This window comes from Nocardiopsis nanhaiensis (genome assembly GCF_054778635.1).
This window is the reverse complement of sequence record NZ_BAAGZJ010000020.1, coordinates 1-57267: the sequence shown is the minus strand read 5'-3', so window position 1 is coordinate 57267 and position 57267 is coordinate 1. Positions and strand designations below refer to the sequence as shown.

50 protein-coding genes (1 of these 50 only partly in view) are annotated in these 57267 nt (G+C 69.2%); 21 read left to right on the top strand and 29 right to left on the bottom strand.

Annotated elements, in window-relative coordinates; all coding sequences use genetic code 11:
* Window positions 1-784, bottom strand: the 5' portion of a protein-coding gene (locus tag ACYVD1_RS12185; protein WP_460771507.1) for a class I SAM-dependent methyltransferase. Its footprint begins 41 nt before the window's first position; 784 of the gene's 825 nt are visible here — the first part of the coding sequence; the start codon lies at window positions 782-784; its stop codon lies beyond the left edge, outside the window.
* Window positions 785-1143: 359 nt separating this feature from the next.
* Here ACYVD1_RS12185 and ACYVD1_RS12180 point away from each other — a divergent pair, with 359 nt between their 5' ends.
* The 4 genes from ACYVD1_RS12180 to ACYVD1_RS12165 all read left to right on the top strand — a co-directional run bounded on the left by ACYVD1_RS12180 (window position 1144) and on the right by ACYVD1_RS12165 (window position 5634).
* Window positions 1144-1818, top strand: a complete 675-nt coding sequence (locus ACYVD1_RS12180; protein ID WP_460771562.1) for a sigma-70 family RNA polymerase sigma factor — start codon at window positions 1144-1146, stop codon at window positions 1816-1818.
* Window positions 1815-2126 carry a mycothiol system anti-sigma-R factor gene (rsrA, locus tag ACYVD1_RS12175; protein ID WP_460771505.1) on the top strand — a complete coding sequence of 104 codons (312 nt, stop codon included), beginning with the start codon at window positions 1815-1817 and terminating at the stop codon, window positions 2124-2126. The genes ACYVD1_RS12180 and rsrA overlap by 4 nt, the downstream gene beginning before the upstream one ends.
* 797 nt (window positions 2127-2923) lie before the next feature.
* A complete protein-coding gene (locus tag ACYVD1_RS12170) occupies window positions 2924-4300 on the top strand; it encodes an HD-GYP domain-containing protein (RefSeq protein WP_460771559.1) in 1377 nt (458 codons plus the stop codon).
* Window positions 4300-5634 (top strand): HD-GYP domain-containing protein, encoded by a 1335-nt coding sequence (locus tag ACYVD1_RS12165; RefSeq protein WP_460771503.1) that lies wholly within the window; start codon window positions 4300-4302, stop codon window positions 5632-5634. The genes ACYVD1_RS12170 and ACYVD1_RS12165 overlap by 1 nt, the downstream gene beginning before the upstream one ends.
* Window positions 5635-5678: 44 nt before the next feature.
* Here the strand turns inward: ACYVD1_RS12165 and ACYVD1_RS12160 are convergent, their stop codons facing one another.
* Window positions 5679-6419 (bottom strand): GntR family transcriptional regulator, encoded by a 741-nt coding sequence (locus tag ACYVD1_RS12160; protein ID WP_017585072.1) that lies wholly within the window; start codon window positions 6417-6419, stop codon window positions 5679-5681.
* A 139-nt stretch (window positions 6420-6558) separates the two neighbouring features.
* On the opposite strand from ACYVD1_RS12160, the gene ACYVD1_RS12155 reads away from it, so the two are divergent.
* Window positions 6559-8103 (top strand): sensor histidine kinase, encoded by a 1545-nt coding sequence (locus ACYVD1_RS12155; RefSeq protein WP_460771500.1) that lies wholly within the window; start codon window positions 6559-6561, stop codon window positions 8101-8103.
* A 182-nt stretch (window positions 8104-8285) separates the two neighbouring features.
* On the opposite strand, the gene ACYVD1_RS12150 is transcribed toward ACYVD1_RS12155, so the two are convergent.
* On the bottom strand, window positions 8286-8537 hold the full coding sequence (locus ACYVD1_RS12150) for a WhiB family transcriptional regulator (protein WP_460753440.1): 252 nt from the start codon (window positions 8535-8537) through the stop codon (window positions 8286-8288).
* Between the two features lie 274 nt (window positions 8538-8811).
* Entirely contained in the window at window positions 8812-9744 is a 933-nt protein-coding gene (locus ACYVD1_RS12145; protein ID WP_460771496.1) for a diacylglycerol/lipid kinase family protein, read from the bottom strand.
* 112 nt (window positions 9745-9856) lie between these two features.
* Between ACYVD1_RS12145 and ACYVD1_RS12140 the strand changes: the two genes are divergently transcribed.
* Entirely contained in the window at window positions 9857-10255 is a 399-nt protein-coding gene (locus ACYVD1_RS12140) for a hypothetical protein (protein ID WP_460771493.1), read from the top strand.
* 30 nt (window positions 10256-10285) lie between these two features.
* Here ACYVD1_RS12140 and ACYVD1_RS12135 read toward each other — a convergent pair whose 3' ends face one another.
* The 8 genes from ACYVD1_RS12135 to ACYVD1_RS12100 form a co-directional block, all read right to left on the bottom strand.
* A complete protein-coding gene (locus tag ACYVD1_RS12135) occupies window positions 10286-11044 on the bottom strand; it encodes an RNA polymerase sigma factor SigF (RefSeq protein ID WP_460753529.1) in 759 nt (252 codons plus the stop codon).
* Between the two features lie 41 nt (window positions 11045-11085).
* Window positions 11086-11511 carry an ATP-binding protein gene (locus ACYVD1_RS12130; RefSeq protein ID WP_460753431.1) on the bottom strand — a complete coding sequence of 142 codons (426 nt, stop codon included), beginning with the start codon at window positions 11509-11511 and terminating at the stop codon, window positions 11086-11088.
* A 125-nt stretch (window positions 11512-11636) separates the two neighbouring features.
* Window positions 11637-12128, bottom strand: coding sequence for a GNAT family N-acetyltransferase (locus ACYVD1_RS12125; protein WP_460771490.1), 492 nt, complete (start codon window positions 12126-12128; stop codon window positions 11637-11639).
* Window positions 12129-12295: 167 nt separating this feature from the next.
* Window positions 12296-12886, bottom strand: a complete 591-nt coding sequence (locus tag ACYVD1_RS12120) for a class I SAM-dependent methyltransferase (RefSeq protein ID WP_460771487.1) — start codon at window positions 12884-12886, stop codon at window positions 12296-12298.
* Between the two features lie 103 nt (window positions 12887-12989).
* The gene (locus tag ACYVD1_RS12115) at window positions 12990-13658 is read right to left on the bottom strand and encodes a DUF6199 family natural product biosynthesis protein (RefSeq protein WP_460771485.1); all 669 of its coding nucleotides are present in this window, start codon (window positions 13656-13658) and stop codon (window positions 12990-12992) included.
* 180 nt (window positions 13659-13838) lie between these two features.
* Window positions 13839-14669 carry an amino acid ABC transporter ATP-binding protein gene (locus tag ACYVD1_RS12110; protein ID WP_460771482.1) on the bottom strand — a complete coding sequence of 277 codons (831 nt, stop codon included), beginning with the start codon at window positions 14667-14669 and terminating at the stop codon, window positions 13839-13841.
* Window positions 14669-15631 (bottom strand): amino acid ABC transporter permease, encoded by a 963-nt coding sequence (locus ACYVD1_RS12105; RefSeq protein WP_460771480.1) that lies wholly within the window; start codon window positions 15629-15631, stop codon window positions 14669-14671. The genes ACYVD1_RS12110 and ACYVD1_RS12105 overlap by 1 nt, the downstream gene beginning before the upstream one ends.
* A 42-nt stretch (window positions 15632-15673) precedes the next feature.
* Window positions 15674-16603 (bottom strand): transporter substrate-binding domain-containing protein, encoded by a 930-nt coding sequence (locus ACYVD1_RS12100; RefSeq protein ID WP_460771478.1) that lies wholly within the window; start codon window positions 16601-16603, stop codon window positions 15674-15676.
* A gap of 343 nt (window positions 16604-16946) precedes the next feature.
* Between ACYVD1_RS12100 and ACYVD1_RS12095 the strand changes: the two genes are divergently transcribed.
* Window positions 16947-18182: an NAD(P)-dependent malic enzyme gene (locus ACYVD1_RS12095; RefSeq protein ID WP_460771476.1), complete on the top strand. Its 1236-nt coding sequence runs from the start codon at window positions 16947-16949 to the stop codon at window positions 18180-18182.
* Between the two features lie 73 nt (window positions 18183-18255).
* On the opposite strand, the gene ACYVD1_RS12090 is transcribed toward ACYVD1_RS12095, so the two are convergent.
* The 5 genes from ACYVD1_RS12090 to ACYVD1_RS12070 form a co-directional block, all read right to left on the bottom strand.
* Window positions 18256-18435: a hypothetical protein gene (locus ACYVD1_RS12090; protein WP_460771473.1), complete on the bottom strand. Its 180-nt coding sequence runs from the start codon at window positions 18433-18435 to the stop codon at window positions 18256-18258.
* A gap of 102 nt (window positions 18436-18537) precedes the next feature.
* Window positions 18538-19509 (bottom strand): PadR family transcriptional regulator, encoded by a 972-nt coding sequence (locus tag ACYVD1_RS12085; RefSeq protein ID WP_460771471.1) that lies wholly within the window; start codon window positions 19507-19509, stop codon window positions 18538-18540.
* Window positions 19510-20361, bottom strand: coding sequence for a DUF4097 family beta strand repeat-containing protein (locus ACYVD1_RS12080; protein ID WP_460753386.1), 852 nt, complete (start codon window positions 20359-20361; stop codon window positions 19510-19512).
* A 221-nt stretch (window positions 20362-20582) separates the two neighbouring features.
* Complete coding sequence (locus ACYVD1_RS12075; RefSeq protein ID WP_460753382.1) at window positions 20583-20762, bottom strand: DUF6104 family protein; 180 nt, start codon at window positions 20760-20762, stop codon at window positions 20583-20585.
* 16 nt (window positions 20763-20778) lie between these two features.
* On the bottom strand, window positions 20779-24414 hold the full coding sequence (locus tag ACYVD1_RS12070; RefSeq protein WP_460771469.1) for a multifunctional oxoglutarate decarboxylase/oxoglutarate dehydrogenase thiamine pyrophosphate-binding subunit/dihydrolipoyllysine-residue succinyltransferase subunit: 3636 nt from the start codon (window positions 24412-24414) through the stop codon (window positions 20779-20781).
* A gap of 544 nt (window positions 24415-24958) precedes the next feature.
* On the opposite strand from ACYVD1_RS12070, the gene ACYVD1_RS12065 reads away from it, so the two are divergent.
* Window positions 24959-25357 (top strand): BlaI/MecI/CopY family transcriptional regulator, encoded by a 399-nt coding sequence (locus ACYVD1_RS12065; RefSeq protein ID WP_460771467.1) that lies wholly within the window; start codon window positions 24959-24961, stop codon window positions 25355-25357.
* On the opposite strand, the gene ACYVD1_RS12060 is transcribed toward ACYVD1_RS12065, so the two are convergent.
* Window positions 25340-26572 carry an MFS transporter gene (locus ACYVD1_RS12060; protein WP_460771464.1) on the bottom strand — a complete coding sequence of 411 codons (1233 nt, stop codon included), beginning with the start codon at window positions 26570-26572 and terminating at the stop codon, window positions 25340-25342. The genes ACYVD1_RS12065 and ACYVD1_RS12060 overlap by 18 nt on opposite strands.
* A gap of 214 nt (window positions 26573-26786) precedes the next feature.
* Entirely contained in the window at window positions 26787-27872 is a 1086-nt protein-coding gene (locus tag ACYVD1_RS12055) for a suppressor of fused domain protein (RefSeq protein ID WP_460771461.1), read from the bottom strand.
* Window positions 27873-28087: 215 nt separating this feature from the next.
* Here ACYVD1_RS12055 and rlmN point away from each other — a divergent pair, with 215 nt between their 5' ends.
* Together rlmN and ACYVD1_RS12045 are read left to right on the top strand one after the other, a co-directional pair.
* Window positions 28088-29185 (top strand): dual-specificity RNA methyltransferase RlmN, encoded by a 1098-nt coding sequence (gene rlmN, locus ACYVD1_RS12050; protein ID WP_460771458.1) that lies wholly within the window; start codon window positions 28088-28090, stop codon window positions 29183-29185.
* Window positions 29186-29191: 6 nt separating this feature from the next.
* A complete protein-coding gene (locus tag ACYVD1_RS12045; protein WP_460771456.1) occupies window positions 29192-29665 on the top strand; it encodes a VTT domain-containing protein in 474 nt (157 codons plus the stop codon).
* A gap of 10 nt (window positions 29666-29675) precedes the next feature.
* Here ACYVD1_RS12045 and ACYVD1_RS12040 read toward each other — a convergent pair whose 3' ends face one another.
* From ACYVD1_RS12040 to ACYVD1_RS12010, 7 genes are all read right to left on the bottom strand, one after another.
* Entirely contained in the window at window positions 29676-30290 is a 615-nt protein-coding gene (locus ACYVD1_RS12040) for a TetR/AcrR family transcriptional regulator (RefSeq protein ID WP_460771452.1), read from the bottom strand.
* Window positions 30291-30294: 4 nt separating this feature from the next.
* Entirely contained in the window at window positions 30295-31668 is a 1374-nt protein-coding gene (locus tag ACYVD1_RS12035; protein ID WP_460771450.1) for an amidohydrolase family protein, read from the bottom strand.
* A gap of 105 nt (window positions 31669-31773) precedes the next feature.
* Entirely contained in the window at window positions 31774-32628 is an 855-nt protein-coding gene (locus ACYVD1_RS12030; RefSeq protein ID WP_460771448.1) for an alpha/beta hydrolase, read from the bottom strand.
* 155 nt (window positions 32629-32783) lie between these two features.
* Window positions 32784-33671 (bottom strand): undecaprenyl-diphosphate phosphatase, encoded by an 888-nt coding sequence (locus ACYVD1_RS12025; RefSeq protein ID WP_460771445.1) that lies wholly within the window; start codon window positions 33669-33671, stop codon window positions 32784-32786.
* Window positions 33672-33901: 230 nt separating this feature from the next.
* The gene (locus ACYVD1_RS12020) at window positions 33902-35500 is read right to left on the bottom strand and encodes an ABC transporter permease (RefSeq protein WP_460771443.1); all 1599 of its coding nucleotides are present in this window, start codon (window positions 35498-35500) and stop codon (window positions 33902-33904) included.
* A complete protein-coding gene (locus ACYVD1_RS12015; RefSeq protein ID WP_460771441.1) occupies window positions 35497-36426 on the bottom strand; it encodes an ABC transporter ATP-binding protein in 930 nt (309 codons plus the stop codon). Before ACYVD1_RS12015 ends, ACYVD1_RS12020 begins: the two co-directional genes overlap by 4 nt.
* A 48-nt stretch (window positions 36427-36474) precedes the next feature.
* Window positions 36475-37140 carry a TetR family transcriptional regulator gene (locus ACYVD1_RS12010; protein WP_460771439.1) on the bottom strand — a complete coding sequence of 222 codons (666 nt, stop codon included), beginning with the start codon at window positions 37138-37140 and terminating at the stop codon, window positions 36475-36477.
* A gap of 119 nt (window positions 37141-37259) precedes the next feature.
* Between ACYVD1_RS12010 and ACYVD1_RS12005 the strand changes: the two genes are divergently transcribed.
* Both ACYVD1_RS12005 and ACYVD1_RS12000 read left to right on the top strand, forming a co-directional pair.
* Window positions 37260-38072 (top strand): carbon-nitrogen hydrolase family protein, encoded by an 813-nt coding sequence (locus tag ACYVD1_RS12005; protein WP_460771437.1) that lies wholly within the window; start codon window positions 37260-37262, stop codon window positions 38070-38072.
* A 240-nt stretch (window positions 38073-38312) separates the two neighbouring features.
* Window positions 38313-38555, top strand: a complete 243-nt coding sequence (locus ACYVD1_RS12000) for a hypothetical protein (protein WP_460771435.1) — start codon at window positions 38313-38315, stop codon at window positions 38553-38555.
* A gap of 294 nt (window positions 38556-38849) precedes the next feature.
* Here the strand turns inward: ACYVD1_RS12000 and ACYVD1_RS11995 are convergent, their stop codons facing one another.
* Window positions 38850-40358, bottom strand: coding sequence for a CoA-acylating methylmalonate-semialdehyde dehydrogenase (locus tag ACYVD1_RS11995; RefSeq protein ID WP_460771433.1), 1509 nt, complete (start codon window positions 40356-40358; stop codon window positions 38850-38852).
* Between the two features lie 35 nt (window positions 40359-40393).
* Window positions 40394-41680: an aspartate aminotransferase family protein gene (locus tag ACYVD1_RS11990; RefSeq protein ID WP_460771431.1), complete on the bottom strand. Its 1287-nt coding sequence runs from the start codon at window positions 41678-41680 to the stop codon at window positions 40394-40396.
* A gap of 183 nt (window positions 41681-41863) precedes the next feature.
* Here ACYVD1_RS11990 and ACYVD1_RS11985 point away from each other — a divergent pair, with 183 nt between their 5' ends.
* Together ACYVD1_RS11985 and ACYVD1_RS11980 are read left to right on the top strand one after the other, a co-directional pair.
* Window positions 41864-43468: a PucR family transcriptional regulator gene (locus tag ACYVD1_RS11985; protein WP_460771429.1), complete on the top strand. Its 1605-nt coding sequence runs from the start codon at window positions 41864-41866 to the stop codon at window positions 43466-43468.
* A 105-nt stretch (window positions 43469-43573) separates the two neighbouring features.
* Window positions 43574-44062 (top strand): Lrp/AsnC family transcriptional regulator, encoded by a 489-nt coding sequence (locus ACYVD1_RS11980; RefSeq protein ID WP_460753301.1) that lies wholly within the window; start codon window positions 43574-43576, stop codon window positions 44060-44062.
* Between the two features lie 28 nt (window positions 44063-44090).
* Here ACYVD1_RS11980 and gabT read toward each other — a convergent pair whose 3' ends face one another.
* Window positions 44091-45428: a 4-aminobutyrate--2-oxoglutarate transaminase gene (gabT, locus tag ACYVD1_RS11975; RefSeq protein WP_460771427.1), complete on the bottom strand. Its 1338-nt coding sequence runs from the start codon at window positions 45426-45428 to the stop codon at window positions 44091-44093.
* 148 nt (window positions 45429-45576) lie between these two features.
* Here gabT and ACYVD1_RS11970 point away from each other — a divergent pair, with 148 nt between their 5' ends.
* The 7 genes from ACYVD1_RS11970 to ACYVD1_RS11940 all read left to right on the top strand — a co-directional run bounded on the left by ACYVD1_RS11970 (window position 45577) and on the right by ACYVD1_RS11940 (window position 57215).
* Window positions 45577-47031, top strand: a complete 1455-nt coding sequence (locus ACYVD1_RS11970; RefSeq protein WP_460771425.1) for a PucR family transcriptional regulator — start codon at window positions 45577-45579, stop codon at window positions 47029-47031.
* A gap of 177 nt (window positions 47032-47208) precedes the next feature.
* A complete protein-coding gene (locus ACYVD1_RS11965) occupies window positions 47209-48174 on the top strand; it encodes a phosphate/phosphite/phosphonate ABC transporter substrate-binding protein (protein WP_460771423.1) in 966 nt (321 codons plus the stop codon).
* An 87-nt stretch (window positions 48175-48261) separates the two neighbouring features.
* The gene (gene phnC / locus ACYVD1_RS11960) at window positions 48262-49050 is read left to right on the top strand and encodes a phosphonate ABC transporter ATP-binding protein (protein WP_460771420.1); all 789 of its coding nucleotides are present in this window, start codon (window positions 48262-48264) and stop codon (window positions 49048-49050) included.
* Window positions 49051-49062: 12 nt separating this feature from the next.
* Entirely contained in the window at window positions 49063-50838 is a 1776-nt protein-coding gene (phnE, locus tag ACYVD1_RS11955; protein ID WP_460771417.1) for a phosphonate ABC transporter, permease protein PhnE, read from the top strand.
* A gap of 140 nt (window positions 50839-50978) precedes the next feature.
* Window positions 50979-54080 carry an AAA domain-containing protein gene (locus tag ACYVD1_RS11950; protein WP_460771415.1) on the top strand — a complete coding sequence of 1034 codons (3102 nt, stop codon included), beginning with the start codon at window positions 50979-50981 and terminating at the stop codon, window positions 54078-54080.
* A gap of 63 nt (window positions 54081-54143) precedes the next feature.
* Entirely contained in the window at window positions 54144-55028 is an 885-nt protein-coding gene (locus ACYVD1_RS11945) for an Fpg/Nei family DNA glycosylase (RefSeq protein WP_460771412.1), read from the top strand.
* 759 nt (window positions 55029-55787) lie between these two features.
* A complete protein-coding gene (locus ACYVD1_RS11940; RefSeq protein WP_460771410.1) occupies window positions 55788-57215 on the top strand; it encodes an HNH endonuclease signature motif containing protein in 1428 nt (475 codons plus the stop codon).
* The last annotated feature ends 52 nt before the right edge of the window (window positions 57216-57267 follow it).

Here is a 57267-nt window from a genome sequence, read left to right as displayed (position 1 = left end):
CGTAGTCGTCGGAGTCGGCGGCGTGCAGCTCCATCTCCACCAGCCGGGCCATCGACCTGGGGTCGCGGGCCAGCATCATCTCCACGGTCGAGGCCGACAGAACCGTGCGCGGTTTGATCCACTCCAGTTCCAGCCCGGCTTCGGTGACCATCTCGGTGAGCTGCTCGGCGGTGAAGCAGCGGGTGATCGAGCCGTCCGGCCAAGGCACCAGGAGCACGTCCGCGCTGGGCGCGTGGCTCAGCTCCGGCCAGTAGTCCTGTTCGGCGAGCAGCGCCATGCCGAGGACCACCGAATCCACGGTGAGCAGGGCCCGGCCGCCCGGGCGCAGGACGCGTGCGACCTCCGCCATCGTCGACTCGGTGGCCAGCTGCCTGGAGAACACCCGGTTGTCGGCGATGACCCCGTCGAAGGACTCCGGCGTGAAGGTACGGAGGAAGGCGGAGTCGCCGACCACGTGCCGCAGCCGACCCCGGGGGGACGACGGGGGCGGCACCACGGCGCGGCCGTTCACCAGGGTGAGGGGCCGCCGCATCGCCAGGTCCGCGGAGGGGAGCAGGGTGACGACGTCGTGCCCGGCGGCGACGGCCCGGGGCGTGCCCTGGAAGTCCGGGCTGGACAGGTCGAGCAGCCGGGAGGGGGTGGGCGGCAGCCACCGGGTGATCTGGGTTTCGGCGACCGCCCAATAGAACCGCCAGTAGTCCGAGAGCCGGTCTGTGGTGGCGAACTGTGCCGCTGGTGATCGGGGGCGGTCGGAGGCCGGAGTCGAGGACGGTCGCACGTGCACTCCTCTCCCATCCTTCAAAGGGTCCTACCCGCACTCTGCCATGCCTCACCTTCACCGGCTGAGCTAAACGACAAAGTTCCGGACGGAGGGGGCCTTGGTCTCGGCCGAGAGTGGAATCACTCGGGGGAGGCCGTTGTTGTCAACGGCACCGTCCGAGGAGTAGGTGCTCGGGAGGGTGTTCGCGAAACGCGAGACAGGGAAGGGGTTGGGTTCAGAGCATGCCGACTGCCGGTGCGTGCCTTGAGCGCGAGGAATCCGGATCGACGACGCACGGCGTCGATGCGGAGGTCCAGGTTGTGGGACCGTATCGTTGGGGTATGGACGCCCCACCCGGGACCAGCGCGAGGAGGCCGAAGGGCTTGGACCAGAGCCAGGAGACAGCCGAGGAACGGGGCGAGCGGTTCGAGAGGGACGTGCTTCCCTTCCTCGACCAGCTCTACTCGGCGGCGCTGCGCATGACTCGCAACCCCGCTGACGCCGAGGACCTCGTCCAGGAGACCTTCGCCAAGGCGTTCGGCTCCTTCCACCAGTTCAAGGCGGGGACGAATCTCAAGGCGTGGTTGTACCGCATCCTCACGAACACCTTCATCAACTCCTACCGGAAGAAGCAGCGGGAGCCGAAGCAGGCCGGTACCGAGGACGTCGAGGACTGGCAGCTGGCACAGGCCGCGTCGCACACCGCGGCGGGCCTGAAGTCGGCTGAGGCCGAGGCGCTCGAACACCTCCCCGACAGTGACGTCAAGCGCGCACTGCAGGAGCTGCCCGAGGACTTCCGGATCGCGGTGTACCTCGCCGACGTCGAGGGCTTCGCGTACAAGGAGGTCGCCGAGATCATGGGCACCCCCATCGGAACGGTCATGTCCCGCCTGCACAGAGGGCGGCGGCAGTTGCGTTCCCACCTTGAGGAGTACGCGGTGGACCGCGGCTTCCTCTCGGCGGCGCGCGCGGCGGAGACCGCCGGAGCTGTCGCTTCGGGACCGTCCGCCGGCGGGCGGGCACAGGTGAGTGGGTCGGATCGAGGAGATCGGCAATGAGCGGCGGCGACGACAAGTCGGAGGCGGACACCCCGTGCAGCGAGGTGCTCGACAAGATCTACACCTATATCGACGGTGAGCTCGACGAGAGCAACTACGCCGAGGTGAGGGCACACCTTGACGGGTGCAGCCCGTGTCTGGACGAGTACGGCCTCGACGAAGCGGTGAAGAAGCTCGTCGCCAAGCACTGCGGATGCGATCCGGTCCCCCTGGACCTGCGTGACAAGGTCCTCGGGCGCCTGGCCGAGGCGCGCAACGAGCAGCTGGCCCGCGAGGCCCGGGCCGACTCACCGGGGGCGCCTGCCTGACGGACGATCGGCCGCGATGCGGTGGCGAAGGCTGGAATTCCAGCCTTCGCCACTTTTTTGTGCTTGATGGTGCCTTGTTCGATTCTGGTGTGATGTGCGCGATTTGCGTGCTTTTGTGGATTGTGTTCGGACTGTTCTTTTGTCCATGGGGGTTTTGGTCACTGGGGTGCCCGGCGGGTGGTTCCGAGGGGCTCTCGACACGCCCGGTCCGGTGAGATGGTTTTCAACCGTGACCGAGTCGGAATGAATTTCCTGTGGTCGCTCCCGGAATGTTTCACTTGCTTACCATGAGTAGTCGCTCCTGCTGGTTCCGGAGGGTTGGCCCATCGGGAGCGCCGGAGTAAGGCGCGGTCTGCCTCTCATGCCGAACACCCTGTGGTTACTCTATGTAGTGGACTAGAATTGCTAATTGAATTAGTAATTCCGTACTTCGGAACTTTCTGCCCCTGTTGGTCCCCGAAGGGCCTTCGGTTCGGGTTGGTGGTAATCGGGAGGGTGTTGTTGCCCGTTAAACTGGATGCCTTATCCAGCGAATGGGGCAATTTGCGCGGCGTGCTCGGAGGATGGGGGCGCCGCGTCGGGGAGAAGGGGACTGCGATGCTCGTCAGTATGTACGGCGCCATGATGGCCGCGATTTTGGTGGCTTCCACTTTTCACGGATGGTCCTGGTGGTAGAACAGAACCGGTGAAACCATGACAGTCCGGTCGTCGTCGGTGGGGGGTGAACGGGGGTGCGGGCTCTTCCAGGGGGCGCGCGTGTCTACGTCGGAATCATCGTTGTCAGTGCGGTCACCATCGTGCTCATCGGGCCCTACTCGGGCATCGATCTGGGGACCCTGGCGATCATCGCGGTTCTCTTCGTCGTCGCGGAGTCGATCAGCACACACGTCGTCGTCGACGTCAAGGAAGCCGGGATCTCACCGAGTTCGGCCGTGGCTCTGGCCGCCGTCGTCCTGGTCGGACCCGCCGGTGCGGCGGTGGTCGGTTTCGCCTCCTGCTTGGCGTTGCGCAGGCAGGGTCCGGTCAAACGGGCCTTCAACGGGGCTCAGTTCGCACTGGCGGCCTACGGCGCCGGACACGTCTACCTCATGCTTGGCGGCACCGTGGGGGTGCCTGGACAGTCGGACTTCCCCGACATCGTGCTTCCGTACGTCGCCGCGGTCCTGACGCACACGCTCCTCAACTCGGCGCTCATCGGCGTACTCATGTGGTGCCTGGGAGTGGCACGAGCCGCCGGATCCGGGCCGCTCCGCTGGCGGCCGCTGGTCACCCTGGAGGTCACCTCCATCGGCTACCAGATGCTCGGTCTCGCGATCGCGGCGATCTGGGGCGCGGTGGGGGTCCTCGCACCGCTCCTGGTCCTGTTGCCGCTGTTCATCGCACGGTGGATCTTCAGCCAGCAGATCGCCGAAGCCCGTGCGCACGAGGCCACCCTGGCCACGCTGTGCCAGGCCGTGGAGACTAAGGACTACTACACCCGCGGCCACTGCATGCGTGTGGCCGAGGGATCCGCGATGATCGCCGCTGAGCTGGGCATGCCCGCCGAGCGGGTGCAGAAGATCCGCTACGCGGGGATGCTGCACGACATCGGCAAGCTCGGGGTGCCCACCAAGGTGTTGCAGAAGAACGGCAAGCTGACCGACGACGAGTACGCCGCGATCAAGCTCCACCCCACGCGCGGCTACGAGATCGTTCGGGAGATCAGCTTCCTCGACGAGGCGCTCGCGGGCATCCGGCACCACCATGAACGCCTGGACGGGCGCGGATACCCGATGGGCCTGGTCGGGATGGAGATCCCCGAGTCCGCGCGCGTCATCAGCGTGGCCGACGTCTTCGACTGCCTGACCTCCACGCGCTCCTACCGCAAGGCCTGGTCCGTGGAGGCCGCCATCGCCGAACTCCGCCGGTGTGCCGGGAACCAGTTCGACCCGAGGATGGTGGAGGCCCTCGTCCGGGCCGTCCACCGCGAGGGCTGGGAGACACCGGACATCGCGGAACCGCCCGGCGGGCGCTACGGTACCGCCGACCGGACCGGTTCCGACGGCGCGGATGCACCGATGTCCGGTGCCCCCGCCTCCGGCGTCGGGACCCCGGGTGCCACCACCTCGGAGGAGGGCACGCCGGTGGCGGAGTCCACTTCGGCCGGAGCGGTGACGGGTGGGCGGGACCGATGATGGCCCAGAAACACGCGGACGAAACCGGTTCTACCGGCCCCGAACCCGGAGGGCCGGAGGGCGGGGCGCTCGGCCACCAGCGTTCACGCGGGCCGGCCTGGAGCACCACGAGGCCCTTCCGTGCCGCACTGGTGGGGGGCGTGGGAGCGGCGTCCCTGGTGGCGCTGGTGTGGACCGCAGCCTCGGGGTTCGTCGACCCCTACGCCGCCCTGGCCTTCTGCCTGGTGATCGCGGCGGGCGAGCTGGTCAGGATCACGCTGCCCGGACACCGTGAATCCGCCCCGATCGCTTCGGCCGGGGCGATCGCCTACGCGCTGTTGCTCGGCCTGGGCGGCGAACCCGCACAGCACTCCGCCGGGCAGGTGGTCGCGGTGGTCGCCTTGGGCGTAGCGCTGGGCGAACTGCCGCACGTGGCGGTCGGGCGCAGCCCGAGGTTGGAGGACGTGGCCCGCAGAGTACTCACCGCACTGCTCCTCGCCGCGGCCTTCCGACCGTTGATGGAAGTGCTGTCCCTGAGCGGGCCCTCCGTGGCCGCGGTCCTGCTCATGACCTCCCTGGTCGTGGCCGCCTGGGTCCTGGACGTGGCGGTCTCCGCCGTACTCCGGGCCGAGCGCCTGCGCACCCGCGTACGGGTGGCGATGCGCGACGAGGGCCGGGCACAGGTCCCCACCGGGGCCGCGATCGCGTCCAGCGGGATCCTCATCGTGCTCGCCTGCACGGTCACCGGCCTGGTCGGCCTGCTGGTCTTCACCGCTCCTCTGATGGTGTCCCAGGTGGCCTTCCGCCGACACGCGGAGGTGCGACACACCTACCTGGAGACGGTCCGGGCGCTGTCGCGCGTTACCGAGGTGGGGGGCTACGTCGAGAACGGGCACTCGCGCCGGGTGAGCAGACTGTCGCACGGAATCGCCTGCGAACTGGGTTTGGCCGAGGCCGAGCTGTTGGAGCTGGAGTACGCGGCGCTGATGCACGACATCGGCCAGCTGTCCCTCCGGGAGCCGATCGCCGGAGGGGCCACGGTCTTGGCCTCGCCCCGGGAACAGCGCCGCATCGCGGAGCTGGGGTCCGCGATCATCCGGGAGACCGGGGTACTGGACAGCGTCGCCGAGCTCGTGCGTCGCCAGTGCGAGCCGCTCGCCGGGGACGGTGAGGAGGGCGTGCCCCCACTGGGCAGCCGCATCATCAAGGTGGCCAACGCCTTCGACGACCTGGTCGGTGAGAACGGCGACGCCGAGCGCAGGGTCGCCGTCGTGGAACGCCTGCGCATGGACACCGACAGCGAGTACGACCCCTGCGTTGTGGACGCCCTGGCGAACGTCCTCAGCCGCGCCTGAGCCAATAAGGGGGGCTTGGGCCTCCGGGGCCTGGGGTGGCGGGGTCAGTCCCTCGGCGGGCGCAGGCGTGTGACGAACTTGTACCTGTCGCCCCGGTAGAGCGATCGGACCCACTCCACCGGGTGGCCGTCGCCGTCGAAGCTGTGCTGGCAGTGCAGGACCAAAGGAAGGCCCACGTCCACGCCCAGCAGTCGCGCCTCGTTCGGGGTGGCCAGGACCGTCTCGATCGAGGCCTCTGCCTCCGCCAGGGAGACGTCGTAGGCGCTCGCCAGAGCCTCGTAGAGCGAAGCGTAGCGGTCGAGCTGCCTCCGGAGTCCTGGGAAGCGCCGAGCGGCCAGGTGGGCCGTTTCCACGGCCATGGGCTCACCGTTGGCCAGGCGGAGCCTCTCGATCCGCAGCACCCGCCCGCCGGAACGGATCGCCAACAGCTCGGCCAGCTGGTCGTCGGCGTTGATGTAGCTGACGTCGAGGATGCGCGTGGCCGGGTGCAGGCCGTGCGCCCGCATCTCCTGCGTGTAGCTGGTGAGCTGGAGTATCTGCGCGACCTTAGGCTTGGCGACGAACGTCCCCTTGCCCTGGATCCGCAGCAGGCGGCCCTCGACCACCATCTCCGTGAGTGCCTGGCGCACCGTGGTCCGCGAGGTACCGAACTGGGTGGCCAGGGCGCGCTCGGGCGGGACCGGGTTCCCGGCCGGCATCGCCTCGATCAGCTCCAGCAGCTGCTTCTTGACCTGGTAGTACTTCGGCACTCGTGGGTTGCCGTCCAGTGTGCGCTGACCAGTCATCAGTCTCCTCCGCCGCGTCCCGCGCCTGTCACACGCCCCGCCCGGAAGTGGTCGGCCGCTCCGAGGCCGCCGATTGGTGTGGACCACTGGTCGAGTGCGTCTCTCTTGAGTATGCACGTCTTCATGGGATGATTTGTGAGTGCCTCACCTCACCGACCTCATTCGGCGCCACACGTCACTCAAACAGGCGGACCTGGAGTGGATCCTCTCCTTGGTTTCCGACTGGCAGCTCCTGGCCGACCTCTCCTTCGCGGATCTCGTGCTGTGGGTGCGTCTGCGCGACGACGACGGCTGGGTCGCCGTCGCGCAGATGCGTCCCACGACGGGGCCGACCGCGTTCCAGGACGACCTGGTCGAGACGGTGCTCAGGGACGACATGACCGATGTCACGTCCCGTTCGGGGCCCAGGGTGGTCGGCCGACGCGCCCTCATAGACCGCGCTTGGATCGAGGGGCGGATCTGCCGGGACGGTGACCCCGACTGGTCGGGCGGCGTCCCCGTGCGCGAAGAGACCATTCCGGTCCGCCGCGCGGGAAACCTGGTCGCCGTCATCCAACGCAGCACCAACCTCAGCTCGGCACGCACGCCCAGCCGCCTGGAGCTCACTTACCTCCAGAGCGCGGGCGATCTCGCGCAGATGATCGCCGAGGGCGCCTTTCCGTTCAGCGACCAAGGCCCGCTCATGGTGCGCTCGCCTCGAGTGGGAGATGGTCTACTGCGACTGGACCAGAACGGCGAAGTGGTCTATGCCAGTCCGAACGCCCTCTCCGCTTACCGGCGTCTGGGTCTGACCGCCGATCTGGTCGGCGCGCGCCTGGACCGCACGACGTTGGAGCTGGCCGCACAGGGGGAGGCCCGGGACGAGAACCTCACCTACACCGCGAGCGGGCGCGCTCCGCAGGAGGCAGAGGTCGAGGCGCAGGGGATCACCGTCCAACTGAGGTCCATACCTCTGGTCATCGACGGTGTGCGGATCGGTGCCCTGGTCATGGTCCGCGACGTCACCGAACTCCGGCGGCGTGAGCGCGAGCTCATGACCAAGGACGCCACCATCCGGGAGATCCACCACCGGGTGAAGAACAACCTCCAGACCGTGGCGGCGCTGCTGCGCCTGCAGTCACGGCGGCTGGACGTGCCCGAGGCGCGGGCGGCGCTGGACGAGGCGGTGGGCCGTGTGGGTTCGATCGCGATCGTGCACGAGATGCTCTCGCACACGCCGGACGAGGTCGTGGACTTCGACGACATCGCTGACCGCGTCATGCAGATGGCCGCTGAGGTTTCGTCGACCGGCAGCACCGTGGTGCCGCGGCGCGAGGGTCACTTCGGCCTGTTGAACGCGCTTGTGGCCACGCCGCTGTCGATGGTGCTGGCCGAGCTGGTGCAGAACGCGGTGGAGCACGGGCTCGGGCAGGGGCCCGGCCGGATCGAGGTGCGGGTGAGCCGGTTCGACGCGAGGCCCGGCTTCCCGGGGCCGAGCAGCCTGGAACTGGCCGTGTCCGATGACGGCGGCGGCCTTCCGGAGGACTTCGATCTGGAGGGCACCACGAGTTTGGGACTGCAGATCGTGCGGACCCTGATCGTGGGCGAGCTCGGCGGATCTCTGGCGATCAAGCCGAAGGAGGGCGGCGGGACCGAGGTCGTGATCAGCCTGCCGCTGGAGTATGAGGAGGGTGAACTCCCGTAGCGGGGTTCTCCTGCCCCCGTGGAGGCGCGTTCCCCTGAGGGGCTGTCTGCCTGGACGCGGGCCGGCCCCCGCCGCGCCAGCGGGGGGTCGGTCGGCGTCGTCTCAGGCCGCCCGGAGGGCGAACGCGCTCCGGTGCGTGCCGGGACCCTCGATGGTGGAACTGTCCTCGGTTCGGCGACCGGTCAGCTGCGGACCATGGGACGGAGGGAGCCGCTGCGCTTGATGCGGCGTCGCTCGTCCTCGGAGGTGCCGCCCCAGACCCCGCCGTCCTGGCCGCTCTCCAGCGCCCACTTCAGACAGGCGGAACTGACCGGGCAGCGCTGGCAGACTGCCTTGGCCTCCTCGATCTGGATCAGTGCGGGGCCGAAGTTGCCGATAGGGAAGAAGAGTTCAGGGTCTTCGTCACGGCAGGCTGCGTCATGGCGCCAGTCCATGCGTCCACTCCTCACAGTGAGGCGATCGGGGGTTGTGAAGCTTTTCACGATCAAGGGCGCTCTACGGCCGTCTGCGTCGGTGGCATCCGGCCGAAGAAGTCGAGGTTTCACCCCACGGCCATGTGGGAAGCGCCCAAATTAACTCGCCCGTAACTCGCGGCGATATGTTGAGCGTGACAGCATCACGGAAGCCATGCAAGAGCTCGTGGGGTCAAAGGTCCTGTTCCGCGTGTCGGGTGCGTCACAGTGCTCCTGAATGGCGTCCTTTCCGCAATTAACAGAAGAGTCGTAATGCGTTCGGTATCGAGTGGAAGTTGACCTCTTCGCGCTCGCCCAGGTATTCACCGTCGATTTGGAAGGCCCTCGGGTGGGTCGACGCGATCCGAAGAGATCCCTGGTCGTGCCAGGTCACGTAGCCGTCCCCGCGGGCCGGAAGGCCCTTGGGGAAGAACATTTGGGAAAGTACCCATCCAGTCAACGCGTGCGAGGACTGCGTCAGGGCGAAAGCGTCCAAGCCCAACTCGAAACGGGACGCCGGCGTTGGTTGAAGAGGCAGGGACCCCGCGTACGTCCACGGAGTGGTGTTCGTGACCAAAGCGAAATAGACATGGTCTAGGGGTCTTCCGCCGTTGGACACGCTGAGTGACGGATCGCGGATATCCCCTTGGAAGAACAGCTTTACCGCTGCCTCCGCGTAGAGCGCGGGAGTGGCCTTCCGGCCGTTGCCCCGTTCGTGCTCGACCTGTTGCACGACGTCGGCGTCCCAGCCGAATCCGGCACAGAAAGTGAAGTAGCGGTCGTCCTGGTCGCTGGTGATGCGGCCCAGGCCGATCTCCCGCTCGTGTCCGGCCCGGATCGCCTGAAGCACCGCGCCGGTCGCCTCGACAGGGTCGCCCGGAACCCCCAAGGCGCGGATGAACACGTTCGCGCTGCCACCGGGGATCACGGCGTACCGAGGGCGGGCCAGGCCGTCGGGCGTGGCGAGAAGCCCGTTGACGACCTCGTTGACGGTGCCGTCTCCGCCGAGGCTCAACACGAGTTCGTAGCCTTGCGCCGCCGCGTCCCGTGCCAGCTCCCTGGCGTGGTCGCGGTAGGCCGTCTCGATGGTGCTGATGTCGAGTTCTGCGGCCAGTGCGCCCAGGATCACCTCGTGGGTACGGGGTGTGGTCGTGGTGGCATGGGGGTTCACGATGAATAGGGCGCGCACTCGGCCAGTGTAGGCGGTGAGGCGTCTGGCCGCGGGCGCTGGGGTGACCCGCACCACATCAGCCGTGCGGGGGTGGAAGGCGGGGCCCCGCGGACGCGTATAGGCTCGTCAGGTGTCTTCGCGTCCCTTCACCATCGTTGTCGCCGCAGCGCTGGAGGCCCTGATCGGGGTGGCCTCCGCAGTTGGCGGAATCTACAGCCTCTACACCGTGATCGCCGGCCAGGCGACGGACCCCGTCTCGTCCGCGATGCCGCTCACCCTGATCGGTGTCGGCGTCGGCGCGCTGCTGGTCTTCGTGGCCTACGGCCTATGGCAGCTGCGGGACTGGGCCCGGACCCCGGTGGTGGTCACCCAGCTCTTCATGGCGGTGGTGGCGTACTACATGTTCACCGGAGATCAGTACCTCATCGGTGCCGTGATGCTCGGCACGGCCGTCATCGCCACCGCGGCCGTTCTGGCACCGCCGACGACCGCGGTGCTCTTCACCGGCATCGAAGAGAAGCGCCGGTAGCGGCACCGCGGCCGTCGGCCACGGACCAGTTCAATCGTCCGTGGTGAGTGCCTGCCGCAGCTGCGCCAGGGTGCGCGCCAGCAGACGCGACACGTGCATCTGGGAGATCCCCAGCTCCTGGGCGATCTGCGACTGGGTCATGTTCCCGAAGAAGCGCAGCAGCAGGATGCGCTTCTCCCTGGGCGGAAGCTGTTCGAGGAGCGGCTTCAACGACTCCCGGTACTCGACACCCTCCAGCGACTCGTCGACGATCCCGAGTGAGTCGGCCACCGCGGGGGCGTCCTCGTCACCGCTGTCGGGAGCGTCCAGCGAGACCGTCGAGTAGGCGTTGGCGGACTCCAGACCCTCCAACACCTCCTCCTCGGTCATCTGGAGGTGCTGGGCCAGTTCCGCGACGGTGGGGGAGCGCCCCTCCCGCTGCGAAAGGTCGCTGACCGCCTTGGTCAGCGAGAGCTTCAGCTCCTGGAGGCGACGAGGAACCCGCACCGCCCAGCCCTTGTCCCGGAAGTGCCGTTTGATCTCACCGACGATCGTCGGGGTCGCGTAGGTGGAGAACTCCACCCCTCGATCCAGGTCGAACCGGTCGATCGACTTGATGAGACCGATCGTGGCCACCTGGGTGAGATCGTCCAGCCACTCGCCGCGGTTGCGGAACCGTCGGGCCAGGTACTCCACCAAAGGCAGGTGGAGCTCCACCAGTTCGTCACGGATCCTCCGCCGTTCGGCCGACTCCGCGTCGAGTTCGTTAAGGCGCTCGAACAACTCTCTCGCGCGCGCCCGGTCGGGCACCGCGTGCTCGGTCTTCGCTGTCAGAGCGGGCCCCCTTTCGCTCACGCCGGCTCCAGGGTGCCTCGGCGTTTGTACAGGACGATGTAGACGCGGTCGTCCGGACCGACCCCCGCGTCGACATCCCCCGCGAGAGCGGACAGGACGGTCCAAGCGAAGGTGTCCCGGGCTGGAAGGCGTCCGTCTGCGGTCAGTACCGAGACGGTGATGCGCATCCCATCAGGGGTGAGTTCGAATTCCGTGGTCAGTTCTGTGCCTGGTAGCGCCTGCGAGAGGAGCATCGCGCACGCCTCGTCGACCCCGATCCTCAGGTCCTCGATCTCATCGAGGGTGAAGTCGAGCCGTGCGGCCAGCCCTGCCGTCGCCGTGCGCAGAACAGACAGATAAGCGCTGTCGGCGGGCATGTTGACGGTGACAGCGTCGCGAACACCAGTAGCGTCGGCCGTGGGCACAGCGGTTTCTTCGGTCACGTCCCTCCTTCGGGGGGCGAGGTTGCCGCTTGAGAGCAATGTATCTCGTTTCACCCTGCCACTGACGCAGGGATGAGAGATCGTGTCCGGCCTGCAAGGCCTGAACACGAGACGAATGGCCTGGCTCAGCCCTTCTCGGAGCCCAGTGCGGTCAGCGAGTCGCCGTCCAGGCGACGGACTGTCCATCCGTCCATGGGTGTTGAGCCCAAGGCTTTGTAGAACTCGATCGCGGGGGTGTTCCAGTCGAGCACCGACCACTCGAGACGGGTGTATCCGCGTTCCACGCAGATCCGGGCGAGGTTCTTCAGGAGCTCCAGACCGTGTCCGTTGCCGCGCATGTCGGGGCGTACGTAGAGGTCCTCCAGGTAGATGCCGTGCCGCCCGGTCCAGGTGGAGTAGTTGCGGAACCACAGGGCGAACCCCGCGGTGACCGGAGCGCCCTCCCCGCCGGCGTGCTCCGCCACGTGCGCGTACACGGAGGCATCCGGGCCGAACAGCGCGGTGTGGAGGTCCTTCTCGGTGGCTACGACCGCGTCTGGCTCCTTCTCGTACTCGGCGAGTTCCTCGATCATCCGGTGCATGTAGGGAACGTCGTCGGGACGGGCGGGGCGGATCATCGGACCACCTCGGTCACGGGTCGGGGGCTGCCGGTCGATCCCAGCGTATGCGCTGGGCGGGGGGTTGCGGGGCTGGCGGGAGACACGTGGCGACCTTGCCCGCCCGACCCGTCCCGCGCGTGCCCCGCCGCGCCACCCTCGTGCTCTTCGGTGAAGACCGTGTGCCGTCAGCGCGACCGGTGGGCGACCACCCGCTCCACCATGCCGAGCAACAGGCGGTCGTGGTGGCCCACCACGAACCCGACCACTTCCGCCAGCTCCCGGGGGAGTCGGCGCGGGTGTTCGCGTCTGCCCTCGCGGAGCCGGAACGGGAACCTCGTGTACTCGATGTGGTCGACCATAAGAAGGCGGCCTCCGGGGACCAGGACCCGGTACATCTCCGCCAGAGCGCGCTCCTGGTCCGGAATCGTGCACAGGGCGAGCGCGCACAGCACAGTGTCGAAGGACTGGTCGTCGAAGGACAGCTGTTGGGCATCGCCCTCCACCAGACTGATAGGGCGTCCCAAGGACTCGGCCCTCTCCCGGGCCTTGGCCATCATGGCGGGGCTGAGGTCCACACCGGTGAGTTCCACCTGGGGCGGGTAGTACTCGAGGTTCCGCCCGGTGCCCACGGCCACTTCGAGGGTGCGCCCCCGGGCCCCGCCGGAAAGGATCTTCCGAGTGCTGCGGAGGGCCGAGGGCTCGAACCGGCCCCCGAGGTCGTAGCCGCTCGACCTGTGCTCCCAGAGTTCGCGTGCCTTCTCCGTGCGCTCGTCCATGTCTCTCCTCGGGGCGGATGGGTTCGCCCCTGCAAACAAGACTCTGCGACCGGGAGCCCCTCCGGTCAAGAGGATCGGGCGTGTTTCCCCGACCGGCTGCCGGTCAGCTGCCGCAGGAAGTGCCGCAGTGGCGGATCACGGCTCCGTCGGTGTCCACGACCTCGCGGTCGCCCAACGGTTCGCTCAGGGTCACCGCCTCGCGCTGCAGACCGTCCCGCTCGCTTCCGCAGAAGGCCTCGCCCGCGCCTAGCATGGAGGAGATCTCGACCCGGTCTTCGTCCTGTACCCGAGCAGAGGTATCACCGATGGTGGTGACGCATTCGATGTGGGCGAGGGAGACGGCCAGTTGCGTGCTCTCCTCGCCCGTGTTCCCTTCGTCGTCCTCCTCGATGACGTATCCCCTGATCTGCGCGTGGTCGGAGGAGGTGGTCACGCTCGTGAGCCCGTCCGGCCCGGTGTAGTCCGGACTCGGACTGCTCTCCGGCGCATCGGTCTCCGGGGCGGACGCTGATTCGGAGGAATCGTCAGACGCCGAACCGCCCGACGCCGAGCCGGAGGAATCCGCGTTGGCGAGCACACTGCACGAGCCCAGGAGAACGACGATCGCCACGATCGCGCCCAGCCGGTGCATCGTGAAGTACGCCTCGCTGGGCTCGTTCTTCTCCGGGTTCCGGTACTGCCAGGCCGACACGTACCAGACGACCCGCGGCTGGATCAGCACACAGGCGAACCAGAGGATGCCGATACCGAAGATCAGATAGAGGAGTTCCACAGCCTTCCAAGGTGTGCGTGCCCTTCGTTTGCTTCCCACTACTTGACGCGATCGTCCGGGTTCGGGTTCTGGCTCCTGAGAGTGAGTCAGGACACGAAACGGCCCCGTGCGCTCTCAAGATGAACCCGAAGAGCGCACGGGGCTTCGGAGTGCGCGCTGTTGGCGGCCGCGTCCGGCGTTCTACAGCACCTTCGACAGGAAGGCCTTGGTGCGCTCCTGCCTCGGGTTGGTGAGCACCTGGGTGGGGGTCCCCGACTCCACGACGGCGCCGTCGTCCATGAAGACCAGGGAGTCGCCGACCTCGCGGGCGAAGCCCATCTCGTGGGTGACGACCACCATGGTCATACCGTTCTTGGCCAGGTCGCGCATGACGTCCAGGACCTCGCCGACCAGCTCCGGGTCGAGGGCGCTGGTGGGCTCGTCGAACAGCATGAGGGACGGATCCATGGCCAGTGCCCGGGCGATCGCCACACGCTGCTGCTGGCCCCCGGAGAGCTGTTCGGGGTAGGCGTTGGCCTTGTCCGGCAGCCCGACCCGGTCCAACAGCTCCAGAGCGCGCTCGGTGGCCTTTGCCCTCGGGGTCCGCTTGACCTGGACCGGCGCCTCGGTGACGTTGCCCAGCACCGTCAGGTGCGGAAAGAGGTTGAAGGTCTGGAAGACCATCCCGATGTCGCTGCGCTGGGCGGCGATCTCGTGGTCGCGCAGCTCGTACAGGCGGCCGCGCTTCTGCCGGTAGCCCATGAGCTGCCCGTTGACCCACAGGCGGCCCGCGCTGAGCTTCTCCAGGTGGTTGACGCACCGCAGGAACGTGGACTTGCCGGACCCGGAGGGGCCGACGATGCACATGACCTCGCCGCGGTTGACCGTGAGGTCGATGCCCTTGAGGACCTCGAGGCGCCCGAAGCTCTTGTGCACGTCCTCGGCCACCACGAGGGCTTCGGCGGGCAGGGCAGTGCCCTCGGCGGCCTCGACCACGGCCTCCGTGCCGTGGCCCTTGCTCTCGTCAGTCATCAGTGCGCCCCTCCGACGATGCGGTCCCGGACTCCGCCGCGCTCACTCCGGTTGAATCTGCGTTCGATGAAGTACTGGCCGACCATCAGGACACTGGTGATCGCCAGGTACCACAAGCACGCCGCGACCAGCATCGGGAAGATCTGGTAGCTCCGCGTGCCGATGGCCTGGAGCTGGTAGAAGAGCTCGATGGTCACCGGCACGTAGGCCAAGAGCGCCGTGTCCTTGAGCATGGCGATGGTCTCGTTGCCCGTCGGGGGGATGACGACGCGCATCGCCTGCGGCAGGGTGATCCGCCGCATGATCTTGCTCCGGCTCATGCCGAGCGCCTGCGCGGCCTCGGTCTGGCCCTTGTTGACCGACTGCAGGCCCGCCCGGATGATCTCCGCCATGTAGGCGCCCTCGGACAGGGCCAGGGCCAGCAGCCCGGCGGAATATCCGCTCAGCAGTGTGCGGGCGTCGATCTCGAAGAAGCGGGCGTCGCCCTCGAGGCCGAGCAGCGGCATCCAGTAGTTGTCGAACGGCAGCCCGATGTGGATGGTCGAGTACAGGATGGCGAGGTTGCCGAAGAGCACCGCCAGCACGAGTCGGGGCACTCCGCGGAAGAACCACGTGTACAGCCAGGAGACCGACACCAGTACGGGGTTCCCGGACAGCCGCATCACCGCGAGGACGATACCGAGGAGAATGCCGATGATCATCGACAGGACGGTGACGCTCAGGGTGATCCACACACCGCGGACCACCGGGTCCGAGAACATGTGGTCCAACATGAAGGACCAGTTGAACGCGGGGTTCGTGAAGAGCATGTGCACGAACATCGCGGCAAGGACCAGGATGACGCCCGCCGCTACCCACCGTTCGGGGTACCGGACGGGGACGGCGGTGATCGGGGCGGCCGAACGGCCCGGGGTCGGTTCCTTCGACCCCGGGCCGCCCACCGGTTCGCTCGGTGAGGTCACAGTCAGACTTTCGCTTGGTGTTTCAGGTGGGAGCGGGCGGGCCTACTCCTCGACGTCGGGGTTCACCTCGGAGGTCTCCAGAGCGCCGGTCTCGATGCTCCATTCGGTCAGCACGTCCTCGTAGGTGCCGTCCTCGATGACGGCGTTGAAGGCGGCCGCCAGGGCCTCGGCCATCTCCTCGTCGTCCTCGTGGGTGAGGACGCCGTAGGGGGCGGCGTCGTACTGCTCACCGATGAACTCCAGCTGGTCGCCGGTCTCCTGGAGCGCGTAGAGCGAGGTCGGGAGGTCCGCGAGGGAAGCGTCGTTCAGGCCGGAGACGACGGTCTCCGTGGCCTGTGGCTGGTTCGGGAACTTCTCGATCGTGATCTCGTCCTCACCGGCCTCGACGCACTCGTCGTTGCGCTCCTCGATGTCGGTGTCGTGGGTGGTCCCCGTCTGCACGGCGATGCGCATGCCGCAGGCGTTGTCCGGGTCCACGTCCTCCGGGTTCCCGGTCTGGGCGAACCACTGGGTTCCGGAGGAGAAGTAGCTCACCATGTTCACGGCCTCCATGCGCTCCTCCGTGATGGTGAAGGAGGAGGCACCGAGGTTGTAGGTCCCGGTGTCGACACCGATGATGATCGAGTCGAAGTTGGCGGGCACCCACTCGGGCTCGAGGTCGAGCGTGTTCAGGGCGGCGGTGACCAGGTCGACGTTGAAGCCGAGCACGGTCTCGCCGTCGTCGTCCAGGTACTCCCCGGGCGGGTAGTCGGCCTCGACGCCGATGCTGACCGAACCCGCCTCCGCGATGTCGTCGGGAACGAGGGCGGCAAGCTCCTCGTCGGCGGCCACCTCGGGTGCTTCGGGGGCCTCTTCGGTACCGTTGGCGGCGTCGTCGTCACCGTTGCCGCAAGCGGCCAGGACCAGTACACCGGCCGCCGCGAGGGCGGTGAAGTAGGTCCGAGGCTTGGACTGGGACTTGCGCAGGGCCATCTGGGGTCTCCTTCAGGGAGCACGGAGTGCCTGGTGGGCAGCGGTGTCTGGGATCAGCCAGGTCAACCGGAAACGACAGTCGGAACATTATGCTGCATGGTGCGATGCGTCGGTAACGTGCCATCGTGTCGACCCGCGATTTTCCTGTGGTCACCGTTGTGAGAGGATTGCGTAACGGGTCATCCCCGTGAGAGGCGGACGCGCAGCACTCGCATAAGAGTCCGGCGAAGACTTGTCTCCCTCGGCGACACCACCGGTCATGGCCGACCGGGACCGAGGAGAGCGCCCCTAGCACCCAAATGTCTTCGCGCGCGGTCCGTGGCTATTGCCGACCGTCCCCGTCATGGCCGACGCGGACGAACAGCAGACCGAGGGGTTTGAAGCAGTGACCACCTTTTCTTCGCGTTCTCAAGACACGTCCCACCTGGATGAGGACCCGGCTTTCGCCATGCACCGTGGCGGCAAGCTGAACGTGACCTCCTCCGTGGACGTCAGCGACCACGAGGGCCTGTCCCTCGCCTACACCCCCGGCGTCGCCCGTGTCTGCGACGCCATCGCCGAGAGCCCCGAACTCGTCGAGACCTACACCTGGAAGAGCAACGTGGTCGCCGTCGTCACCGACGGCACGGCCGTGCTCGGACTGGGCAACATCGGTCCTGAGGCCTCCCTCCCGGTCATGGAGGGCAAGTCGCTGCTGTTCAAGCAGTTCGGCGGCGTCGACTCCGTGCCGATCGCCCTGAACTGCACCGACACCGACGAGATCGTCGAGACCGTCGTGCGGATGTCGCCGTCCTTCGGCGGCATCAACCTCGAGGACATCGCGGCCCCGCGCTGCTTCGAGATCGAGCGTGCGCTCCGCGAGCGCCTGGACGTCCCGGTCTTCCACGACGACCAGCACGGCACCGCCATCGTGACCGTCGCCGCGCTGCACAACGCCGCCCGGATCACCGGCCGCAAGCTCTCCGACCTGCGCGTCGTCGTCTCCGGGGCGGGCGCCGCCGGTGTCGCCGTCACCAAGATGCTCATCGACGGCGGGATCGGTGACATCGCCGTGGCCGACTCCAAGGGCATGATCTACGAGGGCCGTGAGGGGCTGACCCCGATCAAGCAGGAGCTGGCCTCGATCAGCAACAAGGCGGGCCTCGACGGTTCCATCGAGAGCGCTCTGGAAGGCGCCGACGTGTTCCTCGGGCTCTCCGCGGGCGAGGTCCCCGAATCGGTCGTTGCCACCATGGCCGAGAACGCGATCATCTTCGCGATGGCCAACCCCAACCCGGAGGTGCACCCTGACGTCGCCCGCAAGTACGCGAGCGTCGTCGCCACCGGGCGCAGCGACTTCCCGAACCAGATCAACAACGTCCTGGCCTTCCCGGGAGTCTTCCGGGGCGCCTTCGACGCCCAGGCCTCCGACATCACCGAGAACATGAAGCTGGCCGCTGCCACGGCACTGGCCGATCTCGTCGGTGACGACCTGAGCGCCGACTACATCATCCCCAGCTCCTTCGACGATCGGGTGGTCCCGGCGGTCGCCTCCGCGGTCGCCGAGCAGGCCCGCAAGGACGGCGTCGCCCCCCGCTGACGCTGACGAGAGCGCGAAAGGGCCCGGAGACGACGGTCTCCGGGCCCTTCCCGTGGTACGGCCGGTCAGCCCCTCACATCAGCTCCAGGGGCGCGTCGTACCCCTCGACCAGGACGGCGAAGGCCGCGCGCAGGTCGGCCAGGGCGGTGTCGGGGGTGTCCCCCTCACCGCGGGCACTGAACCCGGGGCCGAGCTGGGCGTGTGCGCACCAGACCCCGCGCTCGTCCTGCTCGATCGTGTACGGAACCAACACCTGGGGTCCCCTTCTCGGTTGGGGCGGTCTGGGATACGGACGGGCCCGGGAGACCACGCCCCCGCTGCGGTCTCTCCGGGCCCTTCCGCCAGCTGAGCGGTGTCAGCCTCGCTGGTCCGACTCGCCGGTGGCGGTGCCCCAGGGGTCCTCGTCCCCGGAGGGCGGCATCGGTCGTGCCCGAGGGGCCTCGGGCTCTTCCTTCGAGCCCTCTCCGTGCCCCTCAGCGCGCTCCTCGCCGCCGTCCTTCGAGGACCCGTCCGCCGGGCGGTTGCTCTCGCTGGACTCCGGACCTTCCCCGGATGACGGTCCCCAGCCGCCCATGTCCCGACGGATCACCTCGACGGTGTCGTCCAGGATCCGACGGAGGTCGTGCGCGGCGGAGCCGCCGACCTGGCCGGCGCCGCGCACCATGTCGCGCACACGCGCGGAGAAGTCGCGCAGGGCGTGCTCGAAGTCGGGGCGGTCGTGGTCCTGCCGGTCCCCGTCGCTCTCCCGGTTGCCGTCCCGCTCGGAACCGTCCCGGTCAGTGCGGCCCCAGACGGCCCCGAAGGCGCCGATGCCCTGGGCGAACCGCTCCCACTCACGGGCCCACATGCCGCTGTCTCCGCGGTCCCGCTGCTCCTCCTCGGAACGCTCCGAGTCTGCGCGCGGGGATTCACGTTCGGATTCGCCCTGGGAGGACCCCTCACCGCGGTCGCCCGCCGCGAACTTGAGCTCCTCGCGCAGCGAGCTGATGGTGGCCCGAACGTCCTGCTTCACCGCACGGGCGATGTCGCGGACCGAGTCGGTGATCTCCTGCTCGAGGTCGTCCAGGTCGCTGCTGCGCGACCGCAGCTCCTCACGGCCCTTGTCAGTGAGGCTGTAGACCTTGCGTCCACCCTCCTCCGTATGCGTGACCAGCCCTTCCTCCTCCAGCCGCGCGAGCCGGGGGTAGATGGTGCCGGGTGACGGCGAGTAGACGCCGAGGAAGCGGTCACGGAGCAGGCTGATGATCTCGTAGCCGTGCCGCGGGCTCTCGTCCAGCATCTTGAGCAGGTAGAGCCGTAGTCTGCCGTGGCCGAAAATGGTGGTCATTCAGGCCCCCTCGGGGATCGCGGCCGGAGCCTCCGGCGCGCGCCGCAGCAGTGCGGTCCGGCCGGACACGGTGTTGACGGTGATGGAAGCGGGGTCGACGCCCACTCCGATCTTGCCGCTCAGGGCGTTGCGCGCTGGCGCGCTCCGACGGTCGAGGCCGAAGTCGGAGTCCAGCTTCCCGGTCACGGTCCGCAGTTCGACCGTGGCGGAGCTCTCCGAGGGCACCCGCAGGGCCACCTCGCCGGAGACGGTGTTCAGCCGGACCCGGGCTGAGGGCGTCAGGTCGGTGTCGACCAGTACGTGGCCGGAGGCGGTCTTGGCGCGCAGGTCGGAGAGCCGGCCGCCCGCCACCGCCAGCTGGCCGCTGGCGCTGTTGAAGCCCAGGGTGCCGCCGGGGGACCGTACCGAAACGCCGCTCGAGGCGGTGTTGACCTCGGTTTCGCCGGAGACGTCGTCCAGGGTGATCTCGCCGGTCGCGGTTCGGATCCGGTTGCGGGAGGTCAGACCGGCGACCACCACGGGTGCGCTCGCCGTGGCCACCTCGACCGGGCAGTCACGCGGGACGCGCAGGTTGACCGTTGCCCGGCGCGAGGCGACGTCCTTGTAGCCGGACAGCTGGATGGGCTTGAGCCGGTCCAGCAGCCCCTGGCCGGTGAGGTCCCGGTAGTGGATGGTGAGGATGCCCGCTTCCTGGGTGACCTCCAGCGGCTCACCTTCGATATCGGTGATCTCGAAGGTGACCGGGTCGTCGGTGGGGATGATGTTGACCTGGCCGCCGACGATCCGCACCTTCAGGGCGACGATGCCGTCCAGGGTGTGGGTCATCGGACTGTCGATGGTCCATTGAGCCATCGTGAATCCTTTCCACTCGCTCTCGATGGCTTCACGATATGTCGCGTGTCCGTAGAACTCAAGATATGTCGCGGATTTCCAGGGTCGCATCGGGGAGACCTCGGGGTCACCCCTGAGCGAGCTCTCGACGGACTGCGGGGTCCCGGACAGGCCGAAGGGCCCGGATCCGCACGATCCGGGCCCTTCAGGGTGGCTGCTCCGCTCAGGGCGGTGCCGTGTGACTACTCGTCGTCCTCGTCGTCCAACCGGGCCAACCAGGTGGCCAGTCGTTCGACCGGGGTCTCGAACTCGGGGTTGATGTCGGTGAACACCCGCAGCTGCTCGGCGAGCCAGGCGAAGCTGACCTCCTCCTCACCGCGGCGGTTCTCCAACTCCTCGATTCCACGATCGGTGTAGTACATGCAGTTGTCCGTCCGCTTATTCGGCGGGCGGGAACACCGTGTCCACCAGGGCACGCTGCTCGGCCTCGTGCCGCTTGGCCGAACCGGCCGCGGGCGCGGAGGAGGCCGGACGCGAGATCCGGGTGAACGGGCGGTCGAGCTGCTCGGAGAAGACAAGCGCGACGAAGGGCCACGGCCCCATGTTCGCCGGCTCCTCCTGGACCCACAGGACCTCGCCCGCGTCCGGGAAGGCCTTCAGCTGCTCGCGGATCTCCTCGATCGGCAGCGGGTAGAGCCGCTCCGCCCGGATGATCGCGGTGTGCTTGTCACCGCTGCTGCGGCGGGCCGCGTCCAGGTCGTAGTAGATCTTGCCCGAGCAGATGACCACGCGACGGACCTTCTCAGGCGCGATCGAGTCGTCCCCGATCAGCGGCTGGAAGGTGCCAGAGGTGAAGTCCTCGGCGGCCGACGTCGCGGCCTTCAGGCGCAGCAGCGACTTCGGCGTGAACAGCACCAGCGGGCGCTCCAGCGGCGACTTCGCCTGCCAGCGCAGCAGGTGGAAGTAGCTGGCCGGGGTGGTCGGCATCGCGACGGTCATGTTCTCCTGCGCGCACTGCTGCAGGAACCGCTCGATGCGGCCCGAGGAGTGGTCCGGGCCCTGGCCCTCGTAGCCGTGCGGCAGCAGCAGGGTCACGCTGGAGCGCTGTCCCCACTTCTGCTCGCCGGCACTGATGTACTCGTCGATGATGGTCTGGGCGCCGTTGACGAAGTCGCCGAACTGCGCCTCCCACATCACCAGCGTGTCCGGACGGGTCAGCGAGTAGCCGTACTCGAAGCCCAGCGCCGCGTACTCGCTGAGCAGCGAGTCGTGCACGTGGAACTTCGTGGTCCCGTTGTCGAACTGCTTGAGCGGCGTGTGGGTCTGACCGGTCTCGCGGTCCATCAGCGAGGCGTGGCGCTGACCAAAGGTGCCGCGGCGGCTGTCCTGGCCGATCAGGCGGACCGGGTGGTCGTCCAGCAGCAGCGACCCGAAGGCGAGCAGCTCACCGGTGGCCCAGTCGACCGCGTCATTCTCGACCATCGTCGCCCGCCGGGACAGCTGGGGCGTCAGGCGCGGGTGCGCGGTGAAGCCCTCGGGCAGCGACACCTGGGTGTCGATGATCCGCTTGACCGTCTCGGTGCTGATCGCCGTCTCGACCTTGGAGTGGTCCAGACGCGACTCGGTGAAGACCTCGGGCTTGACCACGGCGCCCGCCTCGACCGGCTTCCGCTCGACCTCACGGGTCTCGGTGAAGGCGCGCTCGAGTTCGGTCTGGTAGTCGCGCAGCGCGGACTCCGCCTCCTCCACCGTGATGTCACCGCGGCCGATGAGGGACTCGGTGAACAGCTTGCGGGTGGAGCGCTTGGCGTCGATGACGTCGTACATCAGCGGCTGGGTGAACGCGGGGTTGTCGCCCTCGTTGTGCCCGCGGCGCCGGTAGCAGACCATGTCGATGACGACGTCCTTGTTGAACGCCTGACGGTAGGCGAAGGCCAGGTGAGCGACCCGGACCACGGCCTCGGGGTCGTCCCCGTTGACGTGGAAGATCGGCGCCTGGACCATACGCGCCACGTCGGTGGCGTACACGCTGGACCGGCTGTCGTTCGGCGAGGTGGTGAAGCCCACCTGGTTGTTCACGATGACGTGCACCGTGCCGCCGGTCCGGTAGCCGCGCAGCTGGGACAGGTTCAGCGTCTCGGCGACCACGCCCTGGCCGGCGAACGCGGCGTCGCCGTGGATCAGGATCGGCAGGACCGTGAAGCCGTGCGGGCCCTTGTCCAGGACGTCCTGCTTGGCGCGCACGATGCCCTCGGCCACCGGGTTGACCGTCTCCAGGTGGGACGGGTTGGCGGCGAGGTTGATCTGGATCTTGTCGCCCTCGCGGGTCTCGAAGGTCCCCTCGGTGCCCAGGTGGTACTTGACGTCACCGGAGCCGTGCGCGCTGCGCGGGTCGAGGTTGCCCTCGAACTCACCGAAGATCTGCCCGTAGGACTTGTCGCAGATGTTGGCCAGCACGTTCAGGCGGCCGCGGTGGGCCATGCCGATGACGGCCTCGTCCAGCCCGGCCCTGGCCGCCTTGGAGATCACGCCGTCCAGCAGCGGGATCAGCGACTCGCCGCCCTCGAGGGAGAAGCGCTTCTGACCCACGTACTTGGTCTGCAGGAAGGTCTCGAAGGCCTCGGCACTGTTGAGCCGGTGCAGGATGTGCAGCTGCTCGTCGCGGTCGAGCTTCTCGTGCTCGCGCTCGACGTGCGACTGGATCCACTCCCGCTCCTCCGGGCTCTGGATGTGCATGTACTCGATACCTACCGTGCGGCAGTAGGTGTCGCGCAGCACGCCCAGAACGTCGCGCAGCTTCATGACCTGCTTGCCGCCGAAGCTCCCCGTCGGGAACTCGCGGTCCAGGTCCCAGAGCGTCAGGCCGTGTTCGAGCACGTCCAGGTCCGGGTGCTTGCGCTGCTCGTGGGTGAGCGGGTTGGTGTCGGCCATCAGGTGGCCGCGCACGCGGTAGGCGTGGATCAGCTCCTGGACCCGAGTGGTCTTGTCGAGCTGGGTCGCCTTGTTGACGTGGATGTCCTGGACCCAGCGGACCGGCTCGTACGGGATCCGCAGCGAGTTGAAGATCTCGTCGTAGAAACCCTCCTCGCCCAGCAGCAGCCGGTGGATCCGGCGCAGGAACTCGCCCGACTGGGCGCCCTGGATGATCCGGTGGTCATACGTCGAGGTGAGCGTCATGACCTTGCTGATGCCCAGCTCGCTCAGGGTGTCCTGGGACGCGCCCTGGAACTCGGCCGGGTACTCCATGGCCCCGACACCGAGGATGGTGCCCTGACCGGGCATCAGACGCGGCACGGAGTGCACGGTGCCGATGCCGCCGGGGTTGGTCAGGCTGATCGTGGTGCCCTGGAAGTCCGGGACGCCCAGCTTGTTGTTGCGCGCCTTGCGGACCAGGTCCTCGTAGCCGCTCCAGAACTCGTTGAAGTCCATCTCGTCGGACTTCTTGATGGAGGGCACGACCAGCTGACGGGAGCCGTCGGCCTTCTGCAGGTCGATCGCCAGGCCGAAGTTCACGTGTTCGGGCTTGGCGACGCCGGGCTTGCCGTCCACCTCCGTGTAGGAGTGGTTCATCTCCGGCATGCTCTGGAGTGCCTTGACCATGGCGTAGCCGATGAGGTGGGTGAAGGAGACCTTCCCACCGCGGCCGCGCCGGAGATGGTTGTTGATCACGATGCGGTTGTCGAACAGGAGCTTGACCGGCACCGCGCGAACGCTCGTCGCGGTCGGCAGCCCGAGGCTCGACTCCATGTTGGTCGCGGTGCGGGCGGGTGCGCCGCGCAGCCGCTCCTCGTTGACCTGGAGCGCATCATCGGTGCTCTTGGGTGCCGCGGCCGGTGCCGCGGCGGCGGACTTCTTCTTAGGAGCCGGGGCTGCGGGGGCCTTTTCGCCCTGCGTCTTCGCAGCGCCGCCCCCTGCCTTGCCGCCAGCCGGTTCCGCGGGCTTGTAGTCCGCGAAAAAGTTCCACCAGGCCTTGTCAACGGAGTTCGGGTCGTTCAAGTACTTCTGATAAAGCTCCTCGACCAACCACTCGTTGGGGCCGAAATCTGTCAGGGGTTGAGACGCCTCAGACGACACGGCGGAGATCGCCCACTTCCGCAGCTCGCTTGTGAATGTGTAGGAAAGACGGGTGGCTGCTGGCAAGGCGGGCTCAATAGAAGCAAGGTATCGCCCCGCTCGCGCGAGGACTATCTGACCTGGCCAGCACTCGTCGAGTACCAGGCTACTTGTATGGGCCTCCTGGGCGGGAACATCCGTGTTGTTGCAACTGGGAGATACCTAACAATCTTTCACACGGGTCTTGCCTCTTCGTGTCGCCTCCCTTGCCCTGGGTGTCTATGGCGTCGCATTTCCTCCTGTTTGTCGGGATTTTTGCTGCGCGTTCCTGTGACCGCCTCCGGCCAAGCCCGGTGTGGCGCGTCACATGTTTCTCGACGGCGTCCCGATCGGCGCCGCCAGACAGCAACCGACGGTGCGCGAGGGGTGCCCGGCGGTGAAACGCCGGTGATCGGTCACGGCGGTGTACGGATCTGCGCGCTCTACCCCGTTCGCCCCCGTGGACGACCCTCCCCTGCCTACGATCGCCTTACGAACGCCGACGAGATACGGGTGGGGGAGGCCCATGAAGGGGCTGGGGGAACTGGAGGCGGCCATCATGGGCGCGCTGTGGCGCTCTGAGGGGCCGCTCTCCGTGCGTGAGGTCCGCGAGACCATGGTCTACGACCGCGAGATCGCCTACACAACCGTCATGACGGTCGCGAACATCCTCTTCCACAAGGAGATGCTGGACCGCGAGAAGTCCGGCCGCGCCTGGGTCTACTGGCCCCGGGAGAGCCACGCCGAGTACACCGCACGGATGATGGGCGAAGTCCTCGACACCGGCCCCGACCCCGGCGCCACCCTGCTCCGGTTCGTGGAACGCTTCAGCGACGAGGAGATGGCCCGCCTCCACCACGTGTTCAGCCAGGTGCGCGACCGGCGAGGCACGGGCCGCTCCCGCACCTCACCGGCGCCTCAGTGAGCGCACGCTCCGCGTGGAGACCGCCGCCCCGGTCGCCGCGAGCGTCAGCCCCGCCACGATCAGCAGTGCCCGGCCCGGCCCGATCGCCTCGGCCACCGGGCCGATCGCGACCTGCCCCACCGGCATCGCCACGAACGACCCCAGAGCGTCGTAGGAGTAAACACGGGAGAGCCGTTCAGGCGGGATGTTCTCCTGCACCGACACCTCCCAGGCCACGCTGAACTGCTCCACCGCCACCCCGCCGACGAACATCGCCGCGAACAGCAGAGGAACCACCGGCGAAGGGGTGGCCAGCACGAAGAACGGCGCGGTCTGGAACGCCACCAGAGCAGTCCCGTAGAACAGGGCGCGCTGAGGCTGCCAGCGCGCGGCCAGCACCCCGCCGACCAGCAGCCCGGCGCTGTTGACGGCCAGGAGGAGTCCCCACGCGGTCCGCCCGAAGGTCTCGTCGGCGATCCCCGGACCCAGAACTGCGGTCGTGGCCGACCACCCGGCGTTGACCACCATGAACTGCAGCACGATGATCCACACCCACGGCCGGGCCACGAACTCGCCCCACCCGTCCCGCAGGTCGGCCAAGACGCTCCCGCCCGAGGCCGCCACCACGGAGGTTGTCGGCAGGCGGAGGAAGAGGAAGGCCGCACCGGCCGCGGCGAAGAGGGCGGCCACCGCGGCGATCGCCCATCCGGCACCGGCCAGGCCGACCACCACACCGCCCACGGACATCCCGGCGAACATGCCCATGTGCTTGGCGATGCCCACCAGGGCGTTGGCCTGGCGTAGGAGGCGGTGCGGAACGGTCTGCGGGGTCAGCGCCGCCGCGGCAGGCAGGTTCACCGACGCAGCGGCTCCGTTCACCACACTCAAAAGGACCATCAGGGGCAGGGACGCGGCGCCGGTGAGCAGCGCCAGGGCCAACAGGCCCTGCGAGAGCGCGGCCAGCGCACAACCGCCCTGGAGCACCAGTGAGCGCGGCAACCGGTCAGCGATAACGCCGCCCAACAGCAGCAGTGCCACGTTGGCCGCGGAACGCGCGCCCACCACCAAGCCCACCAAGGCCAGTGAACCGGTCACGTCCAGCACGGCGAAGGCCAGGGTCACCGAGGCCATGCCGTTCGCGAAGAGCATCAGCACCCGGCCCAGTGCCAGGACCCGGAAGGCCGGGTGCGCCAACGGCGCGGTGATACCGGGACCGGCGTCCCTCGTCCGGGTCATTCCCGAACCTGCCCTGTCATCCCCGCACCCGCCCTCTCACCCCCGGCCCCGCCCTCTCACCCCCGGCCCCGCTGCCCCGGTGAAACAGCGACCGAAGCACACTCGCGGATCGGGGGGAGGGGGTCAACACCTTTTCCCCGGGGGAGGCCCACCCACACAGGTGCGGGGGCTCGCCCGCACCGGGACAGGGCCGGTCCAGAACCCGGGCCGGAACTCAGGACAGGACCCAGCTGCGGCCCTCCGCCGCCAGCTTCTCCACGAGGGTGGCGCTGTCGTGTTCCTTGGCGAAGAGGTGTTCGGGCCGGGAGATCGGCACGATCCACAACCACCGCACCGGGTCCCCCTGGAAGGTCAGCCCCGAGGTGTCCGGTGGCAGGTGGGCGGGGTCGTTCATCAAGGGGCTGGGGTCCTCCAGCAGCAGAACGGCGCCCGCGCCGCCGCGCATGGAGCGGTCCTCGGGGTTGTCCAGCCACTTGACCGTGTGCCCCGTCCCGAACCAGGTGACCGCCCGCCACGGGAACGCCCCGATCCACCGGAAGATCCGTGCTGCGTGGTGGGCGGGCATGGTCGTCGCCAGGGCCAGTTCCACCCGCGCATGGTGGGAGGTGTCGGCCATGTAGCGGTCCAGGGTGGGCATCCGCTGCCCGCACATGCCCACGGTGGAGAGCACGGTGAAGGGTCTCTCTTCGGTGGGCGGGCGTTCCGAGACCCGCAGCAGCGGCGGGTGCCCGTCGGAGACGTCCCAGTAGTGCCCGGGCTCGCCGATCCGCCGGTTCAGGTGGCTGAGTACGGTCCGCTGCACGCTGCGCCAGGCCCCGGAGGCACGCCGCCAGTCCCAGTACGCCTCGGCGTGGACCACCCGGGGCCACAACTGGTTCTTGACCGAGTCCAGTTCCCAGGCGTAAGCGCTGTGCCCGATCGCCTCGCGGGCGTATCCGGGAAGGCCGCTGTCGGCCTCGGCCCAGCCCGGTATCACCGCGAGCAGGCCCTCCTCGTCCACGAGGGCCACCCCGTCGCCCTCCTCGAACCACACCGCTCGCAGCGTGGCCGGGTCGAAGCGGGGGCGCCCCTGCGGGTGCTTGGTGTAGGCCTCCGGCATCAGCGGGGCCTGGCCCTCGTATAGGCCGCTCGACTCGCTCTCCCGCGGGGCGCTCTCGTGGTTGGCCAGCCACACCGGGACCCGGATGCGCTCACGGGCGTCCAGCAGGTAGGCGGCCGTGGTGTGGGAGTCACACTCGACGACGACGCGACGACTCTGATACGGACTGATCTCGTCGAGTAGGACGTCGATCCCGGTCACCGGCCCTCCCACGTGCCGACCCTCAAGGCTGTCGTTTTGTCGTTGCACCCGGAACCGTACCCAGTCCGGGCCGTCCACACAGTAAGTAGAATCGACGGTAGTGCCCTGACAGGCGGAGCAGCACTGAAGCCGCGTATAGGTCGTATAACGACCCGTGCCGTCACATACCTTCCGCGCCGGGCGCAGTCCACCGACTCCACTCCTTACGGATACTTATGCCCGCCGAGCTCACATTCGTCGCACCCCGCCGCGCCAAGCCGCCCCGGCACCTGGCCGACCTCAGCCCCGAAGAGCGGCGGGAGGTCGTGCGGGAACTGGGCGAGAAGCCCTTCCGGGCCAAGCAGATCGCCCAGCACTACTACGGTGCCCTGGAGTCGGACACTGCCAAGATGACCGATCTCCCCGAGGGCTCCCGGGAGAAGCTCGGCGAGGCGCTGCTGCCCACGTTGCTCACCCCGGTCCGGCACATCACCTGTGACAACGGGATGACCCGCAAGACCCTGTGGAAGGCCTTCGACGGGGTCATGTTCGAGTCGGTGCTGATGCGCTACCCGGACCGGGTGACCCTGTGCATCTCGTCTCAGGCCGGCTGCGGCATGAACTGCCCGTTCTGCGCCACCGGCCAGGCCGGGCTGACCCGCAACCTGTCCACCGGCGAGATCGTCGAGCAGGTGGTCGCGAGCGCCCGTGACCTCGACCGCGGCGAGGTCGCCGGGGGACCGGGCCGGATCAGCAACATCGTGTTCATGGGCATGGGCGAGCCCATGGCCAACTACAAGCGGGTGCTGCAGACCTGCCGACAGCTCACCGACCCCGTCCCGGGCGGCCTGGGCATCTCCCAGCGCGGTGTGACCGTCTCCACGGTGGGCCTGGTGCCGGCGATCAACAAGCTCATCGACGAGAAGATGCAGGTCCGCCTGGCCATTTCCCTGCACGCCCCGGACGACGAACTCCGCGACGAGCTGGTGCCCATCAACACCCGGTGGAAGGTCCAGGAGGTCCTGGACGCCGCTTGGCGCTACGCCGGGACCACCGGCCGCCGCGTGTCCATCGAGTACGCGCTGATCAAGGACATCAACGACCAGGCCTGGCGGGCCGACCTGCTGGGCAAGCTCCTCAAGGGCCACCTGGTGCACGTCAACCTCATCCCGCTCAACCCGACACCGGGATCGAAGTGGACGGCTTCGCGCCCTGAGGACGAGCGGGAGTTCGTGCGGCGGCTCCAGTCACACGGGGTCTCCGTCACGGTCCGGGACACCCGCGGCCAGGAGATCGACGGTGCCTGCGGGCAGCTCGCCGCCGCTGAGAAGTAGCCCGGGATGACCGAGACCGCCCTGGCGTTCGTGGTGGCCACCGCGGCCGGGCTGGTCCCGCTCATCAACATCGAGCTGTACCTGGTGGGCGCCGTCGCCGTCGTGGACGACGGCGCCCTCGTCGCGATGGCGTTGGCCGCCGCGGTGGGGCAGACCCTCGGTAAGATCCCCTATTACCACGTGGGCCGGGGGACGATCTCCGCGCCGTGGCTCAGGCGCAGGGCCGCCACCACAGGCAAGTGGTCCGCGCGGGTGGCGCAATGGCGCGCCAAGGCGGAGGACCGCCCGGTCTGGGGCGCCGGACTGCTGGCCCTGAGCTCCTTCGCGAGCATCCCGCCGTTCATGGTGGTGTCGGTACTCGCCGGTGTGGTCCGGATGAACCTCGTGCTGTTCTGCGCGGTCACCTTCGTCACCCGCGCCGCGCGCTTCCTCATCCTGGTGCTGGCGCCCGCCTGGGCCATGTCGTTCCTGCCGACCTGAGCGGGGATCTTCAGCATTCGGTTCGGGGATCGGTGCCGCCCACCAACCGGCCCAACAGAAGCCGCAGGTCGCGCAGGTGCGCTGCGGCGTCGAATCCGGTCTCGGTGGCCGCGCGCAGGAACAGCGCGCCGACCAGTGCCTGGATCCAGGCGGCGGTCGCCTCCGCGTCCAGGACCGGGTCCGCCCCGCTCTCCCGGGCGGCCCGGGAGACCAGGTGGGTCAGAGCCTCCAGTTCGGAAACGCTGTCGGCCTCCAGCGCCTCGGCAAGCTCGGGGTCGCGACGCGCCTGCCGCAGCGCCTCCATCACCAGCCCGGCGGCCACGGGGCTCGCCGCCGGCGCGGCCAGGTGCTCCGTCAGGTCGAGGAGGGCGGTCCAGGGGTCGTCGTGCTCGCGAGCGGCGGCGACGCGTTCGGCGCTGTCGCCCTCCTCGTCGGTCAGGAGGGCGAGCAGGACCGCGCGCTTGCTGGCGAAGTAGTGGAACAGCGTGCCCGAGCTGACTCCCGCGGCCTCGCGGATCTGGGCGGTGGAGGTGCCGTCCAGGCCGCGGGTGGCGAACAACGGCGCCGCGGCGTGCATGATGTGGCGGCGTTTGGCCCGGTGGCGGGCAGGGTCGACCTTGCGCATGGGTTCAGCCTCCCACCACGCGGCGGCCGTCGCGGTAGACCGAGGTCACGTCACGGACGCGGGTGATGTCGGCCAGCGGGTCACCGGTGAGAGCGACCAGGTCGGCAGCGCGGCCGACCTCGACAGCGCCGATGCGGTCGGTGCCGAGTACCCGGGCGGCCTCACTGGTCGCGGCCTTCAACGCCGCGTGCGGCCCCATGCCGCTGTCGGCCAGGAGCTCCAGCTCCCGGTGAAGGCCGGAGCCGAAGGAGACACCGGGCACGGCCGCGTCGCTTCCGGCGGTGATCCGGCCACCGGCGTCGTACAGCTCAGCCAGCCGTTCCCGGAGCTGCCGGTGCTCGTCCGGGTCGAGGGCCACCTCGGTGACGGCCAGCGTCGGTGTGACGGGGATGCCGCGACGGACCAGCTCGTCCAGGAGGTCCTCCGGCCACCCGTCCAGGACGCCCCGAGCCTCCAAGTGCTCGACCCCGTCCACCCCGGCGGCCAGGGCCTCGGCGAGGTCCGGTTCGGAGCCCCAGTGCGCGGTGACGGAGAGGCCGTGTTCGTGCGCCTCGGACACGATGGCCTCGAAGACCTCCGGGGGGACGGGGTCCAATTCCCCCTGTTCGGGATTCCCCCGTTCCTGAACCACCTTGACGAGGTCCACCGGGTCGTCACCGGCGGCGAGCGCGCGCACGTCGCTCCGGGCCTCCTCGGCGGTGGTCGGCAGGCGGACCGTGTCGGAGCCGGCCTCCACGCCGAAAGTCACGACGGGGTGTCCGCCGACGGTGGTGAACAGGGGGCCCGACGTGTACAGGCGCGGACCCTCCAGCTCGCCCCCGCGGAGCATCCGGCGCATCTCCATGATCCACGTGTGGTCGTCCCCCAAGCCGCGCACCGTCGTCACCCCGTGCTCGAGCAGATCGCGGCGGGCCGAAGGCGCGTAGCGCATCATCTCGTAGAACACGCCCGGGATGTCGGTCGGACCGAGCTCCTCATCGGGTTCCTGCTGTGGGAAGCCCAGGTGCACGTGGAGGTCGATCAGGCCCGGAATGAGCGTATGACCGCTCAGGTCCACGATCTCGGTGCCCTCCGTCAGTGCCACGTCGTCGTCGGCGGCGACCTCAGCGATAACACCGTCCTCGACGAGCACCGTCGTGCCCTCGCGGGGTTCCAGGTCCTCCCCGGTGAGTACCGTGGCGCCGGTCAGGGCGAGTCGGCCCCGCTGCGGGTCCTCCCTCGGTCGGTACATGGTGGCGAGGAAGTGGCCCACACCCCCGGCGCCGACGAGGACCCCCAGGCCGCCCAGCACCAGCAGCCCGCGCAGGAACCGTCGTCGCGCACTCCTCTTCCCATGGCCGCCCTTGCCCTGCTCCGTCGTGCCGTCTGCTTCGCTCATGGACCTTCCGAGACTCCGTGCATTAATAGACCGATTGATCTGTTTATATTAGCGGCCGCGACCTCCCGGGGCTGTGCGGGTGGAGGTTCGCAGTTCTCGCCGGAGTCAGACCGCCTCGTCGGCCAGGCGGACCACGGCGTCGACGACCTCGGAGCCGTGGATGGTGTCGGGGTCGTTGTGGCCCCGGCCGGGCAGGTCGACCGTCTCGAACAGGTTCGCGCTGGCCTCGGCCACCGCGTGGCTCTGTTCCGGGGGGACGACGGTGTCGGCGTCGCCGACGACCACGCTCGTGGGCCGATCGATGTCAGCGACCCGTTCGGCCACCGGGTAGTCGTCCCGGAGGATCAGGCGCACGGGGACGATCGGGTAGTGGTAGCTGCCCATGTCCGCCAGGGACCTGAACGGGGAGCGCAGGAACAGCGCGCCGGGGGGCCGTTCCGCGGCGAGGTTGGCGGCCACGCCCGCGCCCAGGCTCTCGCCGAAGTACACGGTGTCCTCCGCCTCGAACCCCCGCTCGGCCAGGGCGTCCGAAGCGGCGCGCGCGTCGGCTGTCAGGCCCTCTTCGGAGGGTGAGCCCTCGTTGCCGCCGTAGCTCCGGTAGTCGAAGACCAGCACCGAGAAGCTCTCCGCGGCCAGGGCGCGCGCCAAGGGGGCGCGGCTCTCCCGGTTGCCCGCGTTGCCGTTGGTCACCAGGACGGCGGTCTCGCGGTCCTCGCCTTCGGCGGGGACGAACCAGGCGCCGAGCTCCAGGCCGTCGTCGGTGTGCAGGCGCACGTCCTCAGCGCCTGGGACGACTTCGCCGGCGGGCGGCGGCTCGCCGCCCATGGGCAGGTAGATGACCGACCTCTGCAAGGCCCACAAGAGTCCCATCAGCACCACGAGGACGAGGGTGACGACGGCGGCCGCGGTCAGGACGCGCCGGGTGCGACGCGGCCGGGTGCGGTCCTCCGCCACGGACATGGGATCCCCTTTCGTGTCGACTGGCGATCGGGTTCCCGTGCGGGCTACCCGATCCCGGCGGGTACATCCTCCCGAGTTGTACAGCGAACCGGGGCCTCGGCGCGTACGGGGGAGAAGGGGCCCGCGCTCTCGATGCCCGACCGGCACGGGCCGCGTCACGGGTGGGCGCCGACCGCTCCGGTGAGGCCGATGTCGATCAGTCCGTAGGCGTCTGCCAGGATCAGCGCGGCCAGCGTCCACACGTAGTAGGAGAAGTACCGCAGGCGCGCCTTGTAGAGCAGCTTCAGCACCAGCAGGAGCGAGAGCGTGCCCACGATCGCCGCGACCACGAAGCCCACCAGGAGGGGCACCGGGTCGATGGCGGAGAGGACCTCCGGTTCGAGGATCGGCAGCAGGACGTTCCCGGCGATGATCGTCGGGATGGCGATGAAGAAGCTGAACTCGGCGGCCCAGCGCCGGCGCAGCCCGAGCAGCAGGGCGACTGCGATCGTTATGCCGCTGCGGGACAGGCCCGGGGCGAACGCCATGGCCTGGGCCAGACCGATGACCAGTGCCATCATCCAGGTGAAGTCCCGTAGGCCTTTCGGGCGCGGACTCAACAGGTCGGTCCACAGGAGCAGTACGCCGGTCAGACAAAGCAGGAGGGCGATCAGCGCCGGGTTGGCGAAGACGTTCTCCAGCGGTTCGCGGATGGTCAGCCCGAGCACTCCGGTGACCGCCACCGCGAACAGGCCCATCATCATGAGTTTGAGGTAGAGGCCCTCGGTCCGTGGGCCTGCTCCCAGGAATCCGCGCAGGTCGGCGAAGGAGCGGGCGACGAGACCCGTCAGCGTGTGCCGGTAGACGATCAGGATCGATACCACTGTGCCCACGTGCACGACGATGTTGAAGAACACCATTTCCGGGGACTCCGGAGGCGGAAGCTCTGAACCCTTCTGGATGAACCAGTGTTGGGCCAGCGCCAAGTGGCTGCTCGAACTGACCGGGATGAACATGAAGAGACCCTGGATTGCTCCGAGGATCACGGACTCGAGGACGGTCACGGGGCGGAGGCCTTTCGGAGGGGGCGGAGTGGCCGATGCCTCGCTCACGAGGTCGGGGTTCTCCGGCCGCGGAAACTTCCCGACCAAGGCTAGCGCCGCTGCGGGTGAACGGGGCCTCCCCTGCAGGTGAACACCTGGTTGGGGTCCGGTGTGTCGCGCGAGTCCGGTACCCGCGGACGGAGGTGCACTCCGCCGGCGGGCACCGGGTCGGTACCGTCACGTCGGTTCTGTCAGGTTGTGGCCAAGTCCCGGTTGCGGAATCCGGCCAGGGACAGCGCACCCGCGAGCAGGACCGCGCCCGAGTACAGGATGTAGCGGAGGGGGTCGAAGTCCTCCGCGGGCAGCCGCGGGAGTATCTCGAAGGCGCTGAGGTACATCGCCCAGTCGGAGAACTCCAGGAGACCGCCCATCACCGTCGCCAGGATGCTGTACCCCAGCCACAGCCAGAGCAGGCCCGTCAGCCGCGGGAGCGTCCCCAGGACCAGCGCCGCCAGGGCGCCGAACACCAGCGCCGCGGGAAGCTGTGCCAAGGCCGCCTGCAGCAGTCGGCCGACCCACGCCCCGTCCTCCAGGACGGCGGCGGCGCCCAGTCCCAGCCCGAGACCTCCGGCAACCACGACGAACAGGGTCGAGGCGGCGGCCACGACCAGCGCGGAACCGAGCCACGCCACCCGGCCCACCGCAGCGGACAGCACCAGTTCGGTACGGCCCGAGCTCTCTTCCGCGCGCATCCGCAGGACGGACAGTGCCCCGAAGGCCGCGGCTCCCATGATGACGTAGCTGGAGACGAAGGCGAGGAAGCCGCCGATCACGTCGTCGACGTCGGTCCCGAACACCGCCTGCAGGTCCGGGTTGCTTTCGAACATCCCCTCGACCTCTGTGGCGAGGGTGCCGAAGGATACCGCGAACAGCAGGACCCCGAGCGTCCAGGCCAGGATCGAGCCGCGCTGCTGATGCAGGTGGAGGGTGGTCACACCGCGCAGCAGCTGCCCCGTACCTGCCGGCCCGGGGCGGGTGGCGATCAGGCCTGCGCCCAGGTCGCGGCGGACGGACAGGAGGTACGCGGCGATCACCAGGGCCACGATGAGCAGTCCGTACAGGGCCAGGGGGGACCAGCGCAGGTCGTGGAACGGCTGGGCCTGCTGTCCCCACGCGAATGGGGAGAGCCAGGAGAGCATGTTGCCCCCGGTCTCGGCCATGTCGCCCACCACGCGGAGCATGAAGAGCACCCCCACCACGAGGAAGGACAGCCCTGAGGTAGCCCTTCCGTGCTCGCTGACCTGGGCGCAGACGGCTGCGATCGCACCGAAGGCGATACCCGCCAGGGCCAGCCCAAGACCGTAGGCGAGCGAGTCGGGGGCTGCCAGGCCGAAGCCGGTCAACGTGAGCGCGATGACGCCGCCGATGAGCAGATTGACCAGTGTGATGGTCAACAGCGCGGCGGCCATGGGTGCTCCGCTGCCCATGATGCTGGCTCGCAGCAGTTCGGCGCGCCCGCTCTCCTCTTCGGCCCGTGTGTGCCGGATGACGTGCAGGATGCTCATCACCGCCATAGCGATGAGCAGTGACATGGTCAACTCGTTGACCATCATCGGGCCGAGGGTGTAGTCGTCCAGCCCGTAGCCGGGGCCGCCGAAGACGATACCGGTCGGTGTGTCCATGAGGGCGGCCCGGCCCTGGCGCTCCTCCTCGGTAGCGAACATGTCATCCAGGACGGGGACGGTGGCGGCGGTCGTCCCTGCCAGCGCCAGACTCCACACGGACAGCCGGATCCGGTCCCGGCGCAGGATGAACCGGGCGAGCGTCCCGGTGCCGGTGAAGCCGCTCACTTGCCCTCGCCTCCCTTGCTGCCACCGTTGAGCGCGGCCAGCTCGTCGCCGTAGTGACGCATGAAGAGCTCTTCCAGCGAGGGCGGGTTGCTCACGAGCGAGCGCACACCCAGGGCGGTGACCTCACTCAGAACCGACCCGATGTGCTGGTTGTCCACCGCGAAGGAGACCAGGTAACCCTCGGCCTCCAGGTCGTGGACCCCGGGAAGGGATGAGAGGCCGGACGGGTCGCGTTCGACCTCGGCGTGAACGGTCGAGCGTGTGAGGTGGCGCAGTTCGTCGAGGGTGCCCGACTCCACGGTGCGCCCCTGCCGGATGATGGTCACGGTGTCGCAGAGCTTCTCGACCTCGGACAGGATGTGGCTGGACAGCAGGACCGTGCGGCCCTCCTCTTTGACTTCGCGCACGCACTCGGTGAACACCGTCTCCATGAGCGGGTCAAGGCCCGAGGTGGGCTCGTCGAGGATGAGCAGCTCTGCGTCCGAAGCCAACGCGGCCACGAGGGCGACCTTCTGGCGGTTGCCCTTGGAGTAGGTCCGGGCCTTCTTGGTCGGGTCGAGCTCGAAGCGCTCCAGGAAGGCACTTTTGCGCCGGGTGTCGAGCCCGCCGCGCAGCCGCCCCAGCAGGTCGATGGCTTGGCCGCCGGTCAGGTTCGGCCAAAGGGAGACGTCCCCGGGCACGTACGCCAGGCGCCGGTGCAGGGACACGGCCTCCTTCCAGGGGTCTCCTCCGAGGAGGCGGACGCTGCCGGAGCCTGCGCGGAGCAATCCGAGCAGGACGCGGATGGTGGTGGACTTGCCCGAGCCGTTCGGCCCCAGGAACCCGGCGACCTGGCCGGGGCGTACGGTGAGGTCGAGTTCGTCCAGTGCTTGGTAGCGCCCGAAGTGCTTGTCGAGGCCGCGAACTTCGATGGCGGGTGCGGACATGGTGGTGTAACTCCTGATCGGGTGGGGGCCTGTTGTTCTCCGGGTAGGTCAGCTCTCCTCCTCAGGTGGATCGCTGACGTAGAGCAGGTAGGCGTCGAGCATGGTGCGGTCCGCCATCAGGCCCTCTGTGTACACCTCCAGGGCGGGGAGTATGTGCTGCTGCTCCCACTCGTGCAGCACTTGGCTGAAGTCGGGGTTCTTCTGGTCCTGCTGCATCGTCACGAGCAGCAGGATCGACCCGAATCCGTTGGCTGCGAGCCAGCGGGCCCGCTTGGCCGGGTCGCGGCTGGGGCGGATGGTGCCCTCTCGCACGCCGACGTCCAGGAGGCTCTCCACGTCGGCGACCATCGCCTCGTACAGGTGGCGGCTGAGCTCCCCGCCTTCCTGCATGGCCCGGAAGAGGTAGGCCAGGAGGCCGGAGTGCTGGTCGACGGCCTTGAGGGAGCGAACCATCCCTTCGGTGCTGGGGCGGCTCACCGGTTCCTTCCTGGTCTCGTAGATGGTCTGCCTGACGTACTCGTCACAGGTCTCCCGGAGATTGGCCTTGCTGCCGAAGTGGTGGATGACCAGGCCGGGGGAGACTCCCGCCCTGCTCGCGATGGCACGCACGGTGACACGGAAGCCCTTCTCGCCGAAGCAGGCGATGGCCGCGTCGCGGATGCGTGCGCGTGTGGTGAGGTCCCCGTCAGAGGGGGCCCTCCTCCTTGAACCCATGTTCAATACATTAAACATGTGTTTAGTCCGGCGCAAGGGATCCTCCGTTCCGGGCGTACACTCGGGGCACGTTCGGGTCGGCCGACTGGGTCGGGCCCAGGCCAGGAGGGGGAAGTTCGATGGTGCAGGTCGCGGTCGCCCAGTTCGCGCCGGGGCAGGACAAGGCCGAGAACCAGCGCTCGGTGACGGAATTGACCGCTCGGGCGGCAGCCGAGGGTGCGCGGGTCGTCCTGCTGCCCGAGTACACGATGTTCACGGCGCCGCGTACGGACCACCGCTATGTCGAGGCCGCCGAGCCGTTGGACGGCCCCTTCCTGGCCGACGCCGCGGACACCGCACGCCGTGAGGGTGTGTACCTCGTGCTCGGGGTGAACGAGTCCGAGGGCGAGGGTGCCACCCACTTCACGAACACCTTGGTCGCTCTTTCCCCGGAGGGCAAGCGGGTCGCGCTCTACCGCAAGATCCACCTCTACGACGCCTTCGGGGTGAGGGAGTCGGACGTGGTCGCCCCGGGACCGATCGAAGAGCCGGAGACCTTCACCGTCGACGACGTCGTGTTCGGCCTGCAGACCTGTTATGACCTGCGATTCCCCGAGGTGACCCGGCGTATCGCCGATGCGGGCGCGCACGTGCTGCTCCTCGCCGCGCAGTGGGTCCCCGGTCCGCTGAAGGAGGACCACTGGCGCACCCTCGCCCGGGCACGCGCCATCGAGAACACGGTCTTCGTGGCCGCCGCCGGGCAGTCGGCGCCCACGGGGGCGGGCAACAGCATGGTGGTCGACCCGATGGGAACGGCGCTCGCGTCGCTGGGGGAGCAGACCTTCGAGGTCGCCTCGGCCCGGGTTTCGGCCGAGCGGGTCGACGCGGTCCGGGTCACCAATCCCGCACTGTCCCTGCGCCGTTTCAGGGTCGCCCCGCACGTGGATGGCTGAGTCCGGGGCGAGTACCTACTCGCATTTATCCGGCGCTTCGTATGAAAATCCGGCCAGGGGGCGGGGTCTTCCCAGGGTTAGTTACTTAGGGTTATGCTTTCCATGCGCGGGGTGATTTAGATCGATCCGGGCCCTTCCAGGCGCCGAGAGCTTCTGATTGAATTAAGAGCCGGTAACTATCGGCCCGCCAGACTGTCCTAAACCACGGGGGGAGCAGGGACATTGCGCGGAACGAGCACGATGTGCAAACCAGACACGACGCCTGACGCGACATCCGAGACCTACGTCTACGAACCGACCTGGCTGAGTGGGGCGCAGCGCATGGGGGATGCCTGCGTCGTCTGCCACACCAAGTGGCCCCGGCCCCGCCGGACCCTGGGTGAGCTGCCGGACGGAAGCCACGTGTACGGATGTGACGAGTGCGCGGCGATCATCGGCCAGGTGCCGGTTTCCGCCGGTGAGCCGCTGATCGCTGCGCGCTAGGAGCTGGACGGCGGATGGGGGTTCTTCTGGAACACCCGTCCGCGTCCGGCCGCTGTCGGCTGAACGGTCGCGCTCCGGGCCCGGGGGGAGTCATCGGACCCGGAGCGCTTCCGCTGACGCGCCCGCTTCCATGGGGAGGAGGGGAAATGAGCGCGTCCTTCCAGGATGGTCTCTCACGACATACGTGGCCTGCGGCCACACCCGGTAGGGGGTGTCGATGAACAACGATACTGCGTGTTGCCCGCTGTAGACCGTCAGTGAGAGACATCCGTCCGTTATTTCGGTGAACTCCCGTTAGCCGTTGGTCGGGAAGCCCAGGTTGACGCCGCCCTCGGGGCGCCTGCTCGGGTCGGTCCAACGGGCGGTGACCGCCTTCGTCCGGGTGTAGAAGTGAACACCCTCCGTGCCGTGGGCGTGCGAGTCACCGAACAGCGACTGCTTCCACCCGCCGAAGGAGTAGTAGGCCATAGGTACCGGAATGGGCACGTTGATGCCCACCATGCCCACCTCGATCTCGTTCTGGAAGCGCCGGGCCGCGCCGCCGTCGTTGGTGAAGATCGCGGTCCCGTTGCCGTACGGGTTGTCGTTGACGAGCTTCACGGCCTCGTCGTAGTCGCCGACGCGGACCACGCTCAGCACCGGGCCGAAGATCTCCTCGCGGTAGCAGGACATCTCCGGGTCGACGTGGTCCAGCACGGAGGGGCCCAACCAGAATCCGTCCGAGGTGCCGCCCAGAACCGGGTGGACCCGCCCGTCGATCGCCAGGGTGGCACCCTCGCGCACCCCCGACTCCAAGTACGAGGCGACCTTGTCGCGGTGCTCGCGGGTCACGAGCGGACCCATCTCGCTGCGGTCGTCGTCACCCGGACCGACCCTCAGCCGCGCCACACGCTCGCTGATGCGCTCCATGAGGTCGTCGGCGACCGAGTCCACTACCGCGACCGCCGAGATGGCCATGCACCGTTCACCCGCGGAACCGAACCCCGCGGAGACCGCGGAGTCCGCGGCCAGGTCCAGATCGGCGTCGGGTAGCACCACCATGTGGTTCTTGGCGCCGCCCAGCGCCTGCACGCGCTTGCCGTGCTCGGCCGCGGTCCGGTAGATGTACCGCGCGATCGGGGTGGAGCCCACGAAGCTGACCGCGGCCACGTCCGGGTGCTCCAGGACGGCGTCCACCGCGACCTTGTCACCGTGCACCACGTTGAAGACACCGTCGGGCAGCCCGGCCTCGGCCCACAGCTCGGCCACGAGCACCGCTGCGGAGGGGTCCTTCTCGCTCGGCTTGAGCACGAACGTGTTGCCGCAGGCGATCGCCACCGGGAACATCCACATCGGGACCATCGCCGGAAAGTTGAACGGCGTGATGCCGCTGACCACGCCAAGCGGCTGCAGGATCGAGTAGGAGTCCACCCCGGTGGACACGTTCTCGGAGAAGCCGCCCTTGAGCAGGTGGGGGATGCCGCAGGCGAAGTCCACGACCTCAATGCCCCGGGCCACCTCACCCTGCGCGTCGGAGAAGACCTTGCCGTGCTCGGCGCTGACCAGCGCCGCCAGGCGGTCGCTGTTGGCGCTCAGGAGTTCACGGAACCGGAACAGTGTCTGCACGCGCTTGGAAAGCGGGGTGTCCCGCCAGCCGGGGAAGGCCTCCCTGGCCGCGGCCACCGCTGCGTCGACCTCCTCCGTCCCGGCGAGGTCCACCGTGCCGGAGACCTGACCGGACGCCGGGTTGTAGATGTCCCCGCTCCGTTTGGCGGGGCCTTCGTGGGCACTGCCGCCGATCCAGTGTTTGACGTGCTTGCTCATACTTCCTCTTCCTCGTCTCGCCCGTCTCGGAGTGCTCAGGCTCCGTCGGCGACCGCGCGCACCGCGTCCAGCAGCACGTCGCGGCCCTCGGCGGCCTCGTCGGTGGACAGGGTCAGGGGAGGGGCCATCCGCAGTACGTTGCCGTGCACGCCGCCCTTGCCCACCAGCAGGCCGCGCTCCCGGGCGGCCTCCAGGACCCTTCCGGCCAGGGGCGAGGAGGGAGCGCCGGTCTCCGGGTCGACCATCTCGATCGCGAACATCAGGCCCTTGCCCCGGACGTCGTTCACGCACGGCAGCTCGCGCAGGGCACGCAGACCCTCGATGATCGTGCCGCCCTGGCGCAGCGCGTTGCCCTGGAGGTCGTGCTCCAACACGTAGTCGAGCGTCGCCCCGGCCGCGGCCATGGACACGGGGTTGCCGCCGAAGGTGGCAACGCCCAGGGCCTTGAGGCCGTCCATCAGGTCGCCGCGGGCAACCACACCGCCCACCGCGAAGCCGTTGCCGAGGCCCTTCGCGAAGGTCAGGGCGTCGGGGGTCACCCCGTGGTTGCCGATCCCGAAGAAGCTCGTCCCGGTGCGGCCCCACCCGGTCTGCACCTCGTCCGTGATGAACAGGATCCCGTGCTCGTCGAGAACCTCCTTGTACGCGGAGTACAGGCCGTCCGGCGGCATCGCGAACCCGCCCACACCCTGGACCGGCTCGGCGATCAGGCATGACACGTTGGGCGCGGCGGTGTCGAGCACGTCGCGCAGGTCGGCCACGCAGGCGTCGATGTACTCCCGCTCGCTCATGCCGCGGAAGGCGGGCGCCGCGTGGTCGGTCCCGTGGAGGTAGTGCACGTTGAGCGGTGACAGCGAGGAGTTCTTCCACGACCTGTTGCCGGTCACGGCCACGGTGCCGAAGGAGCGGCCGTGATAGCTGCCGCGTACCGCCAGGACCTCGTCGCTGCCGCGCGCGTGCGTGGCCAGCAGCAGCGCGGTCTCGTTGGCCTCGGTCCCGGAGTTGGTGAAGAACACCTTGGCGTCGGGGATGCCGGACAGCCGGGCGATCTTCTCGGCCAGCTCCACTTGGGAGCGGATGAGGTACAGAGTGGAGGTGTGCACGACGCCCTTGGCGATCTGGCGCTCCACCGCCTCACGGACCTCGGCGACGTCGTAGCCGAGCATGTTGGTCACGATGCCGGTGAAGAAGTCCAGGTAGGTGCGGCCTTCGGCGTCCGTGACCCTGGCGCCCTTCCCGCTGACGATCTCCATCGGTGACTCGTAGTACAGGGGCAACCAGGAGGGCATGACCGCGCGATGGCGCGAGAGAAGTTCCGACATGACCCCAGTCTCCCCAGGGGCGGGAAGCTTGGCCAGGACCACCATGTTGACAACATGCTGGCTCGCTTTACGACATGTAAATCACGTGACGGGGTGCGGATCGAGTGCTCAGCGGACGGAGCCGCACTGCACTCTGTAAAGTGGAACGCCCGCCTTCCTGACAGAACGTCCTAGACTGTCGGTGTGCTTCCCACCCTTGCCGAGGTCCTCCAACTCCCCGCCCTCCAGAAGGCCAGGCCCCGCGTGGTAGCGGGAGCCCAGTACTTGGACGTGGCCGTCCGCTGGGTCCACATCGCCGAGGTCACCGATCTCGCCCACCTCCTGCGCGGGGGCGAACTGGTGCTCAGCACCGGCATCGCCATGCCCGACGACCCCGAAGCCCTGCGCCGCTACATCGAGGACATCGCCGACGCCGGGGTCAGCGGCATCGCGGTCGAGCTCGGCCGCAAGTACCACGCCGAACTCCCCAAGGCCTTCCTCGACGCGGCCACCGACGCCCGGATCCCGGTCATCCTGCTGGATCGCGAGGCCCGTTTCGTCGAGATCACCGAAGCGGTGCACATCCGGGTGGTCAACGAGCAGTTGGAGGAGCTGCGCGAGTCCGAGAAACTCCACTCGGTCTTCACCCAGCTGTCCGTCGAGGGCGCCGACGCCGAACAGATCCTGCGGGAGGTCGCCCAGCTCTCCGGGTGTCCGGTCGTCCTGGAGAACCTCACCCACCAGGTCCTCGGCTGCGATCTCAACGGTGAGGACCCCGGAACCCTGTTGACCTCCTGGGAGAGCCGATCGCGCGCGATCCGCACCGGCACCCGGACCGTCCACGCGCCGGCCACCGGCTGGCTGGTCACCACGGTCGGAGCCCGCGGTCAGGACTGGGGGCGCCTCATCCTCATCGTGGGCGCCACGCCCAGCGCGCGCCAGACCATGCTCATCGAGCGGGCGGCCACCACCCTCGCCTTGGGGCGCCTGCTGGAACGCCACCAGGAGAGCCTGGAGCGCCAGACCCACCGGACCATCATCGCGGGCATCATCGACCGGGCCTACTCCGATCCCGAGGAAGCCCTGGTGCGGGCCCGCGCCGTCGGGGTGCCGCTCAACGGGAGGGAACTGGTCGGGATCGTCCTGCGCCTGCGCGAGAGCGGCACCGGCCTGGCGGCCCAGGCCCGCCTCTCCGACACCGCGGAGGGGGCCGCCCGGGCCTGTCGCGAACTCCGCCTGTCCGCCCTGGTGGGTTCCCTGGACGACCTGCGGGTGGGCATCCTCCTGGCCCTGCCGAACCGGCAGCGCCTCGACGCCACTCTGCACCTGCTCGCGGACCGCGTGCGGAACACCGTCGGCGACGCGGCCGTGCTCGCGGTCGGTTCCTCGGGTGACGGCGTGCGCGAGGTGCGCCGCTCCTTCCTCGAGGCCCGCCAAGTCGGCGACGTGGCCATCAAACAGAGCGACCGGCGGCCCTTCTACCGGCTTCCCGACCTGCACCTGCGCGGGCTCCTGCACCTCTTCCGCGACGACGAGCGCCTGCAGACCTACGTGGAGCGCGAACTCGGCCCGCTCCTGGACCACGACGCCCGGCACGGCGGCGACCTCACGGACATGCTGCGCCACTACCTCGGGGCGGGGCGCAACAAGGCGCTGGCCGCGAGCCTGGCCCACCTGTCCCGGCCCGCCTTCTACGAGCGGCTCCGCAAGATCGCCAACGTGCTGGACGCCGACCTGGAGTCGGTGGAGACGTGTCTCTCCCTCCACGTGGCACTGCTGTCACTGGACTCGGTCCGCGAAAAACGCTGAGGCCCGGCCGGTCATACCCGGGCGCCGCACCCGTGCAGTACTTTGGAATCCGTTGTGCGCGCCAGCGGCAACAATGGATTCCTGCCTTTACTCGCGGAGGGCCCTGTGACCGAACAGCTCGAGCCCGGACCCGTGCGCCGGGTCAACGGTGTGGCGTTGGACGAGACCGCCAAGCGCATCATCGAGGTCCTCCAGGAGGACGGACGCCGGTCCTACGCCGCCATCGGCAAGACCGTGGGCCTGTCCGAGGCCGCCGTACGCCAACGAGTCCAGCGCCTGCTGGAGGCCGGAGTGGTCCAGGTCGTGGGGGTCACCGACCCCATGACCCTGGGATTCAACCGCCAGGCGATGATCGGCGTGCGCACCAACGGAGACCTCAACGCCGCCGCCGACGCGATCGCCGACCTCCCCGGCGTCGAGTACTTGGTGATCACGGCGGGCTCCTTCGACCTCCTGGTCGAGGTCGTCGCCGAAGACGACACCCGCCTCCTGGAGGTCCTCGCCGACATCCGGACCGTGGAGACCGTCGAGAGCACCGAGACCTTCCTCTACCTCAAGCTCCGCAAGCAGACCTACGCCTGGGGAACCCGGTAACGGACGGTCCCGGTGCCGTCCCGACCGCCTACAGGCCGGCGAGGGCCTCCTCGAGGATGTCCAGGCCCTCGGTGAGCAGGTCGTCGCCGATGACCAGCGGCGGCAGCATACGGATCACGTTGCCGTACGTGCCGGCGCTCAGCAGGACCAGGCCCCTGGCGTGGCAGTGGGCCAGGACCTGGGCGACGGCCTCCGGGTTCGGCTCCTTGCCGCCCTCGTGGACCAGTTCGATCGCGATCATCGCGCCCCGGCCGCGCACGTCGCCCACCACGCCGAACTTGTCGGCGAAGGCGCGCAGGCGGCGGAGCATCAGCTCGCCGATCTCGCGGGCACGGCCCGCCAGGTCCTCTGCCTCGATCTTCTCGAGCGTGGCCAGCGCGGCCGCGCACGCGGCGGGGTTGCCGCCGTAGGTACCGCCCAGACCGCCCCCGTGCACGGCGTCCATGAGCTCGGCACGGCCGGTTACCGCGGCCAGGGGCAGGCCGCCCGCGATGCCCTTGGCGGTGGCGATCAGGTCCGGAACGACACCCTCGTGCTCACTGGCGAACATCTGCCCGGTCCGCGCGAAGCCCGTCTGCACCTCGTCGGCGACGAACACGATCCCGTTGGCGCGGCAGAACTCCGCCAGCGCGGGCAGGAAGCCGGGAGCGGGCTCGATGAACCCGCCCTCGCCCTGGATCGGCTCGATCACCAGGGCGGCCACGTTCTCGGCGCCGACCTGCTTGGAGATCTGCTCGATCGCCGCGTCCGCAGCCTCCGGGCCGCAGTTCCGCGGGCCCGTGGGCCAGCGGTAGGGGTAGGCCATCGGCAGCCGGTGGATCTCACCGGCGAACGGGCCGAAGCCGTGCTTGTACGGCATGTTCTTCGAGGTCAGGCCCATGGTGAGGTTGGTGCGGCCGTGGTAGGCGTGGTCGAACACCACGACGGCCTGCCGCCCGGTGGCACTGCGGGCGACCTTGACCGCGTTCTCCACGGCTTCGGCGCCCGAGTTCAGCAGGATGGACCGCTTCTCGTGGTCGCCCGGGGTGACGCGGTTGAGCGCCTCGCAGACCTCCACATACGCCTCGTACGGGTTGACCATGAAGCAGGTGTGCGTGAAGCGTTCGAGCTGCTCGGTGGCGCGCTCCACCACGCGCGGGTCGGCGTTGCCGACGTTGGTCACCGCGATACCCGAACCGAAGTCGATCAGGGCGTTGCCGTCGACGTCCTCGACGATGCCGCCACCCGCGCGCTCCACGTAGACGGGCAGCACACTGCCCACGCCTTGGGCGACGGCGGAGGATCGGCGCTCCTGGATCGCACGGGACTTCGGGCCGGGGATCTCGGTGACGATCCGGCGGGACTGTACGACCTCGGTCGCGGTCATGCGGCTGCCTCCTTGTGGGGTGCTGGTGCAGGGGTGCGGACTCGCAAGACACTAGGCCGCGTGGAAGCGGGCACACATGGACACAGTGGATAATTGAGAGGGAGGCCTGTGCCATTGCGGCAGGGTTCGGAGACGAGGGGAGACGTCGATGCCGCCGACACTGGGCGCGCTGCTGCGCACACCGCGCCTGCACCTTCGCCTGCTCACCGGACAGGACCGGCTGCACCGCGAGGTGGAGTGGGTGGCGGTCAGCGAACTCAGCGACCCTACGCCCTACCTCGCCGGGGGCGAACTGGTGCTCACCACCGGGGTGCGGTGGGTCGACAGACTGCCCGACCTCCGTGGATACGTACGCCGCCTGGCGGAGCGCGACATCGCCGGGCTCGGCTTCGGCGCCGCCGTCAACTTCGACGAGACACCCGACGAGCTGCGCGATGCCGCGGCGGAGTTCGGGGTGACCCTGGTGGAGGTGGCCCGGGAGACGCCTTTCATCGCGATCGGCAAGGAGGTCTCCCGGCTGCTGGCCAAGGAGGAGTACGAGGGCCTGAGCCGGGCCTTCACCGCCCAGCGCGAGCTCACCCGGGCCGCACTCAGCGGGGCACCCGCCGTCGTGGACCGGCTCGCCCGAGAGCTCGGCGGGTGGGTTCTGCTGCTGGGGCCGGACGGTTCGGTCCGGCACGCCGCCCCGGCCTCCGCCGCCGACCGCGCGCCCGGGCTTGCCGCCGAGCTGTCCCGGCTCCGAAGCGCGGGTCTGCGCTCCAGCGTCTCGTTGACCTCGGGCGGTGACCGGGTGTCCATCCAACCCCTTTCCACGGGCCGTCGGATCCGCGGCTTCCTCGCGGTGGGCGCGCTGGAGGCCTTCGGCTCCGACGACCGCACCCTGGTCAACGCGGCCGTCTCACTGCTGTCCCTCGAACTCGAGCGGCCTTCCTCCGGCCGAGGGGCGCGGGTGCGCTCGGGTGTCCTCTCTGCGCTGCTCGGCGGGGCCCTCGACCCGCGGCACCCGGGCGCGGCCGAACTGCGGGAGGTCCTGCCCGCCGAACCGGTGGTCGTGGCCGCCGCAGAGAGGCCAGCTCCCGAAGGTCCGCTGCCGGATGGCGTCCTGGTGGCCGCGGACGGGGACCGCACGCTCCTGTTGGCCGCCGCGAACAGGGGCGCCGGAGCGGTCGCTGAGGCCCTGGACGGCCCGGTCGGGCTGAGCGATCCCGTGGGCTACGCGGACCTGGCCGCAGCCCGGTCCCAAGCCGAACAGGCACTGTCGGCCGCGTCGGAGGAGGGGCACGCGCTGGTCCGCTTCGAGGAGCTGCCCGGGGGCCTGCTGGGCCTCCTGGACAACCCCGCGGGGGCCCGTATGGCCGACGACCTGCTCGCCCCGCTCGACGAACAGCGCACCGGCCCAGAACTGCTCGCCTCACTGCGGGCCTACCTCGCCGCGTCCGGTCGGTGGGACTCTGCCGCCGAACAGCTGGGTGTGCACCGGCACACCCTGCGCTACCGGATGAAACGGATCCGGGAACTGCTCCCCGGCGACCTCGACGACCCCGACCACCGCACCGAGCTGTGGGCCGCCCTCCGTGTCCGTGAGGGACGTCCCCTTCGGTGACAGCCCGGTGACCCTTCGGTCGCGTCCTGTGGAGGCTCTCCGACAAAAGCCTCTTGCTGTTCGACGCGCGGACATCTCGCCGTCGGTTCCCGACAGCAGTGGCTCTGCAGAGTGGAGACGTCCCTTGAAGTGACACGTCCGCCTAGGGCGGACCACGTTGGAGGAGTCCCCCGAACCATGCAGACCAGATTCGGCCGCAGTACCGGTGCCTTCGCCGCCGCGGCCTCAGCCCTCGCCCTCCTGGCCGCCTGCGGGCCGAGCGCGGAAGAAACGACCGACGCCGCCGACAACGGGGGAGAGGAGATCTCCCCGGACACCCTGGTCATCGGTGCCGTCCCGGCCGAGGAGGCCACCGGGCTGGAGAACAGCTACGAGCCGGTCATCGCCATGCTCGAGGACGAGACCGGACTGGACGTGGAGTTCCAGACCGCGACCGACTACGCGGCGGTCATCGAGGGCCAGCGCAGCGGCCAGATCCACGTCGCCCAGTACGGCCCCTTCTCCTACTACATCGCCGAAGAGACGGGCTCGGACATCTCCGTCGCCGGCGCCATGGTGCAGGAGAAGGAGGAGCCGCCCGGCTACGTCGCCTACGGCGTCGTGCCCGAGGACTCGGACATCGAGAGCATCGAGGACTTCGCCGGCCGCCACCTGTGCTTCGTCGACCCCAACTCCGCCTCCGGTTACCTCTACCCGCTGGCCGGACTGCTCGACGCAGGAATCGAGGAGGACGACTGGGAGGAGACCTTCGCCGGCGGTCACGACGCCTCCGCTATCGCCGTGGCGGCCGGGGAGTGCGAGGCCGGATTCGCCTTCGACACGATGGTGGACGAGACGCTCGTCGAGAACGGCTCCATCGAAGAGGGCGAACTCGACGTGGTGTGGGAGTCGGAGACCATCACCAGCGCCCCGATCACCGTCTACAACGGCCTCGAGGAGGAGCTGTTCGACACGGTGATGAGCGCCCTGCAGGAGCAGGGGAACCAGGACTACCTGGTCGCCAACGACTACTGCGAAGAGGGCGACTGCGACCTCACCGACGAGCGCATCTGGGGCTGGGAAGCCGTTCCGGACGACTTCTACGACCCGCTCGAAGTCGTCTGCGAGGCCACCCAGTCCCCGCAGTGCACCGAAGAGGGCTAGCTCCTCGCCCCTAGCCCTTCAGCCCTTCAGCCCTGATGCACCCGACCGGGGCGACCCGGACCGCCTCCGCCGACCTCGAGGAGTCTCGTGGACACCACGACCCAACCCCCGCCCGCCATCCGCTTCGAGGACGTGACCAAACGCTTCGGAGACACCACCGCCCTGGACGGGGTGTCGGTGAGCGCGCGCACCGGTGAGGTGCTCGTTCTGCTAGGGCTCTCCGGCTCGGGCAAGTCCACTCTGCTCCGCCACGTCGACGGCCTCCAGATGCCGACCAGCGGCGGCGTCCGGGTCCTGGGAACCGACGTCCCCGCCGCCCGTGGACGGGAGCTGCGCGCGCTACGGCGCCGGATCGGGTTCATCTTCCAGCAGTTCCACCTGGTGGACTCGCTGACGGTGCTGGAGAACGTGTGCACGGGTGCGCTCGGCCGGCTGCGCGGGCCTCGCCTGGGCCTGCCGACGTACCCGCGCACGGTCCGGGAGGAGGCCCTGGCCCAGCTCGACCGCGTCGGCCTGGCCGACCGCGCCTTCCAACGTGCGGACACGCTCTCCGGCGGCCAGCAGCAGCGGGTCGCCATCGCCAGGGCCATGCTGCAGAGCCCAGAGGTCCTCCTCGCCGACGAACCGGTCGCTTCCCTCGACCCCGAGTCGGCGCACCAGGTCATGGAGCTGATCCGGGACGTGGCCGCGGAGGAGGACCTCACCGTCCTGTGCAGCCTTCACCAGGTCGACCTGGCGCTCTCCTGGGGCGACCGGGTCGTCGGCCTGCGCTCGGGGAGGGTGGTCATGGACAGTCCGGTCGCCGACCTCGATCGGGACGAGGCGATGGCGGTCTACGGCAGGGTCGGCGCCCCCGGCCCCCTGGCTGCCGGTTAGGAGCGAACGCACGTGCTCACCAGCCCCGTCAAGCCGACCACCCCGCCCCCGGACCAGACCCCGGCCCCGTCCACACGGACACTGAACCCGCCCCGTCCGAGCGGGGTCGCAGCAGTGCTGACCGTGCTCACCCTGATCGGGATCGGCGTCTGGTCCCTGATCGACCTGCGGATCAACGTCGCCACCCTCATCGCCAGCGCTCGGAACGTGTCCGACTTCCTCGCCCGGACGCTCCCGCTGGACTTCCCCGGCCCCGCCGAACTGCTCGGCCCCCTGGCGGTCACCCTCGCCATCGTCATCTCCGCCACCCTGCTGTCCGTGGCGCTGAGCATCCCCCTGGCGATCTGGGCGGCGCGCAACATCACCCCCGGCACCCCGGCCCGGTACACGTCCCGAGCCGTCATCGTCGTCGCCCGCGCCATCCCGGACGTGGTGCTGGCGATCCTGTTCTTCCGGCTCTTCGGCTTCGGGGCCGTCACCGGTGTCCTGGCGATGGGGCTGCACTCGGTCGGCATGGTCGGCAAGCTCTACGCCGACGCCATCGAGCAGATCGACGAAGGGCCGCGCCAAGCGCTGCGGGCTGCGGGGGCGAGCCGCCTCCAGGAGCTCACCGGCGGTGTGCTGCCCCAGGTGCTGCCCGCCTTCGTCGCGACCGCGATGCACCGACTCGACATCAACCTGCGGATCTCGGTGATCCTCGGGTTCGTGGGGGTGGCCGGCATCGGGCAGGAACTCGCCCACGCCCTGGGCCGCCTCGACTACCAGAGGGGTATGGCCCTGGCGCTCATCGTGCTCGTGCTGTGCGTGGCGATCGAGCTGCTGTCGGTCGGCGTCCGCCGGTCCCTGCTCCCGCACACCGAGCAGCGGTCGACCGGGGTCACCGGGTTGGTGTCGCGGCTGCGCACCCGCGCCGCGGAGGCGCGGTCGGGCGACGGCCCCCGGGGCGCACGGGCCGAAGCGGACCCGAGGGCGGCCTCGGCCGCGGCCCCGGCCTCCGGCCGGGTGCGCCCGCCGTGGACCCCGGCCCGGCTGCGGCGCTCCTTCTACGCACTGGTCACCGTCGCGGTCCTTGCCGCTTCGGTCGGATACTCGCTCATCGATTTCAACGGACTCATCGACTCCAGCCAGGGTCCGCTGGGCGTGCTGGCGATGTTCTGGCCGCCGGAAACCGGGGGCATCGGTGAACGGCTCGTCCAAGGCCTGGTCGTCACGGTGCAGATCGCCTTCGCCGCCACACTGCTCGGTATGGTGCTAGCACTGCCGGTGGGCGCGCTCGCCGCCCGCAACGTGGCCCCGCACCACAGGGTCGGCCAGGCCTGCCGGATGTTCATCGTGCTGGTCCGGGCCATCCCCGAACTCATCCTGGCGATCATCTTCGTGGTCATGATCGGGCTCGGGCCCGTGGCGGGCACGCTCGCCCTGGCCATCGGGGCGGTGGGCCTGCTCGGCAAGCTGGTCGCCGACTCGGTCGAGGAAGTCGATCCCGGGCCTGAACGGGCGCTCCGGGCGACCGGTGCGACCCGGGTCCAGGTGTTCTTCGGCGCGACCCTGCCACAGGCGATGCCCGCGTTCGTCGGCCACAGCATGTACCAGCTCGACGTCAACATCCGGGCTGCGACCATCCTCGGCATCGTCGGCGCCGGCGGTATCGGCTACGAGCTGCTCAACGCCGCCCAGGTACTGGAGTTCGGCGTGGTCACCCTCATCACCCTGATGGTCTTCGGTGTCGTCATGGCCGTGGAGCTCATCGCGGTGTGGCTACGCGGAGTCGTCGGCAGCCGCGGCTGACCCGGGCCGAGTGACCGAGAGTGATAGTGCTGACGGGTTCCGGCGTTCCCCGGGTGCGCGCGTGAAAAATGCACCACAATGGACCCTCATAGCACGGAGTAATCGCCCGGTCACGTGAAGATCGGGCGTCAGGGGGCGTCGTGAGGTCACTACGGGACGACGAGCAGATCGGCCACACCGGCCCGTTCCCGCCCTTGGGTGGACAGCGTGTCGGCGACGGGTCCGGACCGGGCGGTAGGACAGGGGTCGGTGCGGCCGCCCTCCGGTGGCAACCGCCGGTGGACCGGGACGAGGTCCGTTCCTTCCTCGCCTATCTCAGGGCCTGCCTGCGCCGCGAGGCCGTGCACAACCACACCGTGCGCGCGGAACACCTCGCCTCCGACACCTGCGCCTGCCTGCCAGCCGGCCCCGAGCTGCTGTTCAGCGGGGCCAGGGACACACTTCCGCTGCACCCGGAGAGCGCCCGGGTCCTCCGGCTGGCCGGGCGGCACGGGCAGGCACTGCGCTACGGCTACCCCCTCGTCGTCCTCGGCGAGGGCGAGGACCGCGAAGTACTTCCGCTTCTCACGGTGGACGTCCGGGTCGTGGACGAGCGGGAGGAACGACCCCCGGGAGACCCGGGCGGCGCCCCACTGGTCCGCGCCGTGGGACCACCGGACGTCAACACCGCGCTCCTCTCCCGGCTCGGCATCACCGATCCAGAGGACCTCTTCGAACTGCGCACCCGGCTCCGCGCCGACGCCCCCGACACCCTGCACCGGCCCGCCGCCGTCGCCGACCTGGCCGTCAAGGTCCGCACGCTGCTGACCCGGCTCGAGATCGACCGGGTCGACGACATCGCGCCCCTGGGCACCCGGGGCCGACCCGGAGTGGTCCACACCGGAGCGCACAACACCGCCGTGCTCTTCCGGGCGGGCCCCGGAGGCAGCGGCGACGGCGACGAGACCGAACCCGGCAGCACCGACCAAGTCCTCGCCGACCTGGACCCCGCGGACCGGGACGGGCTCGACCCGGACGCCGTCCCCGGCACCTCCCTGGAGTCCCTGCTCGGCGACCCCCCGAACGGCCGACGCGCCAAGCTCGCAGCGCAGCAGACCGTACTTGGGCGCCGACGCAAGGGAGCCCGAGCACAGCGCAGGGTCGCCGAGGAACAGGACCACAACCCCGTTCCTACCCCGGTGTCGACCACCGCCCTCAGCCAGGCCCAGTACACCGTCCTCCACGCCGCCATGCGGGAACAGCTCACCGTGGTGGCCGCACCGCCCGGTAACGGCACCCACGACCTCGTCGACGCCCTGGTGCGCACCGCCGTCACCAACGGCCAGCGGGTCCTGGTGTGCGGCCGCACTGAGGCCGACCTCGCGGAGGTCCTCGCCCGCGCCGACACCGCACCCGGACACCCCGTCATCCGAGTAGGCGGCCCCCGGCAGCGCGCCACGGAGGTCCGACTCCTCACCCGACTGCTCGCCCAGCACACGGGCGCCCTTCCCGCGGGGAGCTGCGCACCCAACGGCGAGGACGGCACCTCGCACCGGAGCGACCTGAACAGCGCCTGGAACCGGGTCCAAGCGGTGTGGTCGGCCATGGACACCATGGCCTCCGGAGGTCACGTCCTCGCCCATCTGGCCGAGGAACGCGGACGCAGCATCGCTCGCGGATGGGACCCGGACAGCCTGTTCACCCCCGAGCGCGGCGGCCCCGAGTACTGGCTGCACCGCGCCGAGCGAGGCGCCGCCGGAGGCCTCGGCGGTATACAGCACCGGGCCGCGGTCCGCCGCGAACTGGGAGTGACCACCGACCCCGGAGGGCTGAGCCAGCTGTGCGCCGTCGCCCGCCTGGAGAGCGAGTGGCGCGAGGCGGTGGACCGCAGGACACGGTGCGCGCCCCTCGGCGAGCTCACCGGCGAGCTCGCCGAAGCCCTCGCCGACCACCGAAGGGCCAGCTCCGCCTGTCTCACCGCGGTCGCCGAACCCCGGCTGTGGCGCGGGCGCACGGCCATCGAGAACCGCCTCGAATCACTCAACTGGAACCACGGCGGCGGGTGGCCCGGCCTGTCCAGCCTCCTCGACACCCTCCCCGCCTGGGTGTGCCGCACCGACCAGGCCCGGGCCCTGCCACCCCAGGCCGGGCTGTACGACCTCGTGGTCGTGGTCGGAGCCGACCAGACCCGTGTCAGCGAGCTCCTACCGGTGCTGTACCGCGCCAGCCGCGCCGTCGTGGTCGGCGACCCCGCGCACCCCGGCCCGGCGACCATGCTGGAACCGGAGGAGGAACGTCGGGCCCTGGCCACCGCCGGACTCGCCGCGGACCAGCTGGACGGCCGCGCGCTCCGGCACGGTGCTGGATCGGCCCTGCGGGCGGCTTACAAGGCCGCCCCGCCGATGCTCTGGCTCGACGAGCACGACGGTGCACCCGCGGTGCTGGCCGACGCCGCGTCCCGGCACTGCTACGGCGGACGGGTCGGCGTGCTGAGCACGCCCGACCCCGCCGGTACGGCCGCGTTCGAGTGGCGCGACGTCGGCGGGACCTGCGAGGCGGCCCCGGGATCGTCCTACATCAACCGCGACGAGGCCTACCGGGTCGCCGTGGTCGTGGACGAACTCGACCAGGAACTGCCCGAGGGGCACACGCTCGTGGTCGTCGCCCCCATGCAGCCACAGGTGGCCCTGATCCGCCGCCTCCTGCGCCAGCGGGCGCTGCGCCGACCGGTACGGGTCGGCGGCCCTGACCTGCTGGAATCCGACACGGACGCCGCCGACGTCACCGTACTCTCCCCGATGCTCGCGGAGGGGGCCCCAGCCATCGCCGAAAGGCGGGTGCGTCGGATGAATCACCTCTGGTCCTCCGTCCTCACCCGCACCAAGAGTCGACTCGTCGTGGTCGGCGACCGCGCGCACTGGTACAGAAGCGACGGCCCGCTCGGCGACCTGCTCAGCGGGCACACCCGGACCGGCGGGGACCCCGCGAGTACCGCCCTCGTCGACGCCCTGCGCGCGGCGGGCACCGGTGTGGCCGTCGGTCAGCGCATCCGCGGGTGGGCCGCGGACCTGGTGGTCAGCTACGGGGCCAGGCGCGTCGTACTCCTGCTCGACCGGGAACCGGACGGCCCGGCCCTGCGGCGCCTGATGGCCAGGGGAGAGGCACTCAACCAAGCCACCGACGACCTGGTCGTGGTGGTCCCGGCCTGGCGGTGCCTGGCCGACCCCCGAGGTCTGGTCGAGGAGATCCTCGCCGCCTGCTGACCCGCACTACCCTGAGGGACAACGCGCGGATGCCCGACATGGGTGGGCGAAAGGGGAATACGGGTGCCTGAGGGCCATACGCTGCACCGGTTGGCGGCGCACTTCGACAAGACCTTCGGCGGCGGCACGGTAAAGGCCTCCAGCCCGCAAGGACGGTTCGCCGAGGGCGCCGCCCGGCTCAACGGCCGGGCCCTCACCGAGAGTGAAGCCCACGGCAAGCACCTCTTCCTCGGCTTCGACTCCGGCGAGTGGCTCCGCATCCACCTCGGCCTCTACGGGGCCTGGACGTTCGGCGACGCCGACGGCGAACGCCACCTGGGCGCACCCCGCGCCGAGGGCGCCGACCGGATCGACCTCGAGCGCGACCCCGAAGGCTTCGTCGTCCCGCCCGCCCCCGTAGGCGCCGTCCGCGTCCGCCTCGTCAACTCCTCCGGCTGGGCCGACCTGCGCGGCGCCTCCGCCTGCGAGGTCATCACCCAACCCGAGAAGCAGGCCGTCCAAGAACGTCTCGGACCGGACCCGCTGCGCGCCGACGCCGACCCCGACCGCGCCTGGCACACCATCAGCCGGTCCCGCAGCAGCCTCGCAGTGCTCCTCATGCGCCAGGACGTGATCGCGGGCATCGGCAACATCTACCGTGCCGAGTCACTGTTCCGCGCCCAGCTCGATCCCCGCACCCCCGGCCGCGAGCTCACCAAGCCCAAGTGGAACGCCCTCTGGGACGACCTCGCCCAGCTCCTCCGCGACGGCGTCCGCGACGGCTACATCATCACCACCCGCCCGGAAGACCGCCCCGACCCCGCAGCCCACCCGGTACCCCGACCAGACACCCTCTACGTCTGCTACCGGACCGGTGACCCCTGCCGCCTCTGCTCCTCTCCGATCGCCGCCACCGAAATCTCCGGCCGAACCCTCTACTGGTGCCCCGGCTGCCAGAAATCCGACTAGGTAGTTCCCCATATCTCCCGAGGAGCGCAAAACCACAAAGGATTAAACTGCAAGGTTTTCCCTTAGGTTAATGTTCCTCCGTTGGTCGGGGGTGTTGGTCAAAGAGCTCTGCCAGTCGGGGGTCTCCTTCCGGGCTGGGGTGTCCTCCTTTCCCGCCGCGTGATTGTGGCCGTCTCCGCTGCGCGCGTCAAGGTCGTCGCCGTCGAGCGCTTCGCGCGTCAACGGCGCTCCACCTTGACCCGCTTCGCTGCGACGGCGGGTTGGCGGCTATCGGGAAAGGGGGACGGGTGGTCGAGGTCCGTGGCGAATTCGGGCTCCGCCCGAAAACTGATTCTGTCGGCCTGGCGGCCGATTCCTGCCCCTGCGCCGGAGCGTCGACGGGTCGGGTGTCGCGGCCGGTCATGGTGGGCTGCGGGGGCCGAACAGCGCGGCCTGCGGCCGGGTGGGCCACTGCGCCGGAGCCCACCGGTTGCGGGTGTCGCGGCCGGTCAAGGTGCGCGGCGAACCCCTCCCGCTGGGCCTTTTTCCGATGATCTTGCTACCAGTAGCAATTTCGGCGCCGAGATTGACTCTGGTAGCAAGATCATTCCCACGAAGGCCTGGATTTGCCCGCTTTGCCCAAGAATGCACACGAGGGGTGGGGCCTCCTTTCCTGGGAGCTTCTTCCTAGGGAAGGAAAGGTGGGTCAGTGTGGTCGGGTAAGGGTATTATCACTCCCGGGTTAGGTCCTTTCTGGGTCTTTCTTGGTATCCTGGTGGTGTGACTTCTTCTTTCGGGCAGTGCGGGAATGCGGCGGGCAATACGCCCGCCGTGGCCGCCATGGGTGCTGCCCGGGGAAAGATCACCGTGGAGATGGCGGAGGTGCCCCCGACCGGAGCAGCTGGCCAGGTCCTGGATGTGATCTCGCAGGTGTTCGAGGACTTCGACCGGGCCCAGCTTGCGATGCTGCTGCGCCTGGCGCAGCTGGAGGCGGCCGGGACCCTGTTGGAGGCGGGTGGGCAGAGGTCGGTGCAGAACTGGCTGATCCACTCGGTGGGGATGGCCCCCGTTGAGGCCAACGGGCGCGCCGAGCTGGCGCGGCGGTTGTTCGCCCAGGAGTTGCCCGCCACCCGGGAAGGCCTGGACTCTGGGTTGTTGTCGATCGGGGAGGCGGTGGCGGTGTGCAAGGCCGCCGATAAGGCGGTGGGGGCGCGCAACACTAAGGACTGCCCGGATGCTGGCCTCTTCCGGCGGATGGTGGAGGCCGGGATTCTAGCTTCCAAGGCCAGGGAGCCGGCGATGTCGACCTCCGACATCGCCCGGCTGGGCCGGGAGCTGCTGGCCCAGTACAACCCGGCGGTGGTGGAGGAGCAGTACCAGGCCGCCTTCGACGCCCGTGGTGCACGCCTGGTGCGCACCTTCGATGGCACTCACCTGTTCGAGGCCTGGGGTCCGGGTGAGCACGCCGAGGAGCTTAGGTGCGTGCTCAAGGCCCACGAGTCGGACTATGACCCCGAGAGGCTGCACGTGTCGGCCTCGGAGCGCATGTATGACGCGTTCATGAACCTGGTCCGGTCCGCGACCAACCCCACCGACCCCAGCGAGAGTGCCGAGGGTGCCGGGGGTGGGGATGGCAAGGGCGGCAAGGGCGGTCAGGGTCGCAAGCGTGCTGCGGTGGCGATGATCAACATCATGGTGCCCCTGCCCACCTTCCTCGGCCTCCAGAACCAGACCGGGGGTGCGGGGCCTGCGGTGACGCAGGACGGGCAGGTGGTCTCCATGGCCGCGATCCGTGCCCTGGCCCCCAACAGTGTGCTGCGCCGGATGATCACCTCCCCCAAGGGTGACCGGGTGTTGGACGTGGGCCGCACCCAGCGCGACGCCACGGGTGCTCTGCGGGATGCGGGGATGTTCGGTCACACCACCTGCGCCTGGTACCAGGGCTGCAACTTCCCGGCCAGCGGGTCGGAGGCCGACCACAAGATCAGCTTCTCGGCCGGTGGGTCCACGAGCGCGGACAACATTCAGCCACTCTGCTCAGACCACAACCGGCTCAAGTACCGGAGGGAGACCAACCCCGAGGCCTCCATCTGGCAGGGTCGTCCCTCCCACCGCAACCGCAACCGCAGCAACAAGGGGGAGGACTCGGACGGGGACCCGGAGCCAGCCCAACCCCCTTCCTGGAGTCACGGTCACCCTCGTTTTTGACTCCAACTGGGGGGTTCACCACACACCGGTACCACTCGAGACCGCTCCGGTG

What these genes read in the sequence shown, in the direction of transcription:
- rsrA (WP_460771505.1), top strand. Translation starts at nt 1,815, where the DNA reads ATGAGCGGCGGCGACGACAAGTCGGAGGCGGACACCCCGTGCAGCGAG.
- ACYVD1_RS12165 (WP_460771503.1), top strand. Translation starts at nt 4,300, where the DNA reads ATGGCCCAGAAACACGCGGACGAAACCGGTTCTACCGGCCCCGAACCC.
- ACYVD1_RS12160 (WP_017585072.1), bottom strand. Translation starts at nt 6,419, where the DNA reads ATGACTGGTCAGCGCACACTGGACGGCAACCCACGAGTGCCGAAGTAC.
- ACYVD1_RS12150 (WP_460753440.1), bottom strand. Translation starts at nt 8,537, where the DNA reads ATGGACTGGCGCCATGACGCAGCCTGCCGTGACGAAGACCCTGAACTC.
- ACYVD1_RS12125 (WP_460771490.1), bottom strand. Translation starts at nt 12,128, where the DNA reads ATGATCCGCCCCGCCCGTCCCGACGACGTTCCCTACATGCACCGGATG.
- ACYVD1_RS12120 (WP_460771487.1), bottom strand. Translation starts at nt 12,886, where the DNA reads ATGGACGAGCGCACGGAGAAGGCACGCGAACTCTGGGAGCACAGGTCG.
- ACYVD1_RS12110 (WP_460771482.1), bottom strand. Translation starts at nt 14,669, where the DNA reads ATGACTGACGAGAGCAAGGGCCACGGCACGGAGGCCGTGGTCGAGGCC.
- ACYVD1_RS12100 (WP_460771478.1), bottom strand. Translation starts at nt 16,603, where the DNA reads ATGGCCCTGCGCAAGTCCCAGTCCAAGCCTCGGACCTACTTCACCGCC.
- ACYVD1_RS12095 (WP_460771476.1), top strand. Translation starts at nt 16,947, where the DNA reads ATGGCCGACGCGGACGAACAGCAGACCGAGGGGTTTGAAGCAGTGACC.
- ACYVD1_RS12085 (WP_460771471.1), bottom strand. Translation starts at nt 19,509, where the DNA reads ATGACCACCATTTTCGGCCACGGCAGACTACGGCTCTACCTGCTCAAG.
- ACYVD1_RS12080 (WP_460753386.1), bottom strand. Translation starts at nt 20,361, where the DNA reads ATGGCTCAATGGACCATCGACAGTCCGATGACCCACACCCTGGACGGC.
- ACYVD1_RS12075 (WP_460753382.1), bottom strand. Translation starts at nt 20,762, where the DNA reads ATGTACTACACCGATCGTGGAATCGAGGAGTTGGAGAACCGCCGCGGT.
- ACYVD1_RS12065 (WP_460771467.1), top strand. Translation starts at nt 24,959, where the DNA reads ATGAAGGGGCTGGGGGAACTGGAGGCGGCCATCATGGGCGCGCTGTGG.
- ACYVD1_RS12060 (WP_460771464.1), bottom strand. Translation starts at nt 26,572, where the DNA reads ATGACCCGGACGAGGGACGCCGGTCCCGGTATCACCGCGCCGTTGGCG.
- rlmN (WP_460771458.1), top strand. Translation starts at nt 28,088, where the DNA reads ATGCCCGCCGAGCTCACATTCGTCGCACCCCGCCGCGCCAAGCCGCCC.
- ACYVD1_RS12045 (WP_460771456.1), top strand. Translation starts at nt 29,192, where the DNA reads ATGACCGAGACCGCCCTGGCGTTCGTGGTGGCCACCGCGGCCGGGCTG.
- ACYVD1_RS12040 (WP_460771452.1), bottom strand. Translation starts at nt 30,290, where the DNA reads ATGCGCAAGGTCGACCCTGCCCGCCACCGGGCCAAACGCCGCCACATC.
- ACYVD1_RS12035 (WP_460771450.1), bottom strand. Translation starts at nt 31,668, where the DNA reads ATGAGCGAAGCAGACGGCACGACGGAGCAGGGCAAGGGCGGCCATGGG.
- ACYVD1_RS12030 (WP_460771448.1), bottom strand. Translation starts at nt 32,628, where the DNA reads ATGTCCGTGGCGGAGGACCGCACCCGGCCGCGTCGCACCCGGCGCGTC.
- ACYVD1_RS12015 (WP_460771441.1), bottom strand. Translation starts at nt 36,426, where the DNA reads ATGTCCGCACCCGCCATCGAAGTTCGCGGCCTCGACAAGCACTTCGGG.
- ACYVD1_RS12010 (WP_460771439.1), bottom strand. Translation starts at nt 37,140, where the DNA reads ATGGGTTCAAGGAGGAGGGCCCCCTCTGACGGGGACCTCACCACACGC.
- ACYVD1_RS12005 (WP_460771437.1), top strand. Translation starts at nt 37,260, where the DNA reads ATGGTGCAGGTCGCGGTCGCCCAGTTCGCGCCGGGGCAGGACAAGGCC.
- ACYVD1_RS12000 (WP_460771435.1), top strand. Translation starts at nt 38,313, where the DNA reads ATGTGCAAACCAGACACGACGCCTGACGCGACATCCGAGACCTACGTC.
- ACYVD1_RS11995 (WP_460771433.1), bottom strand. Translation starts at nt 40,358, where the DNA reads ATGAGCAAGCACGTCAAACACTGGATCGGCGGCAGTGCCCACGAAGGC.
- ACYVD1_RS11990 (WP_460771431.1), bottom strand. Translation starts at nt 41,680, where the DNA reads ATGTCGGAACTTCTCTCGCGCCATCGCGCGGTCATGCCCTCCTGGTTG.
- gabT (WP_460771427.1), bottom strand. Translation starts at nt 45,428, where the DNA reads ATGACCGCGACCGAGGTCGTACAGTCCCGCCGGATCGTCACCGAGATC.
- ACYVD1_RS11970 (WP_460771425.1), top strand. Translation starts at nt 45,577, where the DNA reads ATGCCGCCGACACTGGGCGCGCTGCTGCGCACACCGCGCCTGCACCTT.
- ACYVD1_RS11965 (WP_460771423.1), top strand. Translation starts at nt 47,209, where the DNA reads ATGCAGACCAGATTCGGCCGCAGTACCGGTGCCTTCGCCGCCGCGGCC.